Genomic DNA, 54666 nt, shown 5'->3' on the forward strand with positions numbered 1-54666 from the left:
ACGAGGCGGTCAGGTGCAGGAAGCGGTCTTTGGCGGCGGTGATCTCGGCCAGTGCCGCCGTGGTCGCTTCCGCACGGCTGCAACGGAGTTGGTGTTCCAGGACCAGCACGAGGTTGTGGTGGTCTCCGCGTGCTTCCTCGACGTCCATGGAGTGCACGGCCTGGACGAACGCCACCAGCTCGTCGGCCGCGGCGTGGACGGCCTCGAAGTGCGGGTGGCCGAAGAGCGCCGCGGGGGCCTCGAAGCCTCCCGCTCGCTCGGTCAGGGGGAAGAAGAAGCGGTTGCCGTTGGTCTCGCGGCACAGCACGCGGTAGGTGTGCAGGCTCAGGACCGCGTTGGCGGGCCGCAGGAAAGCAGCGTCCACACTGGACCAGAACCAGCGGCGGAGGCCGTCGGCGAAGCGGTCGCGCCACGTCTGCGTCATGCCGGTGCCGAGCCGCGACAGCAGGTCGTCGAGCGGGGTGGCACCGGGCGCCGGTCGGCCGGCGAGCCACGCGTCCAGCGAGGCGAAGCACTGCTGCTGGAACGCCCAAGCCCGGTGCAGTGCCTCGGGATCGCGGACGTCCAGCTCGTCGAGGAGGTCGTCGCAGATCGCGATCCAGCTCACGGCGTCGGTGACGACGTCCAGCTCCGCGCCGGTCGCGTCGGGGTAGGCGTAGGCGCTGACCTCGGCCAACGCCATGGCGGTGAAGCGCTTCTCGGCCAGTTCGTCCCGCAGCAGGCCGTGCGAGCGCAGCCACCGGATCGTGTGGGTCCGGGCAGCCGGGAGGTCGGGGCTGCACCGGTGGGGGAAGGGGATGCCGAAGTCCTCGGGCATGGAACGTCTCCGGTGGGTCACTGGCCGAAGCGGCGGACGCGGTGCGCGTACCAGGTCAGGGCGCGGGTGAACTGCGGCCGGTCGAAGTCGGGCCAGGGGGTGTCGGTGAAGTACAGCTCGGCCTGGTCCGCCTGCCACGGCATGAAACCGGACAGGCGCTGCTCGCCGGCGGTCCTGATGAGCAGGTCGACGTCGGGCTGCCCGGCGGTCGACAGGTGCCGGGAGAGCTGCTTCTCGGTGATGCCGGCGACGTCGAGGCGGCTGTCGCGGTGTTCGTCGACCAGCGCGCGGACCGCGGTCAGGATGTCGTCCCGCCCGCTGTAGGCGACCGCCACGTTCAGCGTGGTCCCGTCGTGGTGCCGGGTGGCGGCCTCCACCGCCCGCAGGGCCTCGGCCTCGTCGCCGGGCAGCCGGTCCAGTGCGCCGACCGGGCGGATCCGCCACCGCTCGGAGGCGGCCATGGCCTGCACGCCGCTGGTCACCGCCCGCGTGATGGCGGAGACGGACTGGGCGCTCCTGCTGAGGTTGTCCTGGGACAGCGCCCAGACCGTGACCACCTGGATGCCGGCCTCCTCGCACCACGTCACCAGCTCGTGCACTCGCGCCGCACCGGTGAGGTACGCGTCGGCCAGCGCGCGGTTGCGCTGTTCGGCCCAGCGCCGGTTGCCGTCGAGGATCACCGCCAGGTGGCGCGGAAGTGTTCGGAGGGAAGGAATCCGGCTGCTCAACGATCACCTCCTCTGGGGGGACGCCGGTCAGTCTCACGCGAACACGGGGACCGCGACAAGGCTTCATGTCGATGTCGACAGGAACTGGCGACGAGCCCGAACTCGTTGGTAGAAGTGTGTTCTGAGGGTGGTAGCGCTCTCATCCACAGGCGATTCATTCCACTGAGGACGGATTCGTCCCCGCGCATCCGTTCGCCGGCAAGCACAAGGCCCGTAGAGGAAGGCACCTGCCATGGACTTCGAGCGGTACGCGGCGATCGTCCGGGACCCGGCGGCACGCCACGAGCGGTACGCCGAGATGACCAGCTCCTACTTCGACGCCTTCACCGACCTGTACCGCGAGCTCTGGTCCGACTCGCTCAACCTCACCTGGTTCACCGGGCAGAAGAGCCTCGCGGAGGCGCAGAAGGACCACGAGCGCAAGGTGGGCGACCTGCTCGGCGTCACGCCGGGGATGCGCGTGCTCGATGTCGGCTGCGGCATCGGCAACCCCGCGCTGGAGATCTCCGCGCACACCGGGGCGCACGTCACCGGGGTGACCATCTCGCCACGGCAGGTCGAGGTCGCCGCGACCAAGATCGCGGAGGCCGGGGCCGCCGACCGGGTGGAGGTCGTGCTCGGCGACGCCATGGAGCTCCCGTTCCCCGACAACTCCTTCGACGCCGCGTACGCGATCCAGGCGATCGGTCACATGCCGGACAAACCGCGGGTGTACCGGGAGATCTCCCGGGTGCTGCGCGACGACACCGTGCTCGTGTGCTCCGACGGGTTCCTGCGCAGCAGGACCGACCTGGTCGACCACGGCGAGGCCATGGAGGTCCTGTTCCAGACGTTCGCGGTGCCGTCCGTCACCACGATCCACGAGTGCCAGGAGGAGCTCAGGGCCGCGGGTCTCGGGATGGAGTACCTGACCCGCTACAGCGACCACGGCGACATGACGCCGAACTGGGCGATCGGCGAGCAGATCGCCGCGAAGCTGATGGGCGGCGACGGCCCGTCGGAGCTGTCGTTCCTCTTCGGCGCCTCGATGGACGCGCTCGGCAAGGCGGCGGAGAGCGGGGCGCTGGAGCTGTACCTGTGGGCGGCGCGGAAGCTGCCCGGCCGTTCGTGACATGACGAAGCCGATCCCCGACGCACCACAGCGGGTGCCCCTGCTCGGGAACCTCGTGCCGTTGCTGCGGGATCCGCTGGCCTACCTGACGTCCCTGCGCGACCACGGCGACCTCGTCCGCGTCCGGATCGGGCCGCTGGCGGCGGTCGTCGTCTGCACGCCCGCCCTCACGGACCAGGTCCTGCGCAACGACCGGGTGTTCGACCGGGGCGGCCCGTTCTTCGACCGGCTCGGGGAGCTGCTGGGCGACAGCCTGGTCGTGTGCCCGCACCAGCGGCACCGCCGGCAGCGACGCCTGGTGCAGCCCGCCTTCCACCCCGCCCGCCTGCCGGCGTACGCCGGGGTCATGACCGCCAGGATCGCCGAACGGGTCGGGTCGTGGCAGGACGGGCAGGTGCTGGACGTCGTCGACGAGATGGTGTCGCTGACCGCCGGGATCACGGTCGCGACGATGTTCGGCGACGCGCTGTCGCCGTCCTCGCTGCGGCAGGCGCTCGACGACCTCGCCGTGGTCTTCGCCGGCGTCACCCGGCGCATCCTCGTGCCGCCGCCGCTGGACCGGCTGCCGACGCCGGGCAGCCGTCGCGACCAGCGTGCCGCCGCCCGCCTGCGCGCCACCCTGGGCGAGGTCGTCGCCGAACGCCGGGCCGGGACCACCGACCACGGCGACCTGCTGTCCGCGTTGCTGTCCGCCGGTGGTCCCGACGACGGGGGACTCACGGACACCGAGCTGGTCGACCAGCTCCTCGCGTTCTTCGGCGCCGGCACCGAGACCGCCGCGACCACCCTCTCCTGGGCCCTGCACCTGCTGGACCGGCACCCGGAGATCGGCGACCGCGTCCACGCCGAGGCCAGGACCGTCCTGGCGGGCTCCCCGGCGGCCCTCGGTCACCTGCCCCACCTGGAACTGACGTCCCGAGTCGTCACCGAGACGCTGCGTCTGCGTCCGCCGGGATGGGTCTTCACGCGCACCGCCGCCGTGGACACCGACCTGGCCGGCCACCCGATCCCGGCCGGCACGACCGTCGTCTACAGCCCCTACCTGCTGCACCACCGGCCGGACCAGTACGCCGACCCGGAGCTCTTCGACCCGGACCGCTGGGACCTCCGCCGTCCCGCGCCCGCTCGTGAGGCCTTCGTGCCGTTCGGTGGCGGCGCGCGGAAGTGCATCGGCGACCGGTTCGCGCTCACCGAGATCACGCTGGCGCTCGCGACCATCGTGGCGCGGTGGTCGCTGCGCACCCCGCCGGGACAGCGCGTTCGTCCCGCGCTGGGTGCCGCGCTCACCCCGAAAGGGCTGCTCATGCGCGTTTCTTCGTGGTGAAGTGCGCGCCGGGAAATTGTTTCGGCGATTGATGGAATTCGAAAAGACCGGCTGACCGACTTTTTACTTCGTCGGGTGGAATGCTTCACTCGATCGTGTGACACCCGGCGTGTTAGCGGGGTGTCGGCGGATAAGAAGTAACGACGGCGGGCGCCCTTTCGATGTGGGTGAGTGCGCGATTGGGTGGCAGATCACCCGATATTCCGCTCGGTAGTATCGAATTGACTCGGAGTGACTTCTGATACGCGATCATCGAGCTGCATTCGACGTGCTCGCGTCCGCGTTGACGCGATGTCAGGTGGATCGGATCACCGGGGCATTGCGCGTCACGGGCAATGCCGGAGGGGTGTTCCACCTGCGCGACGGCGCGGTGCTCGCGGTCGACAGCCCTGGCTCACCGGGAGCGGAGACGCTGCTGGTGGGGTCGGGCCGGGTCACCGCGGAGGACTGGACCGCGGCGCTGGTGGACAGCGTCGAGGCGCGGTCACTGCGGGCGGCTCTCGTCGCCCGCGGGATCGTCGGCCAGGCCGAGGCACGAGCCCTCGCACTGGCCGCCGTGCAGGACGGCGCGTTCGCCGTTGCCGCAGGTGAGGTCGAGAACTGCGACGTCATCGACGACGCCGACGTGCCGCTGCTGCCGGTGGCCGACGGGGTCGGGGCAGACCTGCTGCTGGCGGAGACGGCGCGCCGGCTGGACGCGGTGGCCTCGCTCGCGGTGCCCCTGTCGCCCTACCGCGACCGGGTGGTGCCCGGACGGGAGGCGGCCGGTCTGACCGCGGAACGGCGGGAGATCGTCGCGCACGCCACCGGGCGGCGCACGGCGCGGGACGTGGCTTTCGCGGTCGGCAGGGGTCTTTACCCGGTCACCGTCGAAATGTCCCGGATGCTCGGCGAGGGAGTGCTGGAGATCGCCTCGCCGGTCGCGTCGTTCAGCTTTTCGCACGGAGGTCTCACCGCACTGCGCCCGCGGGAGGAACTGTCGGAAGCAGGGCGCCCCGGCTGAACCGGTGCGCCGTTCCGGAGCAGGAAGGAAGAGCATTGGACTACGACGCCCTGGTCGCCGAGCTGCGGCAGCTCCGGGAGAACGTCGCCGGAGTCACCGACACGGTAATAGCCGCGTCCGACGGTATTCCGATCATTTCCGACGTGGCCAAGAGCGTCGACCCGGCGCACATCTCCGCGCTCGCGGCCGCCGATCTCGGCATCGCGCGCCAGGCGGTGGAGGTGATGGGCCTGGGAACGCTCAGCCAGACCGTGGTGTTCGGCAGCAAGGGCTACATGGCCGTGTACGCCATCGGCCGGTTGTCACTGATGGTCGCGCTGGGGGACAAGGGGCTGAACCTAGGGCGTCTGCTCCACGAGTCCCGGCCCGCCATCGAACGGATCGGGTCGATCCTGACGCCTTAGCGCGCCGTCCGCCGAACAAAGGAATGGTCGCAGCACATGTCCATCCTGAGTTCATTGCTCTCGTCAACGACGTCTTGGTGGGGGCGTGTCCGTACGCGGTCGAGGCACGAGCAGTCCGCCGTGCCGCCTCGGCCACCAGTCGACATAGGGAAGTGGAACCACATGAACATCGACACCGCGCTCAAAGATGCCATGTCCATCAACGGCGCCGTCGGCGTGGCGCTCGTCGACTACGACAGCGGCATGTCGCTCGGCCACGTGGGTGGCGGCGACTGGCTGAACCTGGAGATCGCGGCGGCCGGCAACACCGAGGTCGTGCGGTCCAAGCTGCGGGTGATGCAGACGCTCGGCCTGAGCGACACGATCGAGGACATCCTGATCACCCTGCACCGCCAGTACCACCTGATCCGCCTGATGAGCGGGGTGAAGTCCCGCGGCTCTCTCTTCCTGTACCTCGTGCTCGAGAGAGACGTCTCGAACCTCGCGCTGGCCCGCCACCAGCTCAAGCGGATCGAAGCGGACCTGCAGGTCTGAGCCGCCGCACCGTCGGGCCGGGTAGCGTCTGCCACCAGCGCGGACGTGCTCGGCCCGAAGTGTTCTCGACAGGCGCACCGGAGGAGCCAGGAGATGCGAACGCTGCACATCGGACTGCGGGTGGACGACCTGGAGCGGTCGCTCGGGTTCTACCGCGCCGTCGGCTACGAGGTCGTCGGCTCCGTGCCCGACACGCCCATCGGGCACCTGGCGATGCTCAAGCTCCCCGGCGACGAGTTCGTCAGCGTCGAGCTCGTGCACGACGGCGGACCGGTCGACCTCGGCACCGGTCTGAGCCACCTCGTCGTGCACGTCGAGTCGATGCCGGCCGCACTCGCCGGACTGGCGCGGCACGGGATCGAGCCCGACGGCCACGGCACGGACGGCGACGGCGGGTTCAGCACGAGGTTCATCACCGACCCGGACGGGCGGCGGATCGAGCTGGTCCAGTGGCCGGCGGGGCACGCGGCCGGGCTCAGCGCCGCGGACTGGGCGGGGGAGGCGGAGTGAGGACGCCGCTCCGCCTGTACATGGCGATGTCGCTGGACGGCTACGTCGCCGGCCCTGACGACCGGCCGGGCCAGGAGCTCGGCGTGGGCGGCGGGCGGCTGTTCGACTGGCTCGACCACCGGATGGCCGACGGGGTCGACGGGCAGGTGTTCCGCGAGGCCCTCGCCACCGGCGCGGTGATCTCGGGCCGCCGCACGTTCGAGCTGGCCGGGCGGTGGCAGGGCGACCACCACGACGGCGTGCCGATCCACGTGCTCACCCACCACGCCGACCCCGGCGACGAACCGCCGGGCAGCGCGAGGTTCTACACCGACGTCGACCGGTGCGCCGACGAGGCGCGGGCGGCGGCGGGTGACCGGGCCGTGCTGGTGCACGGCGCGGGCGCGGCCCAGGCCCTGCTCGCGGCCGGGCAGCTCGACGAGCTCGAGATCCACCTCGTCCCGGTGCTGCTGGGTGGCGGGCGACGGCTCTTCGAGCCGGTGGGGACCGGGTCCGTGGAGCTGGAACCCGTCCGCCGGCTCGAAGGCCGCGACGCCACGCACCTGCGTTACCGCGTGGTGCGCTGAGGGATCAGCGGGTCGTGGCGTTCAGCGTCACGTACCCCTTGCCGAGCTGGGCGAACGCCTCGACCGCGAACCCGGTGAGCTGGTCGACCGCGGTCGGGTTCACCAGCAGCGCCTGGGTCTGGGCCAGCTGCGCGCCCCCGAGACCAGGCTGCTCGCGGTACTCGATCTTGACGGTGCTCCCTCCCATCGAGGTGACCTCGACCTTGACGTCCTTGTAGACGCCGGTCAGCTTCGAGGCGATCTTCGAGGCCAGGTCCTGGATCACGACGGCCGCGGTCAGGGCCGCGATGATGGTCAGGACCGTGGCCGGGTCGGCGAACAGCGCCACGTTCTTCGGCTTCGACCACTGGCCGCCGCTGTAGAGCCTGGTCGCGCTGTTCACCTCGGTGAGGTCGATCTCGACGGCGTTCGATCTGGCCGTGCTGAACATGGTGCTGGTGACGACGTCCTGCTCGAACCACACCTGCACCGCCTCCACGGGGGTCAGCACGTCCTTGCCGGAGACGATCGGGGCCTCGGCGACGTAGATCGGGGTCGTCGTGCCCCGGCCGTTGATGTCCGTCGAGTACGCGGACAGACCGGGGTGGATCGGGCCGTAGTCGTTGTTCAGCGTGATGGAGGTGGCCGGTCCGCCCGAGGACGCGTTGCCCAGCAGGCCGTCCTTGTCGAGGGTGATCTCGTCGCCGAGGCCGATCGCCACCTGGTTGGTCGCGGCGTGCACGGTGACGTTGCCCTGGAAGGTGTTGCTGCCGAAGATCTGGTACAGCGGCTGCCACGAGAACGTGTTGTCGCTGAGGTAGGCGGAGGACGACTGCCACACGACGTTGTAGCTGTCGTTGACCTTCTTCGCGAAGCAGAGCTTGTAGTTGCTGCTCTTCAGGGTCTTGAGGTCCTCGGGGGCGATCTGGATGTCCACGCTCTTGATCTGGCTGTCCGGCACGGTGCGCTCCTCGGGTGTGGTCGGCGGGGCCGTTGCGACCCCGGGACACACCCTCCGCGGGTGCCGTCTCCTGCGGGTCGTCGTCGCGCACCACGCGCTGTCGCGGCGCCGTCCGGGCCGGACCGGGTCACCTGATGGGCTGGACTGGGCCGGAAGAGTTCGTTTGGGCCAAACGCGTTACCCGCGCTTGACGGATTCCGGGCGCGCTCGCGACACGCCGTCGTCACCCGCTCCCCACCGGGTGACCCTCTGGCCGGGCGTCAAGTCCACGCACGACTGAGCGGCCACCGCTGACCGGCGTCGGGGGCGACGACGCTGCGGCGCGCGGGAGACGACCGGGAGACGCGGCCGGTGCGATGCTCGGCGGGGGACGGGAGGACCACGATGACCGAGGCGCCCCTGCTGGTGCTGCTGGGCCGGTTCGAGCTGATCGCCGGGGACGGGGACGTCGTGCTGCCGAAGGGAGCGCAACGGCTGCTGGCCTACCTCGCCGTCCACCACGGCGACGCGGTGCACCGGCAGGCCGCCGCCGAGCAGCTGTGGCCCGAGTGCCGGCGGCAACGCGCGACCGCCAACGTGCGGCAGGCGTTGTGGCACCTGCGGCGGGCGACGGACCAGCCGGTCGTCGAGCCGTCGGTGGACCGGCTGCGCCTGGCACCGGCGCTCACCGTCGACTTCCGCCGGGCGGTCGAGGCCGCCCACCTCGCCGTCGGTCCCGGCGCGTCCGTCGACCTCGCCACGGCCGCGGCGCTGGTCACGGCCCTGTCGCACGACCTGCTGCCGTACTGGACCGAGGAGTGGCTCGCCCCCGAACGGCGGCGGTGGGAGCAGGTCCGGCTGCACGCGCTGGAAGCGGTCGCCCAGCAGCTCATCGCCGCCGGCGCGCACCTCGCGGCGCTGGAGGCCGCGTTCACCGCGATCGCGATCGACCCGGTCAGGGAGAGCGCGCACCGGACGGTCGTCGCGGCGCACCTCGCCCAGGGCAACTGCGGGTCCGCGCTGAAGCACTACCAGCAGTACCGGGCGCTGCTGCACCGCGAGCTGGGGGTCGCGCCGTCGCAGCAGATGACACGGCTGGTCGCCTCCCAGGCGGCGTTGTGAGGCACGTGCCCTCCGGCACCCCTCGCCCCGTGACCTCCGGTGCTTTCCTTGTCCGGTCAGCACTTCTGGGCACGACGGGCGGGTTCCTAACGTCGGTGGCGTGACGGACAACAAGATCTTCTTGCCGAGGTTCGGGGCGGTGTGCGGGGTCGTCCTCGCGCTGTCGATCGGGGTGCCGGGCGCGGTGGAGGCGTTCACCGGGGAGACGGCGGCGACGAGCCTCGTGATCGGGCTCGGGACGGCGTTCGGGGCGCCCGCGGTGCTCGCGTTCCACGGGCACCAGGCGCACGCGTCGGGGCGGTTCGGGGCGGTCGCGTTCGCGGCGAACCTGCTGGGGCTGGGCCTGTTCACCGGGGTGGCGTTCGCGCTGAACCTGGTGATCTTCTTCCAGGAACCGGCGCAGGTCGTACCGCTGACGAGCGCGGTGCTGAAGGCGGCGTCGCTGGTGTTCGTGGCCGGCACGCTGCTGTTCGGGGTGTCGATGGTGCGGGCGAGGGTGTTCCCGGCGGTCCCCGCCTGGGGCTACGGGATCGGCTTCACGGTGCTGGCGGTGTTCGCGGCGCTGCCGGACACGCCGTGGTCCGCGCTGGTCCACGTTGCCTGCGCGGTGGTGCTGGGATGGCTGTCGGCGGCGGTGTGGCGCGCCCGACCGGCACTAGCCTGAGCGACATGCACCCCTCGCGGCCGGCGTTCTGGGTCTCGCCCGTGCTGTGCGCCGCCGTGCTCGTCGCCGGGGTGTACGCCGCCCTCGTCGGGCTCGGCACGACCCACCTGCCGTTGCTCGTCGGCGGGCTGGTGGCGTTGGTCGTGCTGGACCTCGCCGAGTTCCGGCGTTATCCGGTGCGCACGCCGAAGCCGGTGGCGGCGGGACTGCTGGCGTTGCGGGCGGTGCTGTACGTCGGAGTCGCCTATGTGGACGGTTCGGGGCTGGCCCGGTTGTTGTTGCTGCTCCTGCCTTTCACCGCCTATTTCGCGTTCGGACGGACGGTCGCCGTCGTGCTCGGAGCCGCGTGCCTGGCGGTCGCGGTGGTGAGCACGCCGGACTGGTACGCGCACGTGGAGCAGGTCTCGGACCTGGTGATGTTCACCGTCGGGCTGGTGCTGACCATCGCGACGGCCGCCGTGGCGGTGCGCGAACGCGACGGCCGGATCCGGCTGCAGGAGTCGCACCGCACGGTCGCGGAGCTGTCGGCGGCCGCGGAACGGGCGCGGGTGGCCCGCGACCTGCACGACGATCTCGGCCACCACCTGACCGCGATCGTGGTGCAGCTGGAGAAGGCCGCCGCGTTCCACGACCACGAGCCCGCGGTCGCGAAGACCGCCGTCCTCGACGCCGAACGGTCGGCGCGGCGGGCACTGAACGACGTTCGCGCATCGGTGCGGTCGCTGCGCTCGTTCGACCTGCTCACCGCACTCGACGACCTGGCGGGCGACGACGTGGTGCTCGTGGTCAGCGGCTCGCCGGACGGCCACGACACGGGTGCGCTGCACGCGCTGTACCGGGCCGCGCAGGAGGGCATCACCAACGCGCGCAGGCATGCCGCCGCCACGCGCATCGAGGTGCGGGTCGAACTGGACGCCGAGGGTGCCAAGCTGACCGTGTCGGACGACGGACGCGGCATGGGCACGGCGGCGGAGGGGTTCGGGTTGCTCGGGATGAGGGAACGGGTGGCGCTGGCCGGCGGCCGAGTCGACCTGGCCGGCACGTCGCCGGGCACGAGGCTGACGGTGACGATCCCGGGGCCGGCATGACTCGCGTGCTGGTCGTCGACGACCAGCGGCTGATCCGCGAGGGCATCGCGTCGTTGCTCGGGCTGCAGCCCGGCATCGAGGTCGTGGGGACGGCGGCGGATGGACTTGAGGCCGTCGAACAGGCCGTGGTGCTGGCTCCGGACGTGGTGCTCATGGACGTGCGCATGCCGGGTCTCGACGGCGTGGAGGCGGTGGCGTTGCTGCGTCGCCGTGCTCCTGGATGCCGGGTCGTCATGCTGACCACGTTCGACGACGAGGACTACGTGGTGCGGTCGCTGCGTGCGGGGGCGTGCGGGTACCTGTTGAAGGACCTGCCGTCGGCTGAGCTCGCTTCGGCGGTCCGGTTGGCCGCTGCCGGGGTCGCGCAGTTCGATCCGGCCGCCGTGGCTCGGCTGGCGGCGGTGTTGGACCGGTCGGACGGGTCTCGGGATCCGTTGACGGTGCGGGAGGTCGAGGTGTTGCGGTTGGTGGCCGGTGGGGCCACCAACCGGGAGATCGCTTCGCGGTTGCACCTGTCAGAGGGGACTGTGAAGAACCACGTTTCGCGGATTTTGGGGCGGCTGGGGTTGCGGGACCGGACCCAGGCGGCGCTGTACGCGCAGGCGCACGGGCTGGTCTGACCAGTTCAGGGGTAGTGTCCGTCCGGTGGGAAAGATCGTCCGCATCGGTGTGTTCTACGACGGCACCTGGTTCGCGTACCTCAGCGACTTCTACGCGACCGCGCACCGCCGAGCCGCGCGGATCTCGTTGGACGGGCTGCACGACGCGCTGCGCTGGTACGTCCACCAGGAGACCGGCAGGCCGCTCGACGAGTGCGTGGTGGCCGAGGCGCACTACGCGCGGGGGCGGATCGAGACGCCCGCTGTGTCGTTCGACGCGGCGCTCAGTGCCGCCGGGATCACGCGGCACGACCTGCCGCTGGTCGGGGGCAAGGAGAAGGGCGTCGACGTCCACCTTGCGCTGGAGGCGTGGGACCGGGCCGTGTCGGTGCCGCTCGACTGGGTCGTGCTGCTGACCGGGGACGCGGACTTCGCTCCGCTCGTGACGCGGCTGGTCGGGCGCGGGGTGCACGTGGTGGTGCCGGTGGTGGATGTGCGGATTGTCGACAAGCCGCCGGCCTGGACGCCTCGCACCGCGGCGCCGTTGCGGGCCGCCGCGTCGTTCACACCGGGGTTCGACGCGTTGTTCGAGCCCGGTGACCTGGGCGACTACCCGTTGCGGCGGGCGTTCATCCGGTCGGCCGGCGCGGTGGCCTCGCCGGTCGGTGCGCCTCGCGGGCGGCGGCGGGGGACGGTGGCCAGCTGGAAGTCCGGGCAGGCGCACGGGTTCATCACCGACACGCGGGGTGGGTCGTGGTTCGTCTCCCGTGACGATCTTCCGCAGGGTCTGACGTTGTTGCTGGCGGGCACGCCCGTGTCGTTCACGGGGTCGCCTGTTCCGCTGGCCGGCCGGAAGTACCCGCGAGCGCAGGCCGTTCGGCTGGACGACTTCCCGCGCGCCTGACGGACCGGTGGCGGGCGGTGTCAGCGGAATGTCAGTGCGTTTCGCGACGCTCCTCCCCGTGTTCAAGAAATCTGTTTTTGTGCTGATGATGGGTGCGCTGATCAGCGCGTCCTTCGGTGCGGGTGCGGCCAACGCGGCGACCGCGCGCAACGGCGTCTGCGAGTCGGGTGAGTTCTGCCTGTACTACAACAGCAACCAGGCCGGGTCGGTGTCCGACTTCGACACGTCGATCCCCGACTACGGCGACGACCAGCCGAGCTGTTACGAGTTCAAGAGCGACGGCAACGGCAAGGGCCTGTGCGTGAAGAACAACGCCGCCGCCGTCTGGAACCGCACCAGCAGCTCGGTCACCGTGTACTTCAACAGCGGGTACGCGGGTCCGAAGCAGACGATCGCGGCCGGTGCCAAGGCGAACCTCAACTCGGACCTGAAGAACGAGAACGCCTCGCACAAGCTCGCCGACAGCGGCAGCGGTGGTGGCGGCGGTGGCACGTACGGCGCCCCGCCCAGCAACCCGCACCCGTCCGCGGCGGCGCGTGCTCCGCAGGCCACGGCCCGCACGCAGTTCGTGGACGACCAGATCGCCCGGCTGACCGGCGAGAAGGACTGCTGGGTGGGCGACTACCGCAGCTACGAGCCGTCGACCAGCAACCACAACACGGGCAACGCGCTCGACTGCACCATCTCGAACGCGATCGGGTCCTACCCGTCGGCGGCGCAGAAGGAGCAGGGCTGGAAGCTCGCGCGCTGGGTGCAGAAGTACGCGTCGCAGCTCGACGTCCGGTACGTGATCTGGCAGGGCAAGATCTGGAGCGTCGCCCGCTCGTCCGAGGGCTGGCGCGACTACACCGCGGGCAGCGGGGTGACCGGCGGGCACTACGACCACGTGCACGTCTCCATGCAGAACCCGTACGGCGACTGACCGACTGAGTGAACGTGGACGGTGTGAAGGTGGGCGGCGATCTCGCTGCCCACCTTTTGTCGTTTCCGCGCGTTCTCCTTCGTTGCCGGAACGGACGACGTTCGCGGCTCGCGCACGTGCCCCCGTTCGCGATGTCCTTGCGGGGACATGGATTGGGGGATCTTTGTGAAGAAATCGTGGCTGGTGCCCGTTGTGGCGGCTTTGGTCATATCGGGCGGAAGTGTCGCGAGCGCGGCGGACGACGTGGTCGTGCGGACCGATTCCGGTGTCGTGCGAGGAGAAGTCAGCGGCGGCACGAGGGTGTTCGAGGGAATCCCTTACGCGGCACCGCCGGAGCGTTGGCGTGACCCGCGGCCGCCCGCGCGGTGGGACGGCGTGCGCGACGCGACGAAACCCGGACCCGTCTGCGCGCAGCTGCCGGGGGAGGTGCCGGACGGCAGCACCGCCGAGGACTGCCTGTACCTCAACGTGACCGCGCCGAAGTCCGGTGGCCGCAAGCCGGTCGTGGTCTGGGTGCACGGCGGTGGCTACTTCATGGGCGCCGGGGCCAACTACGACGCGCGCAGGTTCGCCGAACGCGGTGACGTCGTCGTGGTCACGGTCAACTACCGGCTGGGGATCTTCGGGTTCTTCGGCATGCCGGGACTGGCGGGCTCCGGGACGTTCGGGCTGCGCGACCAGCAGGCCGCGCTGAGGTGGGTGCGCGCCAACGCCGGCGCGTTCGGCGGCGACCCGCGCAACGTGACGCTGGCCGGGCAGTCCGCCGGCGCGATGAGCGTGTGTGCGCAGCTCACGTCACCCGCGGCGGCCGGGTTGTTCGACCGGGCCGTGCTGCAGAGCGGGTCGTGCGAGACGGGCTGGCTCGACAACTTCGAGTACCGCGGCGAGCAGGCGGCGACGATCTTCCAGCCGCTGTCCGCCGTCGCCGCGCACGGGGCCGACGTCGCGCGCGAACTGGGGTGCGCCGACATCGCCTGCCTGCGCGGGAAGCCGGTGGAGGAGCTGATGCCGCAGCACCTCGCGTTCATCCAACCTGCTTACGGCACACAGGTTCTGCCGTCGTATCCCGGCGATGCCGTGCGTGCGGGGAGGTTCCACCGCGTTCCGGTGCTGAGTGGTACGACACGAGACGAGGCAACGCCGTGGGTCGCCGCGTACGACAACGGTGCGCCGATGAGCGAGGCGACGTACGAAACGGTGCTCGCCGAGACGTTCGGTGACCGTGCGGCGGAAGTCAGGGCCGAGTACCCGCGCGAACGGTACGGCTCCGCGGCGCTCACGTGGGCGGCGATCGTGACCGACCGGATGTGGGCCTGCACGCAGTACGAGACCTCGCGAGGACTCGCCGCCAGGACCGACGTGCACCAGTACGAGTTCGCGGATCCCTCGCCGCCCGCGCTGTCGCCGGTGCCGCCCGCGATGCCGCTGGGTGCCCAGCACGCGTCGGACCTGTGGGACTTCTTCGACCTCGGCGGCACCACGCCGAAGTTCAGCCCCGCCCAGCAGCGGCTCTCGGACCGGATGATCGCCTCCTGGTCCGCGTTCGCCCGCGGCGGTGACCCGGGCTGGCCGCGGTTCACCGCGGAACGGCCGCACGTGCGGTCACTGGCACCGGACGCGATCGGGCCGGTCGACCTGGCGGTGGAGCACCACTGCGGGTTCTGGGCTCAGGACCGCAGGTCGTGGACGACCATCGAGGCCGCGAGCAACCGGACGTCCCCGGCGTCGGCGGGGTTGTAGCCGGTGAGCTCCGTGACGCGGCGCAGGCGGTAGTTCAGCGTGTTGCGGTGCAGGTGCAGCTTCTCGGCCGTGCGGTGGCGGTTGTGGTCGTTCTCCAGGAACACCCGCAGCGTGTGCAGCAGGTCGGGGTGCTCTGCCAGCTTGTCCATCACGAGCGCCAAGCGCTTGCGGCCGGGGCCCGGCCGGCAGAGCTGGTACTCGAGCAGCACGTCGTCGAGGACGTACGCGCCGGGCGGCCGGCCGAGGCGCTGGACCAGCTCGGCGATGTCGGCGGCCTGCCTCGCCGCGGTGGGGACGTCCTCGCGGCTCTCCGCCGCGGCGATCCCGCCGACCACGCCGATGCCCGCCGCCGTGTGCAGCCTGCGCACCAGGTCGGCGGCGTCGGTCAGCTCCTGCTCCACGGCGTCGGCGGTGGTGGGCAGCAGCACGGTGCCGCCGTCGTGGTCCAGCGCGGACAGGGCGTGCTTCGGCAGCTCCGCCCGCAGCCGCCGGACCAGCGCGTGGGCGGCGAACCTCGGATCTTCGGCGGGCGGCGGCGCCTCGACCCGCACGGCGAGCACCACGTGGTGGCTGGACAGGTCGAGCCCGATCCGTTCCGCCAGCGGCTCGGCCTCCCGGCCGGTCAGCAGTGCCGCCACCAGCGCGCGACCGGCCTCCCGGCGTTCGGCGTGCAGGGCCTGCTGCTCGGTGAGGTAGGACGCGGCGACGGCCGGCACCGCGACGCTCAGGTACTGCAGCAGCGCGGGCACGGTCGCCAGCAGGTCGTCCACCTCGTCCTTCTCCGCGACGCTCGCCATCGCCGACCACCCGACGTGCGCGGCCACGTGGTACGTGCTCAGCACCACGTCGAGCGGCACGCCCTGCTGCGCCCGGCGCACCGCCGTGGCGATCTGGTCGGTGAGCTCCTCCACCGCCGGCGGCCGCCGTTCGCGCAACGCCCGCAGGAAGACCTGCAGGTTGTGGCTCACCGAGTCGACGATCTCCCGGTCGACGAGCTGGTGCGGCAGCTGCCGGTAGGCCGCCGAGCGGGCGAAGAACGCCTCCAGCACCTTGTCGGCGATGCCGGGAATCTGCGTCGCGGCCCGTTCGTAGAGCGGTGCGAGCGGGTCAGGGGCTTGGATGTCGACCACCGGCAGAGGTTGTCCCATGACCCGCCGCGGTGTCATCGCCCGAAGCGGTCGTCTTCGGTGAGCGCTGTGCACGAAAACACGCGCCGGCCGTTGTGCATCTGCCCGAAGAAATTGACCTGATCGAGTGACGGACGGTGAGCGTGTCGTCGCTGATCAGTCAGAATCAGCAGTTCAAGACGTAGGGCGGAGCGACTTGGCAGAACACGCGAACAGCGTTCAGGAATGCATGAAGTTGTTGTTGCGGCGGGGTTTTCAGCGTTCCGTCGTGAAAGACCGGATGACGTGCGTCAACGCCGTCATGTTCCGCAGGGTGTGGAAGGGCACCAACGAGACGGTGCTGGCGTACTCGGAGTCGGAGGCGTTGGCCTACCGGGTCCGGCAGGACGACGTCGACCCGGCCGACCCGTTCGTCGTCGACCCCGACCACGCGCTGTGGCAGCGCGGCGGCGAGTTCCTCGATGTCGCGGGGGAGCTGCTCGAGCTCCCCCCGGCGCCGGACCACTCCCGGTTCTGAGCTCAGCCGGTCAGGAACTGGTCGGTGCGCAACGCCCTGCCGGTGATGCGCGTGTCGCCGATCGAGCCGTAGAAGCCCTGGCCGTACTGCAGGTCGAACCCGGTCGCGCCGATCACGAACGGCTTGCCCTGGGTCGTGATGCCCCTGGACTCCTCCGAGGCGTTGCGCGCGATCTTGGCGCCGTCGACGTACATCGTGGTGCGCCTGCCGTCGTTGACCACCGCGACGTGCGTCCACCGGCCGACGGGGATCGCGTGGCTCCACGACGTGGGGTCGGCGTCGCCGGGCACGGGGTAGACGACGAACTGCAGGAACCGCTCGCCGGAGACGTTCAGGCTGCACGTGGGCTCCAGGTCGGACCAGCCGCTGTGCTTGCCCGCGTCCCCGGCGCGGCCCTCCCAGCTCAGCACGCCCATCCACGCGTGGTCGCCGTCGAACGGGCTGGGCAGCTTGAGGAACGTCTCGATGGTGTAGCCGGACTCGAACTTCGCGCTGGCGATCGGCGCCGTCGCCGCCGTGCGCAGGATCGCGCCGCGGTCGGGACCCTTGCCGCCGCCGAACAGCAGGCTGGCGTGCGCGGGCTGGCCGTCGTGGTGGTCGCGGTGCCACGTCAGCAGGTCGGGTGAACCGGTGTGCAGGTGCACGACGGTGAGGTCGTTGCCCTTGCCGGTGAGGTCGCGGACGACCGTGCCGGGCGCCACGGGACCTTCCTTCGCGGACGGCAGCCCCTCGGTGTCGAACCGCCAGTACGCCAGCGTGTCCCTGGTGACGACGGAACGCGCGGGCCGCGGCGCGGACGGCGGCAACGGGAACCGGGCGCCGAAGTCGAGTTCGACGGAGAACCGGTCGAGATCACCGCTGCGCTCGGCGGTCTCGGCCTCCGGAAGGGTGTTCCGCCTGGTCAGCAGCCACGGCGAGAACGTCTCGACGTCGATCACGTTGCGCGCCAGGTCGAACGAGTAGAACCGGACCATCCCCGCGCCGCCGTAGTAGCGCTCCTGGTAGTTCGTGATGTGCAGGTGCACGGGGTTGCCGTGGTCGTTGGTGAGCGTCGTGCGGCCGGACGGCCAGTAGTGCCCGTTGAGGGTGAGGAAGACCTGGTCGTTGCGCTTGATCAGCCGGTCCCAGAGGAACTGGCCGTGGGCGGACAGCGCGGCCTCCGGGCTGTTGCCGACGAGATCGTGCGTGGTGAGGATCGTGGGCACGCCCTGGTGCCGGTCGAGCACGCCCTGCGCCCACTCGGCGCCCTTCTCCGACACCCGCCAGTCCAGCGCGAGCACCAGCCACTCGCGCCCGCCGGCCCGGAAGGTGTGGAACGTGTTGTACCCGCCGGGGGACGCACCGCCGAACGTCTTCATCCGCTGGAACCGGTCCGGCCCGAACGTCCGCGAGTACGGCGTGGGACCGCGCTGGTCGTCACCGCCGGGCACGTCGTGGTTGCCGGCCAGCACGCTGTACGGGAGCTGCCCGCCGATGACGTCGAACACCGCGTCGGCGGTCCGCATCTCCTGCTCGGTGCCGTGCTCGGTCACGTCGCCGAGGTGCGCCAGGAAGACGATGTTCGCCTCGCGCCGCCGCCGCACGAGCGAGCGCAGGGCCTCCTTGACGGGTTCGGGGTCGGAGCCGCCCTCGTCGAGCAGGTACTGGGTGTCCGGCAGGACCGCGATCGTGAACCGCTGGTCGCCGGAGTCGCGGTTCGGGGCGGCCGCGGCGGTTCCGGTGCTCCCGACGAGCGCGGCGGTGGCGGGGGCGGCGAACGCGGCCTGCAGCAGCGTGCGGCGCCCGATCTTCGACTGTTCGGCCATGCGGGCAGCATGTCCGGCCACATCGGACAGGAGGTTGACGGGAACGGGAACAGGCGCTGAACAGTGCGAGAGCGCTCTCAGCCCTGGCGGCGCACCATCTCGGCGATCCAGACCGGGGCGAACGGCGACGTGCAGTTCGGCGGCGTCGGGTAGTCCTTCAGGACCTCCAGCCGCTCACCGATGCCGATCGCGCGGGCGCGCAGGTCCGGGTGCTCGATGCCGATCTGCGCCAGGCAGTGGTTCATCGCCCACTGCAACCGGTCGGGAGCGTCCTTCATCTCCCGCTCGATCCGGTCGAGCAGTCCCGGCAGGTCGAGGCCGTCCTGCCGTTTGGCCACGCGGTCGACCGTCAACGCCCAGCCGGCGCTCGCGACCACCGGGTCTGGATCGGCGAACCACGTCCGCCGCAGGTCCTCGGCGTGCGCGCTCTTCTTCACGACGTAGTTCACGAGCCAGTCGTGGACCTTCGGGCGGTGGGCCTCGCGCAGCATCGCGTCGAGCTCGTCGCGCGTGAACGCCTTGGGGCGGCAGATCAGCAGCGCCAGCAGCCGGGCCGCGGTGTCGCCGGTCCGCCACAGCTCGACGGCCAGGTCCTGCTGGGTCTTGAGGCGCTTGGCGATCGCGCGCAGCTTGCTCAGGTTCACACCGTGGTCGTCGCCGTGCTTCTCGTTGACCGCGCGTGCTCTCGGGTCTTCGAGCGCGGCCAGTTCCGCCAGCACGTCCGCCACCGACACTGCCGCCGTCTCAGCCACCGTCCGACCTCCCGTTCGCCACCGTCGGCGGCCAGCCTACGAGTCGTGCCCGGCGAAGGGGCACGACCCGCGGGAGGGGACCGATCAGCCGATGACGAACAGCTGCGCCGGGTGGGCGGTGCACGTGTTCTGGTGCAGGATTGACTTGTTCGCGAAGTCGCGGCCCTCGATGTCGAGGCACAGCCCGCTGTGGCGCGCCCGGAACTTCATGCCCGACGCGGTGTACTCCACGAGGAACTGCTGGTTGTACTTCGTGGCGTTGCAGGTGTACTGGATGGCGTCCGCGGTCGGGTCCTGGCTCGAGTCCCAGATGTCGACGCACTTGCCGCTGTGCGCGGCCTTGATGCGGACTGCGCCGCTGCCGTCGCCGACCTGCTCCAGCGTCCACTGCTGGTGGGACTTCGAGGCGTCGCAGGTGTACTGCAGGACCGCGGCCTTGTTGGAGTTGCTGCCGTCGGCGACGTCCAGGCACTTCGCGCTGTTGACGTTGCGGAGCAGGTCGTACTCGACGGCGCCGGAGGCGGAGCCCACCCCGGACAGTACGACCGCGGCGGCCGTCAGTGCGATCGCGGCGCCGGCACGGCGAAGAAGCGTCCTGCTGGACAAGGTGATCTCCCTGGAGGTGAGGACCGGGTCCCTGTGACCGGTCCGGTGTGGACGACAGTGGCCGCGCGGTGTTGGGCGGGTGTTCGGGAGTTGTGTGATCGGCTGCTCAGCGGCCTTGGCGCGGAGGGATTTCCGGTGGAGTTCGGACTGCTCGGCGAGGTCGAGGTCCGCGTCGGTGACCGGGTCGTGGACGCCGGCCATCCCCGGCAGAGGTGCGTGCTGGCGGTGCTGCTGGTGGAGGCGAACCGGCTGGTGCCCGTCGACGTGCTGGTCGACCGGGTGTGGGGCGAGCGGGTGCCGCACCGGGCGCGCAACGCGGTGGCCGGGTACGTCTCACGGCTGCGGCAGGCGTTGCCGGGGGTGCGGATCACCGGGCGGCAGGGCGGGTACGTGCTGACCGTCGACCCGATGTCCGTGGACCTGCACCGCTTCGACGTCCTGGTGGAACGGGCCCGGCTCGGCCCGCTCGACGCCGGCGACCTGCTGGACGAGGCACTACGGTTGTGGCGCGGCGACCCGTTCTCCACTTCGGACACCCCGTGGTTCGCCGGGGTGCGCGCCGCGGTGCAGGCGCGCCGGTTCGCCGCTCTGCTCGACCGCAACGACCTGGCGTTGCGGCAGGGACGGCACGCGGAGCTGCTGGCGGAGCTGCACGAGACGGCCGCGCTGTTCCCGCTGGACGAACGGCTCGCCGGGCAGCTGGTCCTCGCGCTGTACCGCAGCGGACGACAGGCGGACGCCCTGCTGCGGTACGAGCAGGTGCGCCGGCGGCTGGCCGACGAACTGGGCGCGGACCCCGGCCCCGAGCTGCGGTCGGCGCACCGGCAGGTCCTCGCCGCCGACCTGGTGCCGCGGCAGCTGCCGGCCCGGCCGCGGTCGTTCGTCGGACGTGCTGGAGAGCTCGCCTCGCTCGACGCGCTCCTCGCCGGCCGGACCCCGGTCGTCGCGGTCTCGGGCACGGCAGGGGTGGGCAAGACGGCGCTGGCCGTGCACTGGGCGCACCGGGTCGCGGACCGGTTCCCGGACGGGCAGCTGCACGTCGACCTGCGCGGGTTCGGCCCTCGCCCGGCCATGACACCGGGTGAGGCGATGCGCGCGGTCCTCGACGCCCTCGGCCTGGACGTGCGGACCGACCTGTACCGCAGTGCGCTGGCGGGCAAGCGGGTGCTCGTCGTGCTGGACAACGCCAGGGACGCCGACCAGGTCCGGCCGTTGCTGCCCGGCGGTCCCGGAGGACTGGTGCTGGTGACCAGCCGCACCCGGTTGCCCGGTCTGGTCGCCGCGGACGGCGCGCACCCGGTCGCGCTGGGCCTGCTGTCCACGACGGAGTCACGGGAGCTGGTGACGGCCCGGCTGGGCGTCGCTCCCTCCGCCGCGGTGGACGAGATCGTCCGGCGGTGCGCCGGGCTGCCGCTGGCGCTGAGCGTCGTCGCCGCCCGCGTCGCCTGCACCGGGTTCTCGCTGGAGTCGATCGCCGCCGAGCTGCGCGACGGGCTCGACCCGTTCGACGCCGGCGACCCGGCGACCGACCTGCGCGCGGTGTTCTCCTGGTCGTACCGCGCCCTGTCACCCGAGGCGGCCCGCGTGTTCCGCGAGCTGGGTGCCGGCGTCGCCGCCGAGGTCGTGGAGAACCGCCAGGCGCTCACCGAGCTGACCCGCGCCCACCTGCTCACCGAGCACCGGCCTGGCCGGTACGCGCTGCACGAGCTCCTGCGGGCCTACGCCGCCGAGCTGGCTCAGTCGTTCAGCGCGGCGACCACCGGGCACTGCTCCTGAACGCCGTTGGCCGCGACGTCGAGCAACGCCAGCCGCACCCGTTCGAGGTCGCGCATCCGCTGCTCGATCTCCGCGACCTTGCCGGTGACCACCTCGTCCAGGTCGTCCGGTGCCGCGGAGAAGGCCAGGATCTGCCCGACCTCGGTGAGGGTGAAGCCGAGCCGTTGCGCGCGGCGGATGAACTTCAGGCGCCGCAACGCTTCCCGGTCGTAGTGGCGGTAGCCGCCGTGGGTGCGGGCGGTGGGGACGACCAGGCCGCGCCGCTCGTAGAACCGCACGGTGCTGATGCCCACCCCGGCGGCGCGGGCCAGTTCGGATATGCGCACCACTGGAAACTACCTCCGCACCAGGGCGCGCAGCTGGACCGCGCCCCAGAACAGCTCCAGCGCCAGGAACACCAGCAGCGCCTTCGTCTGTCCGTCCAGCAGCGCCCAGACGAACCAGAGGCTGAACAGCGCGCGGCCGACGGTGTCGATGCTGATCAGCAACGGCTCCGGGCGGTACCAGCGGGCGATCGACCACATCACCACCACGGTGCCGAACAACGTGGCGAACAGGAGCGTCGGCGTGGTCCCGTTGACTCCCAACAGGTTCATCGCCAGGCCGGCGGTCCACGGAGTCACGAACGCGATGCTCGCCACGAAGTCGTACACCGCACCCGCTCGGCCCCAGCGGCGCACGGACTGATCACTCGTCATGGCCGTGACGATGCACTCCGCACCACGGTGCAGGGTCAAGCTGACATTTGTCACCCGGACCTGGTGACGGCGCTTCACTACTGGTGCGCACCCCGTTCGACCAGGCTCAACGCCATGGAAACGGTGCTCGAAGTGCGCGGGGCGCGGCACAGCTACGGTGCCACGCGAGCGGTGGACGGGGTCGACCTCGACGTCGGCGCGGGGGAGTGCGTGGCGCTGCTCGGGCCGAACGGCGCGGGCAAGACGACGCTGGTGAACATGATCATCGGGCTGCTGCCGGCGGGGGACGGCGTGGTCAGGGTCTGCGGTGGCGACCCGCGCGTCGCGGCCACCCGCCGGCGGATGGGCGTCGTGCAGCAGTCGCTCGGGTTCCCGAACACCCTGAAGGTGAGCGAGCTCGTCACGGGTGCGGCGGTGCGGGCCGGTGTCGCCCGGTCCGCCGCCGGGCCGGTGATGGCTGAGCTCGACCTGACGGACCTGGCCGGGCGGCGCGCGTCGAAGCTCTCCGGCGGGCAGAAGCAGCGGCTGCAGCTCGCGATGGCCCTGGTGGCCGACCCGCGGCTGCTCGTGCTCGACGAACCGACCGCGGGCCTGGACCTGCCCGCCCGCAGGAGGTTCTGGCAGCTGCTCGCGGAACGGCGGGAGCGCGGGACCGGCGTGCTGATCACCACGCACCTCATTGAGGAGTCGTCGGCCGTCGCCGACCGCGTGGTCGTCGTGGACGGCGGGCGTGTGCGGGCCGGCGGCACGCCGGACGAGCTGGTGGCTCGGCTGCCCGACCGCACGGTGATCGCGCGAACGTCGTTGGGTGTGCCGCGGCTCGAAGCGCTGCCCGGTGTGGTGTCGGTGCGCGCCGACGGCGAGCACGTGCACGTGGGCACCCGCGCGCCCGAGGCGTTGCTGCGGGTGTGGCTCGCGGAGGACCCCGGACTGACCGGCCTGCGGGTCGAGAGCGCCGGGCTGGAAGAGGCAGTGGCCGGTCTGATGGAGAGGGGTGCCGCGTGAAGGTCTTCGGGGTCGAGCTGGCGGACGAGCTGAGGGGTATCGTCCGCGAGCCGGCGGCGTTGTTCTTCTCGATCATCATGCCGGTCGGGTTCTTCGCGTTGTTCGTGTCGCTGTTCGGGAAGCTCAGCAGCGGCGGGGTGTCGGCGGGGACGACGATGCTCGCCACGTTCGGCGCGTTCGGTGCGATCTCGGTGGTGCTGATGAACCCCGGCATCGGCGTCGCGGCCGACCGGGAACGCGGGTGGCTGCGGGCGAAGCAGGTGTCGGCGGTGCCGATCGGCGTGACGCTCGCGGCGAAGGTCGTGGCGGCGCTGCCCTACGCGGTGGGCGTGCTGCTCGCGATGACGGCGACGGCGGCTCTCACGGGTGCGTTGGACGCGCCGCTGCCCACCGTGCTGCGGGTGCTCGCCGTGCTGGTCCTCGGCGCGTTGCCGTTCGCGTTGCTGAGCCTCGCGATCGGGTTCCAGGTCGGGGCGGGCGCCGCGGCGGCCGTGCTGAACGCGATCCTGATCCCGTCGGCCGTCCTCTCCGGACTGTGGATGCCGCTGGAGATCATGCCGGCGTTCTTCGCCGACGTGGCGCGGTTCCTGCCGACCTACCACCTGGGACGGCTGGCGCTCGCCCAGCTGACGGGCGCGCCCGCGCTGACACACGTGCTGGTGCTGGCGGGTATGACGATCGTCGCCGCCGGACTGGCCGCGGTGTCGTATCGTCATGCGCGGTCATGAAAAAAGCCTCTGGGATCTCGCGCTGGTTCCACCTGCTCTACCTGGGCAACCTGCTGTGGTCGCCGGTCTTCGACACCGGCGCCGGCTGGGTGGACTGGGCGCTCGTCGCCGTGGTGGCCGTGATCTTCGTGCCGCTGTACGTGCTGTCGTGGCTCCGGGCCGACCTGGTCCGCTGGTGGTGCCTCGTGCCGACGGTGGTGCTCGGGTCCCTGGTGACGCCGTTCAACACCGGTGCGGCGGTGCTCTTCGTCTACGCGGCGGCGTTCGCGGGGCTCGTGGAGTCGCGGCGGGTGGCGATGCGGTGGTTCGTCGGGCTGTCGGCGTTGATCTGCCTGTTCGCCGTGGTGTCGGCGGTGCCGATGCCGTACCGGCTGTGGGGGCTGCTGCCGTCGCTGATCTTCCTGTGGCTGGTCGGCATCCTGCAGGTCGAGTGGGCGGAACGGGAGCGCGACGCGGCCGAGCTGCGGATCCGCACCGCCCGCGTCGAGCACCTCGCGACCCTCGCCGAACGCGAGCGCATCGCCCGTGACCTGCACGACCTGCTCGGCCACACGCTGACGGCGATCATCGTGCGGGCCCAGCTGGTCGCGGCGGACCCTGAGCGGGCTCCGGCGGAGGCGGCCGAGATCGAAGGCGCGGCGCGGGCGGCGTTGAGCGAGATCCGCGCCGCCGTCAGCGGGTGGCGCAGCGCGAGCCTGGAGACGGAGCTGGAGGCGGCGCGGGCGGCGTTGACGTCGTTGGGGGTCGAGGTGGTCGTGCGGCGCGACTCCGGGCTCGCGATCGTCGGGTCGACCGAGCACGAGCTGGCGCTGGCGGTGCGGGAGGCGGTGACGAACGTGGCCCGGCACGCGGCCGCGTCGACCTGCCGCATCGTCGTGGAGGCGCGCGACGGGGAGCTGCGGGTGGTGGTCGCCGACGACGGCGTCGGCAGCCGCGGGCCGGAGGGGAACGGGTTGACGGGGATGCGCGAACGGATCGCGGCGCTCGGGGGCGTGGTGCGGCGGAGCGGGTCGGCGGGGACGACGGTGACGATCGCGGTGCCGCTGGAGGTGGCGACGTGACCGGCGCGATCCGGGTGGTGCTCGCCGAGGACCAGGCGATGGTGCGCGGCGCCTTCGCCCAGCTGCTCGACCTCCAGCCCGACGTCGCGGTCGTCGCGACGGCGGGCGACGGCGACGAGGCCCTCGCGGCCGTCGCCGAACACCGCCCCGACGTGCTGCTCACCGACATCGAGATGCCCGGCCGCACCGGCCTCGACGTCGCCCAGGAGCTCAGCCGCCGGGGCGACGCCACGCGCGTGCTGATCATCACGACGTTCGCCCGCAGCGGCTACCTCCGCCGCGCGATGGAGTCGGGCGTGGCGGGGTACGTGCTCAAGGACGCGCCGATCGCGGACCTGGTGTCGGCGCTGCGGCGGGTGCACGCCGGCGAACGGGTCGTGGCACCCGAGCTCGCGATGGCCGCCTGGGACAGCGCCGACCCGCTCACACCCCGCGAACGCGAGCTGTTGCGCGAGGTCACGACCGGTGCGAGCAACGCCGACATCGCCGCACGACTGAACCTCGCCGAGGGCACGGTCCGCAACTACCTGTCGACGGCGATGGCGAAGCTCGGCGCGAAGAACCGGTCCGAGGCGGCGAACACCGCACGGGACCGTGGCTGGCTCTAGACAGTTGCCCGACGTGCGGCGCGACGCTTGGCGATCGTCGGCAGGAACCACATGTACACACCGGTCCCCATCAGGACGAACAGCGGCAGCAACGGCACGTACGACACCCACACCACCGAGCTGTCCACGGTCAGCGCGACCGCCGTGAACACCACCGTGGCCATGAACACCATGCTCACCACGCGGTGGAACTGCCGGATCCCCTTGCTGCTGCTCATCGTGCTCGTCCTCCCTCTCGTCCTGGCGATGGGGACAACGCTAGGAGCACCGCGGAGCCCGTGCTTCTCGATTCCTGACCGGTCCCCGCGAGGCGTTCTGCACGGCCGCGGACGATGACCGAAGATTTCTCGACGCGAGATGTCGATTCCCGGCACCTCCCGTTCGACGCACCGATGACAGCGAGTTCGAACACGAGGAGAACCCAGATGCGCACCCTGATCGCCACCGCCTTCGTCTCCCTCGACGGCGTCGTCGAAGCCCCCGGTGGCGAGCCGGGTCACCGCAGCTCCGGCTGGACGTTCAAGGACATCGAGTTCGACGAGGCCGCCTACGAGATCAAGGGCCGCGAGCAGGAGGAGGCCGCGGCCATGATGATGGGCCGGGTCAGCTACGAGGCGTTCGCGCCGGTGTGGCCGACGCTCGACTACTTCCCGCAGTACAACGTCATGCCGAAGTACGTCGTCTCCAGCACGCTGAAGGACGACCAGCTCGTCGACAACTGGGGCGACATCACCATCCTGCGCTCCCTCGACGACGTGGCGGCGCTGAAGGAGACCGACGGCGGCCCGATCTCGATCCACGGCAGCGCGACGCTGAACCGGAACCTGTCCGACGCCGGTCTGATCGACCGCTACCACCTGCTGGTGTTCCCGGTGCTGCTCGGCGCGGGCAAGCGGCTGTTCAGCGCGACCGACAAGGACAAGCAGATGCTGAAGGTCGTCGAGAGCGAAACGTACGCGAACGGCATCCAGAAGCTGGTCTACGACGTCGTGCGCTGAAGCTCCCGTTCGGGAAGCGCCTTCTGCACCGGCGTCAGCTGCACCAGCACGATCGCGCCGATGAGCACCACCGCGCCCACGAACTGCAGGAACGACAGCGTCTGGCCGAGGAACACGTACCCGAGCACGGTGGCGACGATCGGGCTGCAGAAGCCGAGGAACGACAGCCCGATCGCCGGCACCCGGTCCGTGCCGCGGAACCAGACCGAATAGCCGAACAGCGAGCCGAGCACGATCAGGTAGCCGAACCCCAGGGCGTTGGTGCCGGTGATCGTGCTCGGCAGGCCTTCCAGCAGGAACAGCGCGGGCAACAGCACGAGTCCGCCCGCGGTGAGCTGCCAGCCGGTGAACAGCAGCACGTTCACCGGGCGCTGCCACCGCTTGGTGAGCACGATCCCGGACGCCATGCAGCACGCGGCACCGAGCGCGGCGAACACGCCCACGAGGTCCAGCTGCGCGGTCGCCTTCAGCACCAGCAGCCCGACTCCCACCACGGCCGCCAGGCAGGCGAGCACGTGCGGCAGGCGGACGCGGTCGCCGAGCACCAGTGCGGCCAGGACCAGCACGATCACCGGCTGCACCGAGCCGACGAGGGCCGCGACGCCGCCGGGCAGGTGGTAGGCCGAGACGAAGAGCAGGAAGAAGAACGCGCCGATGTTCAGCGTTCCCAGCACGAGCGCGCGCCACCACCAGATCCCGGTGGGCAGGATCCGGCCGAACAGCAACAGGATCAGGCCCGCGGGCAACGCGCGGACCACCGCGGCCAGCAGTGGCCGGTCCGGTGGCAGCAGCTGCGTGGTGACGAGGTAGGTGCTGCCCCAGATCATCGGTGCGAGTGCCGTGATCGCCGAGTCCGCCAGCAGCCGGTTGCCTTTCACCGCAGCACTCCTGTCACTTGTCCGTGCCGAAGAACCTGTCGCCGAAGTCGCCGATGCCGGGCAGCATGTAGGCGTCCTCGCTGAGCCGTTCCTCGATCGCGGACGTCACGATCCGCACGAGCGGGTACCGCGAGCACACCGCCTCGATGCCCTCGGCCACCGTGATGAAGGTGACGAAGACGATGTTCTCTTCTAACACGCCGTGGTCGAGCAGCACTTGAATCGCCGCGTTCGCCGTGCCGCCGGTGGCGAGCATCGGGTCGAGCAGCAGCACGTGCCGCGACGCGATGTCCTCCGGCAGGTTCGCGTAGTAGAGCTTCGGCAGCTTGGTGACCCTGTCCCGCTGGATGAGGATCTTGCCGATGCGCGCGGCCGGGACCACCGCCCGCAGCCCGGCCTCCATGCTCTCGCCCGCACGGATGACCGGCACGCCGACGAGCTTCCCGCTCGGCCGCAGACCGTGGTAGGTCGCGCCGACGGGCGTCGTGACGTCGTGGGACTCGAACGGCAGCAGGTCGAGACCGGCCTCGATGAGCAGCCGGTTGATCCGCTCGGTGTAGAAGACGAAGTCCTCGCGGGAGGCGTTGCGGTCGCGGACGATCGTGTGCAACGCGCGCAGCTGGTTCGTCTGCGGTAACAGGTGGACGTTCTTCTCCAGGTAGGCGTCGATGGATGTCACGTGCACTCCTTCACGGCGGCGACGACCCCGGCGAAGGAGTCGACGAGCCAGGTGGGGTTGGCGCTGAGCAGCTGGTCGACGCTGTGCACGCCGTACGTCACGGCCACCGACGACATTCCGGCGCCGTGCGCCATCAGCACGTCGTGCGTGGTGTCGCCGACCATCACGGCGTGCTCCGCGGCCACGCCGAGCCGCTCCAGCACGACGAAGCCGGACTCGGGGTCCGGCTTGGGCTTCGAGACCTGGTCCGCGCCGACGACCACCGAGAACTCCTCGCGCAGGCCGGCGGCGGTGAGCAGCGCCTCGGCGTTGCGGATGAACTTGCTCGTCGCCACGGCCAGCAGGAAACCGTTCTGCCGCAACGACTGCAGCCCGTCGTACACGCCGGGGAACACCAGCTGCGTCGCCATCGGCAGCACGATCTTGCGGAACGTCGACTGGTACAGCTCGACGCACGTGCCGACCACCGGCTCGTCCTCGGAGACCCCGAGCACCTTCGCGAACGCCGCCGGCAGCGGCAGCCCGATCGTGCCGCGGATCGTGCCCGAGTCCACCGTGGGCAGGTCGAGCTGGGCGAACACCGCGGCGAACGTCGTGACGATCCCGCGCGGGGAGTCGACGAGCGTGCCGTCGAGGTCGAAGATCACGCAGCGGCTCACGGGGAGAACTCCTTCGCGTGCGCGACGGCCAGTTCGGCGGCCACCTCGGCGGTGCTGATCAGCACCGCCTGGTTGGCCTTCGCGGATCGTCCCTCGGTGGCCCTGTCGACGGCGCGCATCAGGTACTTCGTGATCGCCTGACCGCTCACGCCGTCGCGTTCGGCACGGGTGACCGCCTCGTCGATCACCGCCTCGACCTCGGCGCCGTCGATCGCGTCGGCGAGCTTGGTCGGGGTGGTGACCAGGAACGAGCCGGGGTTGCCGACGGCCCAGTGGTTCTCGATCGCACGGGCCAGCAGCCCGGCGTCGTCGAAGCGGTGCGGGCTGCGCAGCCCGCTGGACACGCAGTAGAACGCCGGGAAGTCGTCCGAGCGGTAGGCGACGACCGGCACGCAGTGCGTCTCCAGGAACTCCATCGTGAGCCCGAGGTCGAGGATGTTCTTCGCCCCCGCGCACACCACGGCGACCTTGCTCCTGGTGAACTGCACCAGGTCCGACGAGATGTCCATCGTGCGTTCGGCGCCGCGGTGCACGCCGCCGATCCCCGCGGAGGAGAAGAACTTCAGCCCCGCGAGCTCGGCGGCGATCACCGACGACGCGACCGTCGTGGCGCCCATCCCCCCGCGTGCCAGCACGATCGGCAGGTCCCGGCTGCTGACCTTCGGGATGCCCGGTGTCGTCGCGAACCTCTCGACGTCGTTCTCCGAGAGGCCGACCAGGATCCTGCCGCCGTCGACGCCGATCGTGGCCGGCACCGCGCCCCCCGCCCGGACCGCGTCCTCGACCCGGCGTGCCGTCTCGGCGTTGTCGGGGTAGTCGAGGCCGTGCGTGATGACGTTGGACTCCAGCGCCACGACCGGCTGCCCGGCCGTGATCGCCTCGGCCACTTCCTCGCTGTACACCAGGGGAATGTTCATCTGCGCCTCAGTAGGTCGGGGTCTTGTGCAGGAGTTCCTTGCGTTCCACGATCTCCGGCCCGTAGACCCGGTCCTGCCACTCGTCCTGCGCCACCGGCTCGACGGCGATCGAGACGACGCCCTCGGCGCAGCCGAACGCCTTCGTCACCGCCTCGGTGATGCCGGCGACCAGCTCGGCCGACTGCTCGTCGGTGAGCTCCTTGGGGAAGTGCTTGATGTTCACGTGTGGCACGGGGTCCTCCTCACGACTGGTTCGCCGCGATGGCGAGGGTGACGGCCTTGGTGACGGCGGCGATCAGCTCGGACATCTGCTCTTCCGACAGCTGCACGGGGATGCGGGCGACTTCCTGCCGCACCGTCTCGCGCTGGTCCATCGACGCCATCAGCTCGTCGATGTCCGGCTCGCGCAGCAGGCTGTAGTGGTCGGCCGCGAGCTCGACGACGACCGGGTCGGTCACCGAGAAGCCCTCGCTGCCCTCGATGAACGAGTAGTCGTCGCCCTGCGCCTTGAAGATGGTCAGCGGCGCGGAGATCGTGCGTTCGGCCAGCTCGCCGAAGGTGTACTTGAACGAGAAGGTCTCCGTGACGATCCTGATGATCCGGCGGACGAGCTCGCTGTCGAGGTCGCGGAACTCGCTGCTGATGAACGCCGCGAAGCTGTCCTCGTCCTTCGCGACCTCCAGGCACCGCGCGAGCTTCGGGTCCGTGATGCTGCCCGCGAACACCGAGAACAGGATCGTGACGAACGCGCTGTTGTCGTACGACGCCTCGTCGCTCGCCCGGTCCGAGCGCACCTTCGGCGAGCCCGGCGCGATCAGGAACAGGTTCGCGACCTCGTGCCCCGCCTGTTCGAGCTGGTAGGCCGTCTCGAACGCGACCCGCGCGCCGAAGGAGTAGCCCCACAGCGTGTACGGGCCCTCCGGCTGGACCTCCCTGATGGCCTCGATGTCGGCCGCCGCCATCTCGCGGATCGTGCGGTACGGCGTCTCGCCCTCGTTGATGCCGTGGGCCTGCACGCCGTAGAACGGCCGCTCCGACCGGCTCGCCAGCGTGCGCAGGTTCATCGGGTAGCCGCCGAGACCGGGCCAGCAGAACACCGGCGTGGCGTCCCCGTCGGGCTGCAACGGGACCAGCCGCGAGACCGGTCCGTCGTGCAGGCCGTCGACACGGCGGGCGAGCTGCTCGATCGTCGGCGACTCGAACAGGACCTGCAACGGCAGGCTGGTGCCGAAGTCCTTGTTGATGCGGTTGACCAGGCCCACCGCGATCAACGAGTTGCCGCCGGTCTCGAAGAAGTCGTCGTGCGTCGAGACGGTCTCGCGCTTCATCAGCTTCTTCCACATCTCGCTGATGCGGCGCTCGGTGAGGGTGCGCGGCGCGACGAACGGCCGGTCCTGGTCGTCGACGTCGGTCTTGTCCGACGCCTCCAGGGCCTTGACGTCGATCTTGCCGTTCGCGGTGACGGGCAACGCGTCCAGCACCACGACCTTGTTCGGGATCATGTAGTCCGGCAGGAAGTTCACCAGGTCGTCGCGGATCAGCTCCGCGGGACCCTTCATGTGGACGACGTCCTCCTTCATGCCGGGGCTGCGGCGCTGCTCGTAGGAGACCTTGCCGCCCAGGAAGAAGTACGACGGGCCGTCGTCCTCGCCGATGTCCTTGAGGATCCCGCAGATCCGCTTGGCCGACGGCAGGTCGTTGTTCGTCTTCGAGCTGTAGCCGGAGGACATGAACCCGAGGTCGACGTCGTTGGCGGACAACCGGTGCATGGTCCGGCCGAGGTCGATGTAGCGCCGCCACAGCTCCGCCGAGCGCGCGACCGCGCTGACGCCGAAGCTCGCCCGCTCGTAGACCGCCTGGTTGATCGCGATGACGTGCTTGCGCAGCACGATCTCGTCGGAGATCCGCTCGAACTCGCCGTCGGCGTAGCGGTACAGGCCGCCGGGCAGGCCGGGCACCCGGCCGGGGTGCGTCTGCAGGTACACCTCGACGTCGTCCTCGCGCGGACCGGTGTAGGCGCACAGCTCGAACGTGCCGAGGTAGTAGTCCTCCTCGGGAACGTCCAGCAGCTCCTTGGTCTCCGGCGTGAACCCGGACGCGGTGACGTCGAGGCCGTAGCCCGGCAGGACCTCCTCGAAGAGCCCGACCATGTGGCCGGTCTCGATCTCGAGGACCTCCTGGATGTTGTTGAGGTACACCGCCTCGATCGCGGCCTTGTGCCCGATGAAGTGCAGCTTCGCCTGGGCCTGCGCGCTCTCCTCGACCGCGGAGATCAGCACGAGCTGGTGGCGCAGCGGGTGGTAGTAGTACAGCCCGGCCGGCAGGCCCGCGATGTGGTGCAGCTCCAGGTAGAGCTGGGTCGCGTAGAGCGAACCCGGTGACGCGTAGCCGTACTTGGGCAGCAGCCGCTGGTCGCTGAAGTGCGCGCCGAAGTAGCGCAGGATCTCGCCCAGCTCGGCGAAGCGCACGTTCTTCGGGTCGTGCGAGCCGGCTCCCGCGGGCTTGCGCTCCAGCAGTCGCGCGAGGTCGGCGTCGGTCACCTGGCCGCCCTCGTAGAACCGGTACGACTTGCGGGAGAAGACGACCTTGCGCTGCAGGCACGAGGCTTCCTCACCCGGCAGCTCGAACGACTCGCGCCCGGCCAGGTCGTCGCGCACGCCGGGGTTCGACAGCTGCGCGCGGACCTGCAGGCGGCTCGCCTTCGACTGGTGGTGCGCCCCCGCGTTGCCCTGGTCCATCAGGGCTGCTTCCTTGGGGTTGAGCTCGACGCACGCGATCAGGTTCTGGAACCCGGTGCGCTGGTCCTCCTTGACGATCACCGCCGCGTTGCGGACCCAGTCGTGGGTCTCGATCGCGAGCCGGATCTCGTCCAGCTCGACGCGGTAGCCGCGCAGCTTGACCTGGCTGTCCGCGCGCCCGGCGAACTGCACGGTGCCGTCGAGGTTCTGCGTCACCAGGTCACCGGTGCGGAACATGCCGTCCACGAACCGTTCGGCGGTCAGCTCCGGCTGGTGCAGGTACCCGCGGGCGACCTGGACACCGCCGATGTAGAGCTCGCCGATCTCGCCTGGCGTGACGAGGTCGCGGTTCGCGTCGAGCACCAGGTAGGTGGTGTTCGCGACGGGCAGGCCGATCGAGATCGACTTCGGCGCCTCGGCCAGCTCCGCCGGGTCGACCACGTGCGACGACGAGTTGATCGTGGTCTCGGTCGGCCCGTAGAGGTTGATGAGAGCGGTTCCCGGCATCGTGTCGACGAAGCTCTGCGCCAGCGTGCGGGACAACGCCTCGCCACCGCTGAAGACCTGCTGCAACGACGTGACGGTGTGGAACTCCTCGGTGTCGATCAGCGCCTGCAGCAGCGTGGGGACGCACTGCAGCGTCGTGACGCCGTGCTCGCGCATGGTCTCGATCAGCATCTCCGGGTCGCGGTAGATGCCGGGGCGGCCCATCACGACGGTGCTGCCGACCGCGGGCGCCAGGATCTCCCACTGCGCCGCGTCGAAGCTCATCGGCGTCTTCTGCACCACCCGCTTCGAGTGGTCGATGGCGTGCGCGTCCTGCAGCCACAGCATCTGGTTGACGATGCTGCGGTGCTCGATCATCACGCCCTTGGGCCGGCCGGTGCTGCCGGAGGTGTAGATGATGTACGCCAGGCTGTCGGCCGCGGGGGAGAAGCCGTCGTCGAACGCCTCGTCGCAGTCGTCGAGCGTGACGATCCGCGTGGTGGGCGGCGCGAGCTCGGCGAGCCGCTGCTTGAGGGCGGGCTGGGTGACGACGACCTTCGTGCGCGAGTCCTCGATCATGTACCGGAGGCGCTCCTCCGGGTACTCGGGGCTCAGCGGCAGGTAGGCGCCGCCGCTGCAGAGGATTCCCCAGGCTCCGATGACGAGGTCCAGCGACGGTTCGACGAAGATGCCCACGCAGTCGTCCGCGCTGATGCCGAGTCTGCGCAGGTGGGTGGCCAGCGCCGAGCTCTGCTCGAAGAGCTCGCCGTAGGTGGTGCTGTCTTCACCGAAGACGACGGCTGTGCGATCGGGTTGGACCTCCACCTGCTTGCGCAGCAGGTCGGGAAGGCAGCCGCCGTCCACTTCAGCTTCGTGCGACATCTCAGAAATCCCCCAAGCAGTCAACGGGCCTGAGCAGGTGGGAGGGCTTTTCGGTTTAGTTGAAGAACGTATGAGCGTCGGCTCGAAACCCGCTGGAGCGAACTGCCTGGTGGTCAGCCGTGGAGGTCTACCAGAACAGCCTTGAGCCGCAACGGATTCCCGGCACGTGAGACGGGCGGTTCGGTCGCGAACGGTTGCCGGACTGTCCACAGTGGTGTTGGGTGGACGCCAACTTCGAGGGCGGGGCCACGAGTGTGAATGTGCTCGAGTACGTGACCGATCGCTGGGATCGGTTGTCTTTGCAGGCGTTCTTGCACGTCAGCGCGGTCGTGCAGTGCACGGTGCTGGCGGCGGTGCTCGGTGTGGCGATCGGCGTCGCGGTGTACCGCAGCCCGGTCGGGTCCGCGCTGGCCACGGCGTTGGCGAGCACGATCCTCACCATTCCGTCGTTCGCGTTGCTGGCGCTGCTGATCCCGGTCTTCGGGCTCGGCGCGGACACGACCGTCGTCGCTCTGGTGCTGTACGCGCTGCTGCCGATCGTGCGGAACACGGTCGTCGGGCTGGCCGGGGTCGACCCGGCGGTGAGCGACGCCGCGAGAGGCATCGGGATGAGCCGCGTCGGTGTGCTCACGCGCGTGGAGCTGAGACTCGCGTGGCCCGCGATCCTGGCCGGGATGAGAGTGGCCACGCAGATGCTGATGGGCATCGCGGTGATCGCGGCCTACGCGAAGGGACCGGGTCTCGGTTCGGAGGTGTTCTCCGGCCTCGCCAACGCGGGCAGCGCGAACGCGATGAACCAGGCCCTCACCGGGACGATCGGCGTGGTGGTGCTGGCCCTGCTGCTCGACGGTGTGTACGTGCTCGTCAACCGACTCACCGTCTCGAGGGGCGTTCGTGGCTGAAGAAGGCATCGAGATCCAGCTGGAGCACGTGACCAAGCGCTACCCCGGGCAGAAGGCGGCCGCGGTCGACGACTTCTCGATGGTCGTGCCCGCCGGGGAGATCGTGGTGTTCGTCGGGCCGTCCGGGTGCGGCAAGACCACGACCATGCGGATGATCAACCGGTTGATCGAGCCGACGTCGGGCACCATCACGATCGGCGGCGAGGACGCGCTGAGGATCGACCCGGACGACCTGCGGCGCCGCGTCGGATACGCGATCCAGCAGGCCGGGCTCTTCCCGCACTTCACCGTCGCGCAGAGCATCGGGATCGTGCCGGGGCTGCTGGGCTGGGACAGGAAGCGGATCGCCGCCCGCGTCGAGGAGATGATGGACCTCGTCGGGCTCGACCCCGGTGAGTTTGCCGGCCGCTACCCGCGCCAGCTCTCCGGCGGTCAGCAGCAACGCGTCGGCGTCGCGCGGGCGCTGGCCGCCGACCCGCCGGTGCTGCTGATGGACGAGCCGTTCGGCGCGGTCGACCCGATCACCCGAGGGCATCTCCAGGACGAGCTGCTGCGGCTGCAGGGCGAGCTGCACAAGACGATCGTGTTCGTCACGCACGACTTCGACGAGGCCGTGAAGCTCGGCGACAAGATCGCGGTGCTCGGCGACCGGTCGACGATCCTGCAGTACGACACCCCGGACGCGATCCTCGCCAACCCGGCGGACGACACGGTGGCCGGGTTCGTGGGCGCCGGTGCGTCGTTGAAGGCGCTGACGCTGACCCGGGTTCGAGACGTGGAGCTCGGCCAGGCGGTGACGGCGCGGTCCGACGCCGATCCGTCCACAGTGGAGCTGGGCGACGAACGGTTCCTGCTGGTGCTCGACCGGCGCGATCGGCCGGTGCGCTGGGTGCAGCGCAACGACCTCAAGCGCGCGTCGTCGCTGGAGAGCGTCGGCCAGCCGGTGCGCGACTCCGTGTCGCTGCAGTCGACGCTGCGGGACGCGCTGGAGGCCATGGTCACCGAGGGCGGCCGTGCGGTCGTCACCGGGAGCCGCGGCGAGTACGTCGGCACGGTCGACCTCGCGACGGTGACCGAGGTCGTCCAACGGCTGCGGGCGACCGCGTGACGGCCGAGCGGATCCGGTTCTGGGCGCAACCCGCCCTGGTGCTGCTGGTCGTCGCCGGGGTGTTCGCGTGGGTCTTCAGCGGTGAGCTGACCGCGACCGAGAAGGGCACGCTGAACGCGTCGTCGTTGCTCGCCGCACTGCGCGACCACCTGGCGATGACGGTCGTGGTGACCGCGATCGTCGTGGTGGTCGCGGTGCCGGCGGGAATCGTCGCGACCAGGCCGTGGGCGCGCTGGCTCGCCCCGGTGTTCCTGGCCGTGGCGAACGTCGGCCAGGCCGCGCCCGCGCTGGGCGTGCTGGTGCTGTGGTTCCTGGTCACCGGCGCGTCGGGCGGGCTCTGGGTGGCCGCGCTGCCGTTGGCGTTCTACTCACTGCTTCCCGTGCTGCGCAACACGATCGTCGGCCTGCAGCAGGTCGATCCGTCCCTTGTGGACGCCGGGCGCGGCATCGGCATGTCGTCGTCGGGGGTGCTGTGGCGGGTGGAGCTGCCGCTCGCGGTCCCGCTGGTCCTCGCCGGTCTGCGCACCTCCCTGGTGCTCGCGGTGGGCACGGCGACGTTCGGGCTGTTCGTCAACGCCGGCGGGTTCGGGCTGCTGATCGACACCGGCTACAAGCTGAACCTGACGAAGGTCCTGGTGACCGGCTCGGTGCTGGCCGCGGCCCTCGCCCTGCTGGTCGACTGGGCGGGCGCGGTGATGGAGCGGTGGTTCGGCCCGAAGGGGGTGCGATGAAACGGCTCGTGCTCGTCCTGGCGCTGCTCCTGTCCGGCTGCGGCCTCGACCTCAACACCGCGCTGCCGTACCAGGTCCTCCCCGGCTCGATCGGGCCGGACGAGTCGCTGAAGGGAGTCGAGATCACCGTGGGGTCCAAGGACTTCACCGAGAACATCCTGCTCGGGTACCTCGCGGAGATGGCGTTGTCGGCGGCCGGAGCGGACATCGTCGACCTGACCGACCTGAAGGGCTCGCAGACCGCGCGACAGGCCCTGCTCACCGGCGAGATCGACGTCGTCTGGGAGTACACCGGCACCGGCTGGATCAACTACCAGGGCAACGAGACGCCGGTACCCGGCGGTGAACAGGCGCAGTACGACGCGACGAAGAAGGCGGACCTGGACCGGTTCGGCGTCGAGTGGCTCGCCTACTCGCCGCTCAACGACCAGTACGCGTTCGCCGTCACCGAGGCCTACGGCAAGCAGCACGGGCTCCGGACCACGTCCGACCTGACCGCGTTCCTCGCCCAGAACCCGGACCAGGCCGTGTTCTGCCTGGAGACCGAGTTCACCAGCCGCCAGGACGGTTTCCCGGCCGCGCAACGGACCTACGGCTTCCCGACCACCGAGGTGAAGAACTTCGGCATCGGCACGATCTACTCCGCCATCGCCGGCGGCACGTGCCCGGTCGGCGAGGTGTTCACCACCGACGGCCGGATCGCCGCGCAGAAGCTGCGGGTGCTGGAGGACGACAAGAAGGCCTTCCCGCAGTACAACGTGGCGCCGACCGTGCGGGCGGAGTTCCTCCGACGCCATCCGCAGGTGCGCGGGCCGTTGGAGACCGTGAGCCGGGCGCTGACCAACGAGCAGATGATCGAGCTGTGCCGTCAGGTGGACGTGGAGGGCAAGGACGCGGGTGTGGTCGCCCGCGACTGGATGGTGTCGAAGGGGTTCATCAGGACGGACTGACGGCCGTTCTGATCATCCACTCCGGACGGCGGCGAGCGCGATCTCGTACAGCCGCCGGAGCTCGTCGAGGTTGCTGCCGTCCTGGGCCAGCCAGGCGGTGGTGGCCGCGTCGAGGCACGCCAGCGCGGTGGCCACGATCGCCTCGCCGCGCAGACCCACTGGAGCGTCGCTCGCGCCGAGGCGTCGTTCGACCTCCGGCGCCAGGACCTGTTGCCAGCGCAGGTGTTTCTCCAGGTGCCCCGCCCGCAGCGACGGGTTCGTCATGCACAGCTTCGTGATCGTGACGCCGCGTTCCGGGTCCACCAGGGTGCTCAGCGCCGAGAACGCGTGGCCGAGCGCGTCCCAGACCGGTTCGTCGTCCGGGCGGGCCTTCAGCGCCTCCAGGATCACCGGGCCCTGCTCGGCGAGGTCACCGAAGACGATGTCCTCCTTCGTGCCGAAGTAGCGGAAGAAGGACCGCCGCGAGATCCCGGCCGCGGCCACCACCTGGTCGACCGTCGTCTCCTCGTACCCCTGCTCCAGGAACAACGCCAGCGCGGCGTCCACGACCTCTTCCTGGACGCGGCGCCGGGTGCGGTCCCAGAGACGTTCTGCCATGCCTCCCAGACTAGTGCCGTGCAGCCTGGTGCCGTGGCGCCAGCTCGGCATCTAGTGCTAACTTGGCACTTGATGCCAAGGAGGAACTGAAGTGACAATCGACTACCGAGGAGCGCGCGTCCTCGTCACCGGTGCCAGTGCCGGGATCGGTGCGCAGTTCGCCCGCGAGCTCGCCCGCAGGGGCGCTGACCTGGTGCTCGTCGCCCGCCGGGCGGACCGGCTGGAGGCGCTCGCCGCCGAGCTGAAGGGCGTCGAGGTCACCGTGCTGCCGTGCGACCTCACCGCGCCGGGAGCCGTCGAGGGCCTCGCCGCGGAACTGCGGAGGCGGGACCTGAAGATCACCGGGTTGGTCAACAACGCGGGCTTCGGCACGTACGGGCCGTTCGCGGAGGAGGACGTCGAGAGGCTGCGGACCGAGATCGCGCTCGACATCTCCGCCGTGGTGGAGCTGTCGAAGACGTTCCTCGACGAGCTGGTCGAGGCCAAGGGCGTGCTGGTCAACGTCGCCAGCCTGGCCGCGTACCACCCGGTGCCGAAGATGGCGGTCTACGGCGCGGCGAAGGCGTTCGTGCTGAGCTTCACCGAGGCGTTGTGGAGCGAGCACCGCAAGGCGGGCCTCAAGGTGCTCGCGCTCTCACCGGGCGCCACCAGCACCGAGTTCTTCGACGTCGCGGGGGAGGAGGCCTCGGCGGGAGCGCGCAGGGTCCCGCCGGAGGTCGTCGTGGAGACGGCGCTGCGGACGCTGGACCGGCGCAACCCGCCGCCGAGCATCGCGGTGGGCAGGGCGAACCGGCTGATGATCTCGATGGGCAGGCTGCTGAACCGGCGTCAGGCGGCGGTGGTGATGGGCGCCGTCACGGCGACGTGATCAGGGGTTCCTGCGGTCGGTGTGGCCCAGCGAACGGTCCGGTGCCACCCGGTCGCGCACCAGCTGCTTGAGCACGGCGAGGTCGGGGAAGCCCTCCTGCTCCTTGCGCGACCACACCGTCTCGCCGTCGAGCCGCACGTCGAACACCCCGCCGGTGCCGGGGATCAGCGCGACCTCGCCCAGTTCGGTCGTGAACGTGGTCAGCAGCTCCTGCGCGGTCCAGCTGGCGCGCAGCAGCCACCGGCACTGGGTGCAGTACTCGATCTCCAGCCGTGGCGTCCTCATGCGTCCGTATGGTGCGCCATGCCCGCACGGGACGCGTCGCTGCCCCAGCTGGCGAGCAGCTGCAGCGCCTCGGCGGACGGGCTGCCGGGCTCCGCGTGGTACGCGGTCAGGAACATGCCCGGCTCGTTGGGCATGCTGAGCGACTCGTACGACAGCGTCATCTCGCCGACGAGCGGGTGCCGCACCACCTTGGTGCCGAAGCTCTTCTGCTTGACCTCGTGGGCGGCCCACAGCTGCCGGAACAGCTCGCTCTTCAACGACAGCTCGCCGACCAGCGCGGCCAGGTCGGGGTCGTTCGAGCAGCAGCTCGCGTCCAGGCGCAGGAACGCGACGATGTCCGCGGCCTTGCTCTCCCAGTTGACGAAGAGGTTCTGGTACTCGGGCCGCAGGAAGATCATCCGCGCCCAGTTGCGGTCGCGGGGCGCCAGCTCGTTCCAGTCCCCGAACAACGCCGTGGCCATCGGGTTCCACGCGAGGATGTCCGAGCACCGGCCGCCGACGTACGCGGGGACGGCGATGCCGTCGAGCAGGTGCCGCAACGCGGGCCGCACCTGCCGGCGTGCACCGGCCTTCTTCTTGGAGGGCTTGCTGCGCGTCAGGTTGTCCAGGTGCGCGCGCTCGGCGTCGTCGAGCCGCAGCGCGCGGGCGATCGAGTCGAGCACCTCGGCGGAGACGTTGCGACCGTTGCCCTGCTCCAGCCGCGTGTAGTACGCGACGGAGACGCCCGCGAGCTGGGCCAGTTCTTCGCGGCGGAGTCCGGGCACGCGGCGGGTCCTGCCGTACTGCGGCAGCCCGACGTCGTCGGGGGACAGCCGTGCCCGGCGGCTGCGCAGGAAGTCGCTCAGCTCGGCGCGCGGGTCGACGGTCATGCACCCGAGTATCCCCGCGGCCAGGACGTCGTGCCTGCTACTGCCAGTAGTACGCACGGCGGACGTACGAAAACCAGTTGTCTGGGTGAGCCCTTCGAACCGGAGCAACCTCGTCACCGACACGACGAGAACGAGGAGAACCCGATGAGCACCGTCGCTGCCTACGCCGCTGCGGCACCCAAGGCACCGCTGGAGCGCACGACGATCGAGCGCCGCGAGGTCGGCCCGCACGACGTCCTGATCGACATCAAGTTCGCCGGCATCTGCCACTCCGACATCCACCAGGTCAACGAGGGCTGGGGTCAGGCGATCTTCCCGATGGTGCCGGGCCACGAGATCGCGGGCGTCGTCGCCGAGGTCGGGTCCGAGGTCACCCGGCACGCGGTCGGCGACCGGGTCGGCGTCGGCTGCATGGTCGACTCGTGCCGCGAGTGCGACAACTGCCTGCGGGGCCTCGAGCAGTACTGCACCGGCGGCAACACGATGACCTACAACGCCACCGACCGCCGTGGCGACGTCACCTACGGCGGCTACTCACAGCAGATCGTCGTCGACGAGAACTTCGTGGTGCGCATCCCCGACGCGCTGCCGTTGGACGTGGCCGCGCCGCTGCTGTGTGCGGGCATCACCGTCTACTCGCCGCTCAAGCACTGGGGTGCCGCGCCTGGCAAGAAGGTCGCCGTGATCGGCCTCGGCGGTCTCGGCCACATGGGCGTCAAGATCGCCGCCGCGCTCGGCGCCGAGGTGACCGTGCTGTCGCAGTCGTTGCGCAAGAAGGACGACGGCCTCAAGCTCGGCGCCTCCGACTACCGCGCCACCAGCGACCCGGCGACGTTCGAGGAGCTGGCGGGCCAGTTCGACGTGATCCTCTCCACGGTGTCCGCGCCGCTGCCGTTCGACGCGTACCTGGGCCTGCTCAAGACCCGCGGCGCGATCGTCAACGTCGGCGCGCCGGAGGAGCCGGTCTCGCTGAACCTGTTCTCGCTGCTCGGCGGCGGCAAGGTGCTCGCGGGGTCGATGATCGGCGGCATCGCGGAGACCCAGGAGATGCTGGACTTCTGCGCCGAGCACGGTCTGGGCGCCGAGATCGAGCTGATCGACGCCGACCAGGTCAACACCGCCTACGAGCGCGTGCAGTCGAGCGACGTGCGGTACCGGTTCGTGATCGACACCGCGACCATCTGACCGGCGTCGCCGTGCCCGCTCATCGGGGCGGGCACGGTGTGTCGGCCTGTGCGTTCGTGAGACCTCCACCACAAAAGCCAGCGCTGACGCCAATGTCAGGTTTCTAGCCTGGCGGCATGCTCCTCACCAGCCATCAGCTCGGGAACCTGACCCTGCCGAACCGCCTCGTCATGGCGCCGATGACCCGGTCGCGGGCCGTCGACGGCAAGCCGACCGCGGAGACGGCCACCTACTACGCGCAGCGTGCCACCGCGGGTCTCATCGTCACCGAGGGCGTGCAACCCAACGAGGTCGGCCAGTCCAACCCGCTCACGCCCGGTGTCCACACCGACGAGCAGGTCGCGGCCTGGCGCGTCGTCACCGACGCCGTGCACGCCAACGGCGGCCGGATCTTCGCCCAGCTCATGCACGGCGGCCGGGTGGGCCACCCCGAGGTCGCCGGGTACCAGCCCGTCGGGCCGTCGGCGGTCGCGACCGGCACGGAGGTGTTCACGCCGACCGGGATGCAGCCGGCGCCGGTGCCCCGCGCGCTGGCGGTGGCCGAGGTCGCCGACCAGGTCGCGGCGTTCGCGGACGCGGCGCGCAAGGCCGTCGAGGCCGGGTTCGACGGCGTGGAGCTGCACGGCGCCAACGGGTACCTGATCCAGCAGTTCCTGTCCTCCAGCGCCAACCAGCGCACCGACGGCTACGGCGGCTCGGTCGCCGGGCGCATCCGGTTCGCCGTCGAGGCGGTCGAGGCCGTGACCGACGCCATCGGGGCGGAGCGCGTCGGCATCCGGCTCTCACCCGGCGGTCAGATCCAGGGCATCGTCGAGGAGGACGTGCCCACGCTCTACGGCGAGCTGCTGAAGGCGTTGCCCGGCATCGCCTACGTCCACCTGCTCGCCACCGTGGACGACGACGTGCTGCTGGACCTGCGCAAGCTGTGGCCGACGTCGTTCATCCTCAACCCCGGCGGTCAGATCAGCCCGGTCGAGAGCACGAGGGAGCAGGGCGAACGCTGGCTCGCCAACGGCGCCGACCTGATCAGCTACGGCCGCGCGTACCTCGCCAACCCCGACCTGGTCGAACGGTTCCGCCTGGGCCTGCCGCTCGCCGAGACCCCCGGCCGGGAGACGTGGTTCGGCGCACCGACCGGCTACGTCGACTACCCCAGCTATCAGCACTGAAGCGCGCGCAGCAGGTGGTCCACGAGCCGTTCGAGGTAGTCGGGCTCGACCTCGGCGCGGCGCACCGACAGGCGCCAGTAGACCGGTGCCGCCACGAGGTCCAGGGCGATCTCGACGTCGAGGTCGGCTGGTAGCTCACCGCGGTCGATCGCCCGTTGCAACGTCACGGCACCAAGCGCGCGCCGTGGTTCGCCAATGGTCGCGGCGATCGCGTCGGACAGCGCCGGGCTGCGCACGGCCTCCGCGGTGAGGTCGGGCAGGATCGTGGCGAACCGGGGGTGCGTGAGCCAGTCGTGCACGGCCGTGACGGTCGCCAGCAGGTCGCCGCGCAACGACCCGGTGTCCTCGACCTCGGCCAGTGGCACGGAGAACTCCGACAGCGCCGCGACCACCATGTCCTGTTTGGACGGCCAGCGCCGGTACAGCGCGCTCTTGCCGACCTCCGCGCGCTTCGCCACCGCCTCCATCGACAGCCGCCCGTAGCCGGTCTGCGCGAGCTCGTCGAGGACGGCCTCGGTGATCGCCTTCGTCACCTGCGGCTGCAGGACGGCGGCGCCGGTCGGGGTGCGCTTGGTCATGGCGCACATCATAGGACTGGACGAGACGGTGCCGTCCCGCCTAACGTTGTGGACGGGACGGGACCGTCTCGTCCATTTCGTTCGGAGGACTTTCCGTGGACCTCATCCCGAGGGCGTTGCAGCTGCTGCTGGACAAGGACATGATCGGTTTCGCCGGGCTGTGGGCCGTCGACGGCGTGGCGGAGTTCCCGTTCGCGCCGCCCGGCTGGCCGTCCCGGCTCGAAGGCCGCGCCGCGGTCGAGGACTACGTGCGCGACTACACCAAGACGTTCGACGTCCGCGCGATCCCGAAGCAGGTCGTGCACCAGAGCACGGACCCGGACGTCGCGGTCGCCGAGTTCGACATCGAGGGCGTCCTGGTCGCGACCGGGGAGCCGTACCGGTACTCGTACATCGTGGTGTTCACCACCCGCGACGGGGAGATCGTGAGCTACCGCGACTACTGGAACCCGATCCACCTGCAGGAGTGGCGGGCATGAGCACGCTCGTCATCGGCGGCACCGGCACGACCGGCGGCCTGCTCGCGTCGCTGCTGCCCGATGCCCGCGTCGCGACCAGGAAACCCGTTCTGCCCGGCCAGGTCCGCTTCGACTGGGACGTGCCGGCGACGTTCGAAGCCGCGCTCGACGGGGTACACGGTGTTTACCTCATCCCTCCGGTGGGGGTCGTCGACCCCGCGCCGGTGGTGGAGTCGTTCCTCTCACGGGCGCGATTCGTGCGGCGAGTGGTACTGCTGAGCTCGTCCGCGGTGCAGGAGAGCGCCACGGGGATGGGCGCTCTCCCCGCACTCGTGCGCGCCGTGCCGGAGTGGGCCGTGCTGCGGCCGTCGTGGTTCATGCAGAACTTCACCGGCGACCACCAGGTGGCCCAGGGTGTGCGCGACGGCGAGATCGTCACGGCCACCGATGACGGCAGGGTCGGGTTCGTCGACGCCGCCGACATCGCCGCGGTGGCGGCCCGCGCGTTGACGGATCCGGTGCCGCACAACACCGACCACCTGATCACGGGTCCGGAGGCGTTGAGCTACGCGGACGCCGCCGCGGTCGTCTCGGAGCTCACCGGCCGGGTCGTCCGGCACCGGTCGGTCCGCGCGGCCGAGCTGACCGACCGGATCGCCGCCGCGGTGCCGAGGGAGTTCGCCGCGCTGCTGGCGGCGCTCGACGAGGACATCCGCGACGGCGCGGAGGACCGGGTCACCACGACCGTCGAGGACGTGACGGGCCGGCCGGCTCGGTCGTTCCGCGCCTTCTACGGCGATTTTCTCAGTCGAACGTCCACCGCGTAGCGCCGCCGGGCTCGACCGTCGAGACGGCGTGGGCCGCGTGCAGGGAGAGCCGGTAGACGTACCAGGGCGGCGGGCCGCCGCTCGGAGCCGTGTAGGGCGCGGTGAACGCCTCGCCCTCGCGTTCGGCCGGCCAGCCCACCGCCCGGTACGCGGCGGCGATCCGGTCCAAAGTGGACTCGTCGGTGACGCGGCCGGCGTCGCCCTCCAGCACGAGGTCCATGCTCCTCAACCGGTACGACACCGTGCAGGCCGGGTTCGCCGCGAGGTTGCGGGACTTGCGGGTGCCCGGCCCGCTCACGAAGACCAGGCCGTCCTCGAACCAGATCGAGCCGATCCCGGTGGAGTGCGGGCGTCCGTCCGGCCCGACCGTGGTGAGGAAGCGCGCCACGGTGGCCGCCTCGGACTCGGTCTCGAGGAGCGTCTTGGCCTGGCTCCACGGCAGCGGAGCGTTGCCGTACTGGTCGAGGTTGCGCGTTTCGATTGTCGTCATGTGAGTACGTCGAACGGGGATCCGCGTTTTCGACACTCAGCCCAGCTCGTCGCACGGAATGCCGAAAGCCCAGTCCTCGGGTTCGTGCTCGAGCCGTGCCTCCTGCGCACCCGCCGCGCACTGCGTGTGCGCGTCGGCGACGCTTTCGTCCCAGGGAACGCCCCTGAGCACCGTCGACGGCTCCTGCAGGTACCAGAAGACGCTCACCACCACGAAGAACCCGACCACGTACCGGCTGCCGGTCACCAGCGCGCGTCCCCCCGTGCGGGCAGGGGTCTGGTCGAGCCCCACGAACATCGCGGTGAACAGGAACAGGCAGGGTGCGACGCTGTAGCGCTGCCCGGCCATCACGATGCCCGGTCGCTGCACCTGCATGACCACGGCCCAGTTCAGCACCAGGCACGTGACGATGACGACCACGCTGAGCACGGCCGCCGACACGATCAACGTCCGGCCGGCGCGGTTCCCGAACCTCAGCCCGGTCACCACCGGCACCAGGGCGACCACCAGAGCCGCGACGATCACGGCGTTGCCCATAGCGGGGTAGAAGTCGGAGAGCTTCTCGGAGCCGGTGAACGCCACCACGGGCACCCGCAGCAGGCTCGCGAGCAGCACCTGCACCGGGTCGGCCTCGTCCTGCGAGTACGCCGTCCTGGTCGACAGCGCCATCGTCACCGTCTGCACGGCGAGGGCAGCGAGGAAGGCGATCGGAACTTCCTTGCGCGGCAACCACATCCGCACCAGCGCCACCGGCAGCAGCACGAGTGTCAGCGGGCTCGACAGAGCTGTCAGGACGACGAACGACGCGACCGGCACGCGCGGAGCGTTGCGCCACAACAAGGCCCAGAACGTGCCGTAGAGCAGGAACCAGTGCAGGTTCGCCATGTTGTTCAACGGCTCGGAGTTGCCGGCGGGCAGCACGATCACCAGCGCTGCCAGCCCGAACCGCATCGGCGTCGACTCGAAGTACGCCTTGGACCCGGCGAACACGACCAGCGCGACCAGCGCCCGCAGTGCCGCGGCGACGAGGGCGAACACGGCGGCGGTCCAGCCGATCGGCAGCACCGCGGCGAGCTCGGCCACCAGGCGCGGCACCGTGTGCAGGTAACCGCCGTACGGCTCGACCAGGTTGTGCAGTGCCGAAAAGCGGCGCGCACTGGCCGTGAACGCGACGCCGTCCTCGGACCACAGGTGGTCGAGTCGCGCCCATCCGGCGGGCATGAGCAGGAGGAACCCCATCGAGCCTGCGAACGCGGCGGTCATGCCGAACCACGCCCGTTCGTGCGGTGGTTCCACGGCCAGCGGGATGAGGCTGTCCACGTGCGTCGCTGATCGACCTGCGGTCGTCATTCGAGCCCTCAAGTCCGATGTGGCACGGGAACCGTACGGGGTCAGCTCAGCAGGCGGTCGTACCGGTTCCACTGCTCCTGCGTCACGACGCTGACCTCGGAGGAGTTGGACTGCGCGACCTCGAGCGACTTGATGACGACCAGCTTGTTGCCGACCAGCAAGCCCGCCAGTCCGTTGGGGCCGAGCACCGCGGGCGCGGACGCCGGCACCCTGACCGCCACCTGGAACGAGTCGACGATCTTCGGCCGCCACCCGATCACCCCGCGGGCGTACTTCGCCGCCGCGGAGCCGCGTTCGAACCGCACGACCTCGCCGTTGACGACGACGTCGGCCGTGCGTTCCGGCGAGGGCACCGAGAACCCGTCGAGCACCTTCGCCTCGTCCGGCGTGGCACATCCGTTGAGGCCGAGCGCGTCGATGCCGAAGTGGCGGATGCCCGTGGGGGCGGCGGAGCCGGTCGCGGTGGCGCGCAGGACGTCGATCCCGACCTTGTCGCACGGACCCCCTGCGTGGATCGGCGCGTGCCCCTCCGGCGTGCGGACCAGGCCGGGCCCCTCCTTCCAGGGACCGGGAATGACCACCGGGTCGAACGGGTGGCGGGTGAACTCCCTGTTCCAGAAGGTGATGGTGGTGCCTTCGTCCGTCGAGTGGGCGATGGCGAACGCCGACGCCGCGTCGATCCACATCCAGTCCGCGCTGAACGCCTCGACGACGGACCGCGTGCGGGCCTCGTTGGTCTTCTGCACGGGCTTGAACCCCTGCGGGCTCAACGTCTCGACACCCCTGGTGAACAGCGGGTCCTTCGACCGCAGCACGTACTGGCCCGCGCCGTTCGTGGCCCCGGCGAACCCGGTCGTGTCCGTGAACAGCAGGTACACCCAGCCGTCGAGGTAGATCGCCGACTGCTGGCCCGCGCCGTAGGTGTTCTCGCGGATGATGTCGCCCGACGACCCGAGGATCGCCTGACCCCCGTTGGCCCGCGTCCAGCTCACGCCGTCCTTGCTGGTCGCGACGCCGACCGAGCTGCCGTTGGCGTGGTCGTCCCTGCTCGCGCCCGTGTAGTACATGAAGTACGTGTCGCCGATCTTGACCAGCGACGGATCGCACGTGTGCATGGCGTCGAAGCTGCCGCCACTGCCCGAGAACACGGGGTGGGCCGTCGTGAACGGCCCGTCGGCACCGGGCCCCTCGCTGTAGAGGATGTCGTCGCCGCTCGGCGCGGCGATCCCCATCTGGCTGCACCACCAGGTGCGGACCTTGCCCTGGTCGAGCATCACGGCGGGCGCGTAGTTGTAGACCGCGTCGCCCACCCCGGCGATCACCGTGCCGGGACTCTGCCTGCCGTTCTCCACCACGAGCTTCAGCTTGTCCCGAGGAGGCGGCGTGTTCGTCGTGACCGTGGGAGCCGGCTGCGTGGCGGGCTTGCCCACCGGGTCGCCGGCCGCTTCGCTGGTGCACGCTGTGACCGCACCGAGGAGTGCGAGCGCAGCGAGTAACGCGAGAGGCAGGCGTCTCAGGGGCACCCGACCATCATAATGATCAACTCGTCCGTCCGGGTGAAGTCACTCCCCGGCTTCGGATTCATTGCGGGTCAATGGTTTCCCGGTACCGGCGGGTGCTCGCGCACGGCACACCGGCGGCGGAACCACGCGAGGAACCGCTCCGGGTCCTGACCCTGCCGGATCGTGGAGGCCGCGCCGGTCAGCGGGAACATCGCGGCGTGCGTGAGGGCTCGTTCGTACTGGTCGGGCCGCACTCGTTCGACCAACGGCCAGCCGTAGCCGGCGAACGCGGCCGCGTCCAGCGCGGGATCGCCGACGCAGGCGAAGTCCCAGTCGAGGATGCCGGTGATCCGGTTGCCGTCCCAGCGGAGGTTCACCGGCGCGAGGTCGCCGTGCACGAACCCGGCGACGTCCGGGAGTTCCGCGAACCGGTGCAGGACCTGGGAAGCCTGGTCGCGTTCGTCGTCGGTGAGCAGCGGGAACACGAGTTCGGTGATCGTCTCCGCCACGTGCGCGCCGCCCGCGTGGCGCAGCGGTTCGTCCAGCAGGGCACGGAGGTGCTCGTCCGGCTCGACGGCGGCCAGCGCGTCCAGGACCTCGCGCACCGAGTCGTCGCTCGCGATCTCCACCTGTTCTCCCACCAGGTACGAGACGACGATGTGCGCCTGCCCGAGCGGCAGGTCCAGCCGGTTCTCGACGACCTCCGGCACGGCGAACGGCAGTCCGAGCCGCCCGATCCGCTCCAGTGCCAGCGCTCGCCTCCGCGCGTCGGCCAGGTCCGCACGGGGAAAGCGCGCCACCCATCGGCTGGGCACCACGACGGCGTCGTTGAACGTCCCGCGCACGAGTCGCGCGCCGGGGGTGCGCATCAGGTCGTCGATCATCAGCTGCCCAGGTAGCGGACGACGGCGAGCACACGGCGGCTCAGTCCCGGTTCGCCGCTCAGGCCGAGCTTGTCGAAGATCGCGTTGATGTGCTTCTCGGTGGAGCTCAGCGAGATGTGCAGGGTGTCGGAGATGCGCGTGTTCGTGAGGCCCTGCGCCATGAGCTCGAGCACGTTCTTCTCCCGGCCGGTCAGGGTTTCGAGCGGGTCGACGTGGGACGTCCTGGTGAGCAGGCGGCGCACGACCTCCGGGTCGAACGCCGCGCCGCCCGCCGCGACGCGGTCCAGTGCCTCCAGGAACTCGTCGACCTGCGCCACCCGGTCCTTGAGCAGGTAGCCGACCTTGCCGCCGGTGGCGGTGATCAGCTCGGTGGCGTAGCGGTTCTCGATGTACTGCGACAGCACGAGCACGCTGACGGACGGCCACCGCTCGCGGATCCGGAGTGCGGCGCGCATGCCGTCGTCCTTGTGGCCCGGTGGCATGCGGACGTCGGTGACCACGATGTCCGGCTGGTGGTCCTCGGTGGCCTTGAGCAGCTCGGGCGCGGTGCCGACGGCCGCGACGACGTCGTGGCCCTCGTCGGCGAGCAGGCGGACGAGGCCCTCGCGCAGCAGCGTCGAGTCCTCGGCGAGGATCACGCGCACGGCATCCTCGCGAAGATCTTGGTGGGACCGCCGGGCGGGCTGGTCACCTCGAAGCTGCCGTCCACCGCTTTCACCCTCCTGGCGAGCCCCGACAACCCACTGCCCGCGGGGTCGGCGCCGCCGACGCCGTCGTCCAGCACGAGCACCACGACCTGGTCGTCCGCCGACCACATCGAGATCCCGACGACCGACCCACCGGCGTGCTTGGCCGCGTTGGTCACGGCCTCGGACACCACGAAGTAGATCACCGACTCCAGCGCCGTCCCCGGCGAGGCGAGCAGCTGGTTGTCGATCTCGACCCGCACGCTCGACCGCTCCGCCAGCACCTCGAGCGCCGCGTCCAGCCCCGCGTCGTCGAGCACGGCCGGGTACACCCGCGTCGCCACCTCCCGCAGCTCGTCGATGGCCTCACCGGCCGTGTCCTGCGCCTGCCGCAACAACGCCTGCAGCTGCCCGTCGCCCTGGGAACGCCGAGCCCTCCCGATCAACATCCCGAGCGCCACGAGCCGCTGCTGGACCCCGTCGTGCAGGTCCCGCTCGATGCGCCGCCGCTCGTCGTCGATGGCCTCGATGACCTCGGCACGGGTGCTGGTCAGCTCCGCCACCCGCTCCCGCAGCACCGCCTGCTGGCTGCGCCCGAGCATGACCGTGGCGAGCCACCGGTCGAGCGCCGCCACCCCGCTGATCCCGGCGAGCGCGACGAAGATCAGCAACACCCCCGGCACCGAGGCCACGAGGATCAGCTGAGTGTCGACGACGTCGCCGTCCTTCACCAGCCCCCACGAGCCGTCGAAGAGCCACGCCGTGATCATCGACAGGGCCGTGACGAAGTACAGCATCAACATCATCACCACCCCGGCCCCCAGCCCGGCCACGAGCCACCGCACCCCGAGGTACCGCCGGCACCGCCACGCCGTCAGCGGATCGGCGACGGCCGCCTCGCCGTACCGCGCGATCCGACGCAGCTCGACCCTGGTCATCCCGACCACGCCGACCCCGAGCACCGCCGCCCCCAACCCGGGCACGGCCGTGAACGTCCCCACCACCACCCCGTAGAGCGTCCGGAACCACCCCCGGACCAAAGCCCCGGCGCTGAGCCGCTCATCCTCCCGCACAACCGCACCGTAACGGCCCCCCAACCCCACGGCATTGCGGTTTCCCGTAATCCAGAACTGCGGTTTCCCTCAACAAAGGGGACGGGTTACCTCATGGTCCTGGTTCTTCCGGGTTTCTAGCTTTGAACTCGTCTTGTTCATCTTCGACGGGGGAAACCAATGCTGGCCGAATGGGCCGTCAACCTGATGGAGTCGCTGGGAGGCGTGGGCGCCGCCGTGGTCGTGGGCCTGGACAACCTCTTCCCACCGATCCCGAGCGAACTGGTCCTGCCCCTGGCGGGCTTCTCCGCGAGCAAGGGCGTCTTCACCCTCCCCGCCGCCTTGTTCTGGACCACCCTGGGCTCAGTCGCAGGCGCCGTGATCGTCTACCTGGCAGGCGCACTCCTGGGCCGCACCAGAACCCGCACCCTGGTAACCAAGATCCCCCTGGTCCGGGTGACCGACTTCGACAAGACCGAGGCCTGGTTCACCCGCCACGGCACCAAGGCCGTGTTCCTGGGCCGCATGATCCCGCTCTTCCGCAGCTTCATCTCATTACCCGCAGGCGTGGAACGCATGAACTTTCCCAAGTTCCTCCTCCTGACCACCGCGGGCAGCCTGATCTGGAACTCCGTCTTCGTAGGCGCCGGCTACACCCTGGGCGAGAACTGGCACCGCGTCGACGCGTACGCGGGCACCTTCCAGAAGCTCGTCCTGGCCGCCGTAGCCATAGCGATCACGCTCTTCGTGGCAACCAGGCTGCGCCAACGACAGAAGGGCGACCCAGAAGCAACCGCGGTCTTACCGCGCATCAAGCGCTGACACGACACCACAAGGCATCAAACGCGATGCCGAAGGCGAGCAGTAACAACCCCCCGCGCACTCGCGACCGCGATGCCGAAGGCGAGCCGTGCAGACCTTGCGCCGATGGGTAGCGGTGCACCCACTCGTGGTGTGGCGATTGGGGCTTGACTTTGGGTGCGAGGTGCTACCCCTTTCGGGATCGGCCGGTTGCGAAGCATCCGGCCTTTTCCGGCCGAACCAGCACCTCGCAAGGGCCCCGAAGTCAAGCCCCAATCGCAATCGTCGCGAAGCGGCGATGTACCCCAGGTCTTCGTCCGAGGTGCACGCCCACGCTGGAACAGGCATCCGACCGCAATAGACGACCACGCCGGAAATCGCACGGCCCCAAGGCAACCACGCTGGAACCGCTGGAACCAACAAGGTCAAAAAAAGATGCCCCCAGACCAAAGGCCTGAGGGCACCCACCAAAATCAGGCCAAACCAAGACCAGCGTCGTACCGGTCCGCGTTCATGACCTTGTTCCAAGCCGAAACGAAGTCCAGAACGAACTTCTCGGAGGCATCATCACTGGCATAAACCTCAGCCACCGCCCGCAACTCCGAGTTGGACCCGAACACCAGGTCGTTCCGAGTGGCAGTCCACCGAACCGACCCGGAAGCCCGCTCCCGGCCCTCGAAGTTCTCCTCGTCCTCGGTGACCGACTTCCACTCGGTCTCCATGTCGAGGAGGTTGACGAAGAAGTCGTTGGTCAACGTCTCCGGCTTGGAGGTCAGCACACCGGCGGTGGACCCGCCGTGGTTGGCCCCGAGCACCCGCAGGCCACCGACGAGCACAGTCATCTCCGGCGCCGACAGGCCGAGCAGGTTGGCCTTGTCGATCAGCAGGTACTCCGACGGCAGCGGCGTCGCCTTGCCACCGAAGTTCCGGAACCCGTCGACAACGGGCTCGAGCACCGCGAACGACTCGGCGTCCGTCTGCTCCTGCGAGGCGTCGACCCGGCCGGCGAGGAACGGCACCTCGACGGTGTGGCCGGCGGCCTTGGCGGCCTGCTCGATCGCCGCGGCACCGCCGAGGACGATCAGGTCGGCCAGCGAGACCTTCTTGCCGCCGGTCGCCGAGCTGTTGAACGACTCCTGCACGCCTTCCAGCACGCGGAGCACCTGGGCGAGCTGGTCGGGCTCGTTGACCTCCCAGCCGCGCTGCGGCTCGAGGCGAATGCGGGCGCCGTTGGCGCCACCGCGCTTGTCGCTCTGGCGGAACGACGCGGCCGAGGCCCACGCGGTCTTGACCAGCTGCGAGATCGAGAGGCCGGACTCCAGGAGCTTGGCCTTGAGCGCGGTCACGTCCTCGGCGGAGATCAGCTCGTGGTCGCGGACCGGGAGGCGGTCCTGCCAGATCAGCTCCTCCTGCGGCACCTGCGGGCCGAGGTAGCGCTGGATCGGGCCCATGTCGCGGTGGGTCAGCTTGAACCACGCACGCGAGAACGCCTCGGCGAACGCCTCCTGGTCCTCCAGGAAGCGGCGCGAGATCGGCTCGTAGATCGGGTCGACGCGCAGCGCGAGGTCGGTCGTCAGCATCATCGGCTGGCGGTTGAGGGTGCCGTCCTCGGGGTCGGGCACCGTGTTGGCGCCCGCGTCGCCCTTCGGCTTCCACTGGTGGGCGCCGGCCGGGGACTTGGTGAGCTCCCACTCGAAGCCGAACAGGTTCTGGAAGAACAGGTTCGTCCACTGGGTCGGCTTCTGGGTCCAGGTGACCTCGAGGCCGGAGGTGATCGCGTCACGGCCCTTGCCGGTGCCGTGGGTGCTGACCCAGCCGAAGCCCTGCGCGTCCATCAGCGAACCCTCGGGCTCGGCGCCGACGAGCGACGGGTCGCCCGCGCCGTGCGCCTTGCCGAAGGTGTGGCCACCGGCGACGAGGGCGACGGTCTCCTCGTCGTTCATGCCCATGCGGCCGAACGTCTCGCGGATGTCGCGGGCGGCGGCCAGCGGGTCCGGGTTGCTGTTCGGGCCCTCGGGGTTGACGTAGATGAGGCCCATCTGGACGGCCGCGAGCGGCGTCTCCAGGTCGCGCTCACCGCTGTAGCGGGCGTCGCCACCCAGCCACTCGGTCTCGGGGCCCCAGTAGACGTCCTCGTCCGGCTCCCACACGTCGTTGCGGCCGCCGGCGAAGCCGAAGGTCGTGAAGCCCATGGTCTCCAGCGCGCGGTTGCCCGTGAAGATCATGAGGTCGGCCCAGGAGACCTTGGCGCCCCACTTCTTCTTCACCGGCCACAGCAGGCGGCGGGCCTTGTCCAGGTTGCCGTTGTCCGGCCAGCTGTTCAGCGGCGCGAAGCGCTGCATGCCCGCGCCGGCACCACCGCGGCCGTCGTGGGTGCGGTACGTGCCCGCGCTGTGCCACGCCATGCGGATCATGAACGGGCCGTAGTGCCCGAAGTCCGCGGGCCACCAGTCCTTCGACTCGGTGAGCACGGCGTCGACGTCGCGCGCGAGCTCGTCGAGGTCGACGGTCAGGAACGCCTTGCCGTAGTCGAAGTCACCGCCCATCGGGTTCGCCTGGACCGGGTGCTTGCGGAGGATCCGGAGGTTGAGCTGGTTGGGCCACCAGTCGCGGTTGCTGCCGCCCTCACTGGGGTGGCTGCGCCGGCTGTGAGCGACAGGGCACTCACCCTTCGACTCGCTCACCTTGGCGTCAGTGCTGTCGGACACGGGAATCCTTCCGGGTGTTCAGGAACTTTTCGCGGCGGTCGTGCACTCGGGGCAGGTGCCCCAGTAGATGACCTCGGCCTCGTCGATGACGAACCCGTGGTCGTCGGATGCGTCCATGCACGGTGCGTGGCCGACGGCGCAGTCGACATCAGCGATGGCACCGCAGGATCTGCACACGACGTGGTGGTGGTTGTCCCCGACACGGGCCTCGTAGCGCGCCACCGAACCCTGGGGCTCGATGCGACGCAGCAGGCCGGCTCCAGTCAACGCGCGGAGCACGTCGTAAACGGCCTGGTGGGAGACCGCGCCGAGGTTCTGACGCACGACGCCGATGATCGAGTCGGTGTCGGCGTGCGGGTGGTTGTGCACCGCGGACAGCACAGCGATCCGCGGAGCGGTCACCCGCAGTGACGCTCCACGCAACATGCGCTCGAAGTCGGAAGCCGTGGGCACGAGGGCCACCCTGCCGTCTTTTCTGGAGTCAGTCAAGTTAACGAACGATGCAATTCACTCGAACCGGTCACCGCCGCACGGCGGACATCGCGTCGGCCAGTCGCCGCACACCCTCGGCCAGCACGTGCTCGGGTGCTCCGCCGTAGGTCAAACGGAGAAAACCGCCGGGCGGTTCAGCGGCGAACCACGCCCGCCCCGGGAACACCACGACGTCGCGGGCCGCGGCCGCCGTCGTGAGCTCCAGGTCGTCGACGCCGTCCGGCAGCTCCGTCCACAGGTGCAGCCCGCCGGTCGACCGCGCGACCCGCAGCTCCGGCAGGTGCTCGCCGACCGCGCGG

At 70.4% G+C, this 54666-nt stretch carries 60 protein-coding genes (2 of these 60 only partly in view); 31 read left to right on the forward strand and 29 right to left on the reverse strand.

Features of this window, described 5'->3' with window-relative positions:
* Both ACFWV3_RS04685 and uppS read right to left on the reverse strand, forming a co-directional pair.
* Positions 1–817, reverse strand: partial view of a hypothetical protein gene (locus ACFWV3_RS04685; RefSeq protein ID WP_382408278.1) — the 5' portion only. It extends 143 nt beyond the left edge of the window; only the first 817 of its 960 coding nucleotides appear in the window; it begins with the start codon at positions 815–817; its stop codon lies off the left edge, out of view.
* A gap of 17 nt (positions 818–834) precedes the next feature.
* Positions 835–1545 (reverse strand): polyprenyl diphosphate synthase, encoded by a 711-nt coding sequence (uppS, locus tag ACFWV3_RS04690; RefSeq protein ID WP_382408280.1) that lies wholly within the window; start codon positions 1543–1545, stop codon positions 835–837.
* 232 nt (positions 1546–1777) lie between these two features.
* Here uppS and ACFWV3_RS04695 point away from each other — a divergent pair, with 232 nt between their 5' ends.
* From ACFWV3_RS04695 to ACFWV3_RS04725, 7 genes are all read left to right on the forward strand, one after another.
* Positions 1778–2656: an SAM-dependent methyltransferase gene (locus ACFWV3_RS04695; protein ID WP_382408282.1), complete on the forward strand. Its 879-nt coding sequence runs from the start codon at positions 1778–1780 to the stop codon at positions 2654–2656.
* Between the two features lies 1 nt (position 2657).
* On the forward strand, positions 2658–3980 hold the full coding sequence (locus ACFWV3_RS04700; RefSeq protein WP_382408284.1) for a cytochrome P450: 1323 nt from the start codon (positions 2658–2660) through the stop codon (positions 3978–3980).
* Between the two features lie 298 nt (positions 3981–4278).
* Positions 4279–4983 carry a hypothetical protein gene (locus tag ACFWV3_RS04705; RefSeq protein ID WP_382408286.1) on the forward strand — a complete coding sequence of 235 codons (705 nt, stop codon included), beginning with the start codon at positions 4279–4281 and terminating at the stop codon, positions 4981–4983.
* A 35-nt stretch (positions 4984–5018) separates the two neighbouring features.
* Positions 5019–5387, forward strand: a complete 369-nt coding sequence (locus ACFWV3_RS04710; RefSeq protein WP_382408288.1) for a roadblock/LC7 domain-containing protein — start codon at positions 5019–5021, stop codon at positions 5385–5387.
* Positions 5388–5549: 162 nt separating this feature from the next.
* Positions 5550–5921 (forward strand): hypothetical protein, encoded by a 372-nt coding sequence (locus tag ACFWV3_RS04715; protein WP_382408290.1) that lies wholly within the window; start codon positions 5550–5552, stop codon positions 5919–5921.
* A gap of 93 nt (positions 5922–6014) precedes the next feature.
* Positions 6015–6431: a VOC family protein gene (locus ACFWV3_RS04720; RefSeq protein WP_382408292.1), complete on the forward strand. Its 417-nt coding sequence runs from the start codon at positions 6015–6017 to the stop codon at positions 6429–6431.
* The gene (locus tag ACFWV3_RS04725; RefSeq protein ID WP_382408294.1) at positions 6428–6997 is read left to right on the forward strand and encodes a dihydrofolate reductase family protein; all 570 of its coding nucleotides are present in this window, start codon (positions 6428–6430) and stop codon (positions 6995–6997) included. Before ACFWV3_RS04720 ends, ACFWV3_RS04725 begins: the two co-directional genes overlap by 4 nt.
* 4 nt (positions 6998–7001) lie before the next feature.
* On the opposite strand, the gene ACFWV3_RS04730 is transcribed toward ACFWV3_RS04725, so the two are convergent.
* The gene (locus ACFWV3_RS04730) at positions 7002–7937 is read right to left on the reverse strand and encodes a hypothetical protein (protein WP_382408296.1); all 936 of its coding nucleotides are present in this window, start codon (positions 7935–7937) and stop codon (positions 7002–7004) included.
* 384 nt (positions 7938–8321) lie between these two features.
* On the opposite strand from ACFWV3_RS04730, the gene ACFWV3_RS04735 reads away from it, so the two are divergent.
* From ACFWV3_RS04735 to ACFWV3_RS04765, 7 genes are all read left to right on the forward strand, one after another.
* On the forward strand, positions 8322–9038 hold the full coding sequence (locus tag ACFWV3_RS04735) for a BTAD domain-containing putative transcriptional regulator (protein WP_382408298.1): 717 nt from the start codon (positions 8322–8324) through the stop codon (positions 9036–9038).
* A 100-nt stretch (positions 9039–9138) separates the two neighbouring features.
* Complete coding sequence (locus ACFWV3_RS04740; protein ID WP_382408300.1) at positions 9139–9702, forward strand: hypothetical protein; 564 nt, start codon at positions 9139–9141, stop codon at positions 9700–9702.
* Positions 9703–9707: 5 nt separating this feature from the next.
* Positions 9708–10790 carry a sensor histidine kinase gene (locus ACFWV3_RS04745; RefSeq protein WP_382408302.1) on the forward strand — a complete coding sequence of 361 codons (1083 nt, stop codon included), beginning with the start codon at positions 9708–9710 and terminating at the stop codon, positions 10788–10790.
* Positions 10787–11410, forward strand: a complete 624-nt coding sequence (locus tag ACFWV3_RS04750; RefSeq protein WP_382408304.1) for a response regulator — start codon at positions 10787–10789, stop codon at positions 11408–11410. Before ACFWV3_RS04745 ends, ACFWV3_RS04750 begins: the two co-directional genes overlap by 4 nt.
* 25 nt (positions 11411–11435) lie before the next feature.
* Positions 11436–12293, forward strand: a complete 858-nt coding sequence (locus tag ACFWV3_RS04755) for an NYN domain-containing protein (protein WP_382408306.1) — start codon at positions 11436–11438, stop codon at positions 12291–12293.
* Between the two features lie 58 nt (positions 12294–12351).
* Entirely contained in the window at positions 12352–13215 is an 864-nt protein-coding gene (locus ACFWV3_RS04760) for a peptidase inhibitor family I36 protein (RefSeq protein ID WP_382408308.1), read from the forward strand.
* Between the two features lie 192 nt (positions 13216–13407).
* Positions 13408–14955, forward strand: a complete 1548-nt coding sequence (locus ACFWV3_RS04765) for a carboxylesterase/lipase family protein (protein ID WP_382408310.1) — start codon at positions 13408–13410, stop codon at positions 14953–14955.
* Here the strand turns inward: ACFWV3_RS04765 and ACFWV3_RS04770 are convergent.
* Positions 14883–16085 (reverse strand): PucR family transcriptional regulator, encoded by a 1203-nt coding sequence (locus ACFWV3_RS04770; protein WP_382408312.1) that lies wholly within the window; start codon positions 16083–16085, stop codon positions 14883–14885. The two genes, ACFWV3_RS04765 and ACFWV3_RS04770, sit on opposite strands and share 73 nt — an antisense overlap.
* Positions 16086–16350: 265 nt before the next feature.
* Between ACFWV3_RS04770 and ACFWV3_RS04775 the strand changes: the two genes are divergently transcribed.
* Positions 16351–16599: a hypothetical protein gene (locus ACFWV3_RS04775; protein WP_382408314.1), complete on the forward strand. Its 249-nt coding sequence runs from the start codon at positions 16351–16353 to the stop codon at positions 16597–16599.
* A gap of 2 nt (positions 16600–16601) precedes the next feature.
* Here ACFWV3_RS04775 and ACFWV3_RS04780 read toward each other — a convergent pair whose 3' ends face one another.
* From ACFWV3_RS04780 to ACFWV3_RS04790, 3 genes are all read right to left on the reverse strand, one after another.
* A complete protein-coding gene (locus ACFWV3_RS04780) occupies positions 16602–18404 on the reverse strand; it encodes a LamG-like jellyroll fold domain-containing protein (RefSeq protein WP_382408316.1) in 1803 nt (600 codons plus the stop codon).
* A gap of 77 nt (positions 18405–18481) precedes the next feature.
* A complete protein-coding gene (locus tag ACFWV3_RS04785) occupies positions 18482–19156 on the reverse strand; it encodes a DNA alkylation repair protein (RefSeq protein WP_382408318.1) in 675 nt (224 codons plus the stop codon).
* Between the two features lie 84 nt (positions 19157–19240).
* On the reverse strand, positions 19241–19762 hold the full coding sequence (locus ACFWV3_RS04790; protein WP_382408320.1) for an RICIN domain-containing protein: 522 nt from the start codon (positions 19760–19762) through the stop codon (positions 19241–19243).
* 135 nt (positions 19763–19897) lie between these two features.
* Between ACFWV3_RS04790 and ACFWV3_RS04795 the strand changes: the two genes are divergently transcribed.
* Positions 19898–21538, forward strand: coding sequence for a BTAD domain-containing putative transcriptional regulator (locus tag ACFWV3_RS04795; RefSeq protein ID WP_382408322.1), 1641 nt, complete (start codon positions 19898–19900; stop codon positions 21536–21538).
* On the opposite strand, the gene ACFWV3_RS04800 is transcribed toward ACFWV3_RS04795, so the two are convergent.
* Positions 21499–21864 (reverse strand): MerR family transcriptional regulator, encoded by a 366-nt coding sequence (locus ACFWV3_RS04800; protein WP_382408324.1) that lies wholly within the window; start codon positions 21862–21864, stop codon positions 21499–21501. The two genes, ACFWV3_RS04795 and ACFWV3_RS04800, sit on opposite strands and share 40 nt — an antisense overlap.
* A 9-nt stretch (positions 21865–21873) precedes the next feature.
* Positions 21874–22236 (reverse strand): hypothetical protein, encoded by a 363-nt coding sequence (locus ACFWV3_RS04805; RefSeq protein WP_382408326.1) that lies wholly within the window; start codon positions 22234–22236, stop codon positions 21874–21876.
* 114 nt (positions 22237–22350) lie between these two features.
* Here ACFWV3_RS04805 and ACFWV3_RS04810 point away from each other — a divergent pair, with 114 nt between their 5' ends.
* The 4 genes from ACFWV3_RS04810 to ACFWV3_RS04825 are packed head-to-tail and all read left to right on the forward strand — an operon-like array spanning position 22351 to position 25638.
* On the forward strand, positions 22351–23241 hold the full coding sequence (locus ACFWV3_RS04810) for an ABC transporter ATP-binding protein (protein ID WP_382408328.1): 891 nt from the start codon (positions 22351–22353) through the stop codon (positions 23239–23241).
* Positions 23238–23969 carry an ABC transporter permease gene (locus ACFWV3_RS04815; RefSeq protein WP_382408330.1) on the forward strand — a complete coding sequence of 244 codons (732 nt, stop codon included), beginning with the start codon at positions 23238–23240 and terminating at the stop codon, positions 23967–23969. The genes ACFWV3_RS04810 and ACFWV3_RS04815 overlap by 4 nt, the downstream gene beginning before the upstream one ends.
* A complete protein-coding gene (locus ACFWV3_RS04820) occupies positions 23966–25030 on the forward strand; it encodes a sensor histidine kinase (RefSeq protein WP_382408331.1) in 1065 nt (354 codons plus the stop codon). The genes ACFWV3_RS04815 and ACFWV3_RS04820 overlap by 4 nt, the downstream gene beginning before the upstream one ends.
* Complete coding sequence (locus ACFWV3_RS04825) at positions 25027–25638, forward strand: response regulator transcription factor (RefSeq protein WP_382408332.1); 612 nt, start codon at positions 25027–25029, stop codon at positions 25636–25638. Before ACFWV3_RS04820 ends, ACFWV3_RS04825 begins: the two co-directional genes overlap by 4 nt.
* Here the strand turns inward: ACFWV3_RS04825 and ACFWV3_RS04830 are convergent.
* The gene (locus ACFWV3_RS04830; RefSeq protein ID WP_382408333.1) at positions 25635–25856 is read right to left on the reverse strand and encodes a hypothetical protein; all 222 of its coding nucleotides are present in this window, start codon (positions 25854–25856) and stop codon (positions 25635–25637) included. The two genes, ACFWV3_RS04825 and ACFWV3_RS04830, sit on opposite strands and share 4 nt — an antisense overlap.
* Positions 25857–26063: 207 nt before the next feature.
* Here ACFWV3_RS04830 and ACFWV3_RS04835 point away from each other — a divergent pair, with 207 nt between their 5' ends.
* A complete protein-coding gene (locus ACFWV3_RS04835; protein WP_382408334.1) occupies positions 26064–26636 on the forward strand; it encodes a dihydrofolate reductase family protein in 573 nt (190 codons plus the stop codon).
* On the opposite strand, the gene ACFWV3_RS04840 is transcribed toward ACFWV3_RS04835, so the two are convergent.
* The 6 genes from ACFWV3_RS04840 to ACFWV3_RS04865 all read right to left on the reverse strand — a co-directional run bounded on the left by ACFWV3_RS04840 (position 26618) and on the right by ACFWV3_RS04865 (position 33875).
* Positions 26618–27463 carry an EamA family transporter gene (locus ACFWV3_RS04840; RefSeq protein WP_382409353.1) on the reverse strand — a complete coding sequence of 282 codons (846 nt, stop codon included), beginning with the start codon at positions 27461–27463 and terminating at the stop codon, positions 26618–26620. The two genes, ACFWV3_RS04835 and ACFWV3_RS04840, sit on opposite strands and share 19 nt — an antisense overlap.
* 64 nt (positions 27464–27527) lie before the next feature.
* Entirely contained in the window at positions 27528–28193 is a 666-nt protein-coding gene (gene upp, locus ACFWV3_RS04845; RefSeq protein WP_382408335.1) for a uracil phosphoribosyltransferase, read from the reverse strand.
* On the reverse strand, positions 28190–28852 hold the full coding sequence (locus tag ACFWV3_RS04850) for an HAD family hydrolase (RefSeq protein WP_382408336.1): 663 nt from the start codon (positions 28850–28852) through the stop codon (positions 28190–28192). The genes upp and ACFWV3_RS04850 overlap by 4 nt, the downstream gene beginning before the upstream one ends.
* The gene (locus ACFWV3_RS04855) at positions 28849–29769 is read right to left on the reverse strand and encodes a pseudouridine-5'-phosphate glycosidase (protein WP_382408337.1); all 921 of its coding nucleotides are present in this window, start codon (positions 29767–29769) and stop codon (positions 28849–28851) included. The genes ACFWV3_RS04850 and ACFWV3_RS04855 overlap by 4 nt, the downstream gene beginning before the upstream one ends.
* A 7-nt stretch (positions 29770–29776) precedes the next feature.
* Complete coding sequence (locus ACFWV3_RS04860) at positions 29777–30001, reverse strand: tautomerase family protein (RefSeq protein WP_382408338.1); 225 nt, start codon at positions 29999–30001, stop codon at positions 29777–29779.
* A gap of 10 nt (positions 30002–30011) precedes the next feature.
* Positions 30012–33875, reverse strand: coding sequence for an amino acid adenylation domain-containing protein (locus tag ACFWV3_RS04865; RefSeq protein ID WP_382408339.1), 3864 nt, complete (start codon positions 33873–33875; stop codon positions 30012–30014).
* Positions 33876–34129: 254 nt separating this feature from the next.
* On the opposite strand from ACFWV3_RS04865, the gene ACFWV3_RS04870 reads away from it, so the two are divergent.
* From ACFWV3_RS04870 to ACFWV3_RS04885, 4 genes are read left to right on the forward strand one after another with little or no spacing between them, the layout of a single operon-like run.
* Entirely contained in the window at positions 34130–34777 is a 648-nt protein-coding gene (locus ACFWV3_RS04870; RefSeq protein WP_382409355.1) for an ABC transporter permease, read from the forward strand.
* Positions 34770–35885 (forward strand): ABC transporter ATP-binding protein, encoded by a 1116-nt coding sequence (locus ACFWV3_RS04875; protein WP_382408341.1) that lies wholly within the window; start codon positions 34770–34772, stop codon positions 35883–35885. Before ACFWV3_RS04870 ends, ACFWV3_RS04875 begins: the two co-directional genes overlap by 8 nt.
* Positions 35882–36616 carry an ABC transporter permease gene (locus tag ACFWV3_RS04880; RefSeq protein ID WP_382408343.1) on the forward strand — a complete coding sequence of 245 codons (735 nt, stop codon included), beginning with the start codon at positions 35882–35884 and terminating at the stop codon, positions 36614–36616. Before ACFWV3_RS04875 ends, ACFWV3_RS04880 begins: the two co-directional genes overlap by 4 nt.
* Positions 36613–37566, forward strand: coding sequence for a glycine betaine ABC transporter substrate-binding protein (locus ACFWV3_RS04885; protein ID WP_382408345.1), 954 nt, complete (start codon positions 36613–36615; stop codon positions 37564–37566). Before ACFWV3_RS04880 ends, ACFWV3_RS04885 begins: the two co-directional genes overlap by 4 nt.
* A gap of 12 nt (positions 37567–37578) precedes the next feature.
* Here the strand turns inward: ACFWV3_RS04885 and ACFWV3_RS04890 are convergent, their stop codons facing one another.
* Positions 37579–38163 (reverse strand): TetR/AcrR family transcriptional regulator, encoded by a 585-nt coding sequence (locus tag ACFWV3_RS04890; RefSeq protein ID WP_382408347.1) that lies wholly within the window; start codon positions 38161–38163, stop codon positions 37579–37581.
* 91 nt (positions 38164–38254) lie between these two features.
* On the opposite strand from ACFWV3_RS04890, the gene ACFWV3_RS04895 reads away from it, so the two are divergent.
* A complete protein-coding gene (locus ACFWV3_RS04895) occupies positions 38255–39031 on the forward strand; it encodes an SDR family NAD(P)-dependent oxidoreductase (RefSeq protein ID WP_382408349.1) in 777 nt (258 codons plus the stop codon).
* On the opposite strand, the gene ACFWV3_RS04900 is transcribed toward ACFWV3_RS04895, so the two are convergent.
* Both ACFWV3_RS04900 and ACFWV3_RS04905 read right to left on the reverse strand, forming a co-directional pair.
* The gene (locus tag ACFWV3_RS04900; RefSeq protein ID WP_382408351.1) at positions 39032–39316 is read right to left on the reverse strand and encodes a SelT/SelW/SelH family protein; all 285 of its coding nucleotides are present in this window, start codon (positions 39314–39316) and stop codon (positions 39032–39034) included.
* On the reverse strand, positions 39313–40185 hold the full coding sequence (locus tag ACFWV3_RS04905; RefSeq protein ID WP_382408353.1) for a helix-turn-helix transcriptional regulator: 873 nt from the start codon (positions 40183–40185) through the stop codon (positions 39313–39315). Before ACFWV3_RS04905 ends, ACFWV3_RS04900 begins: the two co-directional genes overlap by 4 nt.
* Positions 40186–40329: 144 nt before the next feature.
* Between ACFWV3_RS04905 and ACFWV3_RS04910 the strand changes: the two genes are divergently transcribed.
* Positions 40330–41370, forward strand: a complete 1041-nt coding sequence (locus ACFWV3_RS04910; protein WP_382408355.1) for an NAD(P)-dependent alcohol dehydrogenase — start codon at positions 40330–40332, stop codon at positions 41368–41370.
* A 116-nt stretch (positions 41371–41486) separates the two neighbouring features.
* Positions 41487–42539 (forward strand): alkene reductase, encoded by a 1053-nt coding sequence (locus tag ACFWV3_RS04915; protein ID WP_382408357.1) that lies wholly within the window; start codon positions 41487–41489, stop codon positions 42537–42539.
* Here the strand turns inward: ACFWV3_RS04915 and ACFWV3_RS04920 are convergent.
* On the reverse strand, positions 42530–43117 hold the full coding sequence (locus tag ACFWV3_RS04920) for a TetR/AcrR family transcriptional regulator (protein ID WP_382408359.1): 588 nt from the start codon (positions 43115–43117) through the stop codon (positions 42530–42532). The two genes, ACFWV3_RS04915 and ACFWV3_RS04920, sit on opposite strands and share 10 nt — an antisense overlap.
* A 95-nt stretch (positions 43118–43212) precedes the next feature.
* On the opposite strand from ACFWV3_RS04920, the gene ACFWV3_RS04925 reads away from it, so the two are divergent.
* Together ACFWV3_RS04925 and ACFWV3_RS04930 are read left to right on the forward strand one after the other, a co-directional pair.
* On the forward strand, positions 43213–43596 hold the full coding sequence (locus ACFWV3_RS04925) for a nuclear transport factor 2 family protein (RefSeq protein WP_382408361.1): 384 nt from the start codon (positions 43213–43215) through the stop codon (positions 43594–43596).
* Positions 43593–44402 carry an ergot alkaloid biosynthesis protein gene (locus ACFWV3_RS04930; RefSeq protein WP_382408363.1) on the forward strand — a complete coding sequence of 270 codons (810 nt, stop codon included), beginning with the start codon at positions 43593–43595 and terminating at the stop codon, positions 44400–44402. The genes ACFWV3_RS04925 and ACFWV3_RS04930 overlap by 4 nt, the downstream gene beginning before the upstream one ends.
* Here the strand turns inward: ACFWV3_RS04930 and ACFWV3_RS04935 are convergent.
* The 6 genes from ACFWV3_RS04935 to ACFWV3_RS04960 all read right to left on the reverse strand — a co-directional run bounded on the left by ACFWV3_RS04935 (position 44380) and on the right by ACFWV3_RS04960 (position 50387).
* Positions 44380–44892, reverse strand: coding sequence for a pyridoxamine 5'-phosphate oxidase family protein (locus tag ACFWV3_RS04935; protein ID WP_382408365.1), 513 nt, complete (start codon positions 44890–44892; stop codon positions 44380–44382). The genes ACFWV3_RS04930 and ACFWV3_RS04935 overlap by 23 nt on opposite strands.
* 36 nt (positions 44893–44928) lie before the next feature.
* On the reverse strand, positions 44929–46212 hold the full coding sequence (locus ACFWV3_RS04940) for a hypothetical protein (RefSeq protein ID WP_382408367.1): 1284 nt from the start codon (positions 46210–46212) through the stop codon (positions 44929–44931).
* A gap of 71 nt (positions 46213–46283) precedes the next feature.
* A complete protein-coding gene (locus ACFWV3_RS04945; protein WP_382408369.1) occupies positions 46284–47765 on the reverse strand; it encodes a beta-xylosidase in 1482 nt (493 codons plus the stop codon).
* 68 nt (positions 47766–47833) lie between these two features.
* Positions 47834–48628, reverse strand: coding sequence for a phosphotransferase (locus ACFWV3_RS04950; protein ID WP_382408371.1), 795 nt, complete (start codon positions 48626–48628; stop codon positions 47834–47836).
* Positions 48628–49272 (reverse strand): response regulator, encoded by a 645-nt coding sequence (locus tag ACFWV3_RS04955; protein ID WP_382408373.1) that lies wholly within the window; start codon positions 49270–49272, stop codon positions 48628–48630. Before ACFWV3_RS04955 ends, ACFWV3_RS04950 begins: the two co-directional genes overlap by 1 nt.
* Complete coding sequence (locus ACFWV3_RS04960) at positions 49263–50387, reverse strand: sensor histidine kinase (protein ID WP_382408375.1); 1125 nt, start codon at positions 50385–50387, stop codon at positions 49263–49265. The genes ACFWV3_RS04955 and ACFWV3_RS04960 overlap by 10 nt, the downstream gene beginning before the upstream one ends.
* A gap of 159 nt (positions 50388–50546) precedes the next feature.
* Here ACFWV3_RS04960 and ACFWV3_RS04965 point away from each other — a divergent pair, with 159 nt between their 5' ends.
* A complete protein-coding gene (locus ACFWV3_RS04965) occupies positions 50547–51188 on the forward strand; it encodes a DedA family protein (protein WP_382408377.1) in 642 nt (213 codons plus the stop codon).
* Positions 51189–51640: 452 nt separating this feature from the next.
* Here the strand turns inward: ACFWV3_RS04965 and katG are convergent, their stop codons facing one another.
* From katG to ACFWV3_RS04980, 3 genes are all read right to left on the reverse strand, one after another.
* Complete coding sequence (gene katG / locus ACFWV3_RS04970) at positions 51641–53875, reverse strand: catalase/peroxidase HPI (protein ID WP_382408379.1); 2235 nt, start codon at positions 53873–53875, stop codon at positions 51641–51643.
* 18 nt (positions 53876–53893) lie between these two features.
* Positions 53894–54328: a Fur family transcriptional regulator gene (locus ACFWV3_RS04975; RefSeq protein WP_382408381.1), complete on the reverse strand. Its 435-nt coding sequence runs from the start codon at positions 54326–54328 to the stop codon at positions 53894–53896.
* A gap of 67 nt (positions 54329–54395) precedes the next feature.
* Positions 54396–54666 carry the 3' end of a PLP-dependent aminotransferase family protein gene (locus ACFWV3_RS04980; RefSeq protein ID WP_382408383.1) on the reverse strand. The gene runs 1124 nt beyond the window's last position, so only the last 271 of its 1395 coding nucleotides appear in the window; its start codon lies beyond the right edge, outside the window; the stop codon is at positions 54396–54398.

Origin of the sequence: Lentzea sp. NPDC059081 (assembly GCF_042738015.1) — a bacterium.
In the GTDB taxonomy this organism is placed as follows: domain Bacteria; phylum Actinomycetota; class Actinomycetes; order Mycobacteriales; family Pseudonocardiaceae; genus Lentzea.

Excerpts from the sequence above, each read along its gene's own strand:
- ACFWV3_RS04695 (WP_382408282.1), top strand. The coding sequence starts at position 1,778 with ATGGACTTCGAGCGGTACGCGGCGATCGTCCGGGACCCGGCGGCACGC.
- ACFWV3_RS04700 (WP_382408284.1), top strand. The coding sequence starts at position 2,658 with ATGACGAAGCCGATCCCCGACGCACCACAGCGGGTGCCCCTGCTCGGG.
- ACFWV3_RS04715 (WP_382408290.1), top strand. The coding sequence starts at position 5,550 with ATGAACATCGACACCGCGCTCAAAGATGCCATGTCCATCAACGGCGCC.
- ACFWV3_RS04720 (WP_382408292.1), top strand. The coding sequence starts at position 6,015 with ATGCGAACGCTGCACATCGGACTGCGGGTGGACGACCTGGAGCGGTCG.
- ACFWV3_RS04735 (WP_382408298.1), top strand. The coding sequence starts at position 8,322 with ATGACCGAGGCGCCCCTGCTGGTGCTGCTGGGCCGGTTCGAGCTGATC.
- ACFWV3_RS04745 (WP_382408302.1), top strand. The coding sequence starts at position 9,708 with ATGCACCCCTCGCGGCCGGCGTTCTGGGTCTCGCCCGTGCTGTGCGCC.
- ACFWV3_RS04750 (WP_382408304.1), top strand. The coding sequence starts at position 10,787 with ATGACTCGCGTGCTGGTCGTCGACGACCAGCGGCTGATCCGCGAGGGC.
- ACFWV3_RS04780 (WP_382408316.1), bottom strand. The coding sequence starts at position 18,404 with ATGGCCGAACAGTCGAAGATCGGGCGCCGCACGCTGCTGCAGGCCGCG.
- ACFWV3_RS04805 (WP_382408326.1), bottom strand. The coding sequence starts at position 22,236 with ATGACGAGTGATCAGTCCGTGCGCCGCTGGGGCCGAGCGGGTGCGGTG.
- ACFWV3_RS04810 (WP_382408328.1), top strand. The coding sequence starts at position 22,351 with ATGGAAACGGTGCTCGAAGTGCGCGGGGCGCGGCACAGCTACGGTGCC.
- ACFWV3_RS04820 (WP_382408331.1), top strand. The coding sequence starts at position 23,966 with ATGAAAAAAGCCTCTGGGATCTCGCGCTGGTTCCACCTGCTCTACCTG.
- ACFWV3_RS04830 (WP_382408333.1), bottom strand. The coding sequence starts at position 25,856 with ATGAGCAGCAGCAAGGGGATCCGGCAGTTCCACCGCGTGGTGAGCATG.
- ACFWV3_RS04835 (WP_382408334.1), top strand. The coding sequence starts at position 26,064 with ATGCGCACCCTGATCGCCACCGCCTTCGTCTCCCTCGACGGCGTCGTC.
- ACFWV3_RS04840 (WP_382409353.1), bottom strand. The coding sequence starts at position 27,463 with ATGATCTGGGGCAGCACCTACCTCGTCACCACGCAGCTGCTGCCACCG.
- ACFWV3_RS04855 (WP_382408337.1), bottom strand. The coding sequence starts at position 29,769 with ATGAACATTCCCCTGGTGTACAGCGAGGAAGTGGCCGAGGCGATCACG.
- ACFWV3_RS04865 (WP_382408339.1), bottom strand. The coding sequence starts at position 33,875 with ATGTCGCACGAAGCTGAAGTGGACGGCGGCTGCCTTCCCGACCTGCTG.
- ACFWV3_RS04885 (WP_382408345.1), top strand. The coding sequence starts at position 36,613 with ATGAAACGGCTCGTGCTCGTCCTGGCGCTGCTCCTGTCCGGCTGCGGC.
- ACFWV3_RS04890 (WP_382408347.1), bottom strand. The coding sequence starts at position 38,163 with ATGGCAGAACGTCTCTGGGACCGCACCCGGCGCCGCGTCCAGGAAGAG.
- ACFWV3_RS04900 (WP_382408351.1), bottom strand. The coding sequence starts at position 39,316 with ATGAGGACGCCACGGCTGGAGATCGAGTACTGCACCCAGTGCCGGTGG.
- ACFWV3_RS04905 (WP_382408353.1), bottom strand. The coding sequence starts at position 40,185 with ATGACCGTCGACCCGCGCGCCGAGCTGAGCGACTTCCTGCGCAGCCGC.
- ACFWV3_RS04910 (WP_382408355.1), top strand. The coding sequence starts at position 40,330 with ATGAGCACCGTCGCTGCCTACGCCGCTGCGGCACCCAAGGCACCGCTG.
- ACFWV3_RS04915 (WP_382408357.1), top strand. The coding sequence starts at position 41,487 with ATGCTCCTCACCAGCCATCAGCTCGGGAACCTGACCCTGCCGAACCGC.
- ACFWV3_RS04920 (WP_382408359.1), bottom strand. The coding sequence starts at position 43,117 with ATGACCAAGCGCACCCCGACCGGCGCCGCCGTCCTGCAGCCGCAGGTG.
- ACFWV3_RS04930 (WP_382408363.1), top strand. The coding sequence starts at position 43,593 with ATGAGCACGCTCGTCATCGGCGGCACCGGCACGACCGGCGGCCTGCTC.
- ACFWV3_RS04935 (WP_382408365.1), bottom strand. The coding sequence starts at position 44,892 with ATGACGACAATCGAAACGCGCAACCTCGACCAGTACGGCAACGCTCCG.
- ACFWV3_RS04950 (WP_382408371.1), bottom strand. The coding sequence starts at position 48,628 with ATGATCGACGACCTGATGCGCACCCCCGGCGCGCGACTCGTGCGCGGG.
- ACFWV3_RS04965 (WP_382408377.1), top strand. The coding sequence starts at position 50,547 with ATGCTGGCCGAATGGGCCGTCAACCTGATGGAGTCGCTGGGAGGCGTG.